The 54,755-nt window shown below is 71.5% G+C and carries 59 protein-coding genes and 3 tRNA genes (2 of these 62 cut by a window edge); 55 read left to right on the forward strand and 7 right to left on the reverse strand.

Annotated features, from left to right (window positions below; translation table 11 throughout):
- Nucleotides 1–660: the 3' portion of a dihydrodipicolinate synthase family protein gene (locus D7294_RS00415; RefSeq protein ID WP_120674203.1), read on the forward strand. It extends 261 nt beyond the left edge of the window; only the last 660 of its 921 coding nucleotides appear in the window; its start codon lies beyond the left edge, outside the window; it ends in the stop codon at nucleotides 658–660.
- Between the two features lie 41 nt (nucleotides 661–701).
- Here the strand turns inward: D7294_RS00415 and D7294_RS00420 are convergent, their stop codons facing one another.
- The 4 genes from D7294_RS00420 to D7294_RS00435 form a co-directional block, all read right to left on the reverse strand.
- Nucleotides 702–1,952: a sialidase family protein gene (locus tag D7294_RS00420; RefSeq protein WP_174248234.1), complete on the reverse strand. Its 1,251-nt coding sequence runs from the start codon at nucleotides 1,950–1,952 to the stop codon at nucleotides 702–704.
- A 431-nt stretch (nucleotides 1,953–2,383) separates the two neighbouring features.
- Nucleotides 2,384–3,040, reverse strand: coding sequence for an NAD(P)H-binding protein (locus tag D7294_RS00425; protein WP_120674205.1), 657 nt, complete (start codon nucleotides 3,038–3,040; stop codon nucleotides 2,384–2,386).
- 27 nt (nucleotides 3,041–3,067) lie between these two features.
- Nucleotides 3,068–4,939, reverse strand: coding sequence for a sialidase family protein (locus tag D7294_RS00430; RefSeq protein WP_120674207.1), 1,872 nt, complete (start codon nucleotides 4,937–4,939; stop codon nucleotides 3,068–3,070).
- A 312-nt stretch (nucleotides 4,940–5,251) separates the two neighbouring features.
- Nucleotides 5,252–6,538: an amidohydrolase family protein gene (locus D7294_RS00435; protein WP_241562002.1), complete on the reverse strand. Its 1,287-nt coding sequence runs from the start codon at nucleotides 6,536–6,538 to the stop codon at nucleotides 5,252–5,254.
- A 127-nt stretch (nucleotides 6,539–6,665) separates the two neighbouring features.
- Between D7294_RS00435 and D7294_RS00440 the strand changes: the two genes are divergently transcribed.
- The 8 genes from D7294_RS00440 (at nucleotide 6,666) to D7294_RS00475 (ending at nucleotide 11,796) form a co-directional block, all read left to right on the forward strand.
- A tRNA-Thr gene (locus D7294_RS00440) sits at nucleotides 6,666–6,738 on the forward strand.
- 45 nt (nucleotides 6,739–6,783) lie between these two features.
- A tRNA-Met gene (locus tag D7294_RS00445) sits at nucleotides 6,784–6,859 on the forward strand.
- A gap of 124 nt (nucleotides 6,860–6,983) precedes the next feature.
- Nucleotides 6,984–7,148: a 50S ribosomal protein L33 gene (rpmG, locus tag D7294_RS00450; protein WP_120674210.1), complete on the forward strand. Its 165-nt coding sequence runs from the start codon at nucleotides 6,984–6,986 to the stop codon at nucleotides 7,146–7,148.
- Between the two features lie 254 nt (nucleotides 7,149–7,402).
- Complete coding sequence (locus D7294_RS00455) at nucleotides 7,403–7,882, forward strand: MaoC family dehydratase N-terminal domain-containing protein (RefSeq protein WP_120674213.1); 480 nt, start codon at nucleotides 7,403–7,405, stop codon at nucleotides 7,880–7,882.
- A 2-nt stretch (nucleotides 7,883–7,884) separates the two neighbouring features.
- Nucleotides 7,885–8,316, forward strand: a complete 432-nt coding sequence (locus tag D7294_RS00460; RefSeq protein ID WP_120674215.1) for a MaoC family dehydratase — start codon at nucleotides 7,885–7,887, stop codon at nucleotides 8,314–8,316.
- A 95-nt stretch (nucleotides 8,317–8,411) separates the two neighbouring features.
- Nucleotides 8,412–8,990, forward strand: coding sequence for a TetR/AcrR family transcriptional regulator (locus D7294_RS00465; protein WP_120674217.1), 579 nt, complete (start codon nucleotides 8,412–8,414; stop codon nucleotides 8,988–8,990).
- 97 nt (nucleotides 8,991–9,087) lie between these two features.
- Nucleotides 9,088–10,539 carry an MFS transporter gene (locus D7294_RS00470; protein WP_120674219.1) on the forward strand — a complete coding sequence of 484 codons (1,452 nt, stop codon included), beginning with the start codon at nucleotides 9,088–9,090 and terminating at the stop codon, nucleotides 10,537–10,539.
- Between the two features lie 201 nt (nucleotides 10,540–10,740).
- Entirely contained in the window at nucleotides 10,741–11,796 is a 1,056-nt protein-coding gene (locus D7294_RS00475) for a UDP-N-acetylmuramate dehydrogenase (protein ID WP_120674221.1), read from the forward strand.
- A 121-nt stretch (nucleotides 11,797–11,917) separates the two neighbouring features.
- Here the strand turns inward: D7294_RS00475 and D7294_RS00480 are convergent, their stop codons facing one another.
- Complete coding sequence (locus D7294_RS00480; RefSeq protein WP_120674224.1) at nucleotides 11,918–12,850, reverse strand: helix-turn-helix transcriptional regulator; 933 nt, start codon at nucleotides 12,848–12,850, stop codon at nucleotides 11,918–11,920.
- Between the two features lie 102 nt (nucleotides 12,851–12,952).
- Here D7294_RS00480 and D7294_RS00485 point away from each other — a divergent pair, with 102 nt between their 5' ends.
- Nucleotides 12,953–13,660 carry an SDR family NAD(P)-dependent oxidoreductase gene (locus D7294_RS00485; RefSeq protein ID WP_120674226.1) on the forward strand — a complete coding sequence of 236 codons (708 nt, stop codon included), beginning with the start codon at nucleotides 12,953–12,955 and terminating at the stop codon, nucleotides 13,658–13,660.
- A 76-nt stretch (nucleotides 13,661–13,736) separates the two neighbouring features.
- Here the strand turns inward: D7294_RS00485 and D7294_RS00490 are convergent, their stop codons facing one another.
- A complete protein-coding gene (locus D7294_RS00490; protein ID WP_120674228.1) occupies nucleotides 13,737–14,759 on the reverse strand; it encodes an adenosine deaminase in 1,023 nt (340 codons plus the stop codon).
- Nucleotides 14,760–15,020: 261 nt separating this feature from the next.
- The gene (locus D7294_RS00495; RefSeq protein ID WP_158674543.1) at nucleotides 15,021–16,271 is read right to left on the reverse strand and encodes a pyridoxal phosphate-dependent aminotransferase; all 1,251 of its coding nucleotides are present in this window, start codon (nucleotides 16,269–16,271) and stop codon (nucleotides 15,021–15,023) included.
- A gap of 293 nt (nucleotides 16,272–16,564) precedes the next feature.
- Between D7294_RS00495 and D7294_RS00500 the strand changes: the two genes are divergently transcribed.
- The 45 genes from D7294_RS00500 to map all read left to right on the forward strand — a co-directional run.
- Nucleotides 16,565–16,637, forward strand: a tRNA-Trp gene (locus D7294_RS00500).
- Nucleotides 16,638–16,718: 81 nt separating this feature from the next.
- Complete coding sequence (gene secE / locus D7294_RS00505; protein ID WP_120675200.1) at nucleotides 16,719–16,985, forward strand: preprotein translocase subunit SecE; 267 nt, start codon at nucleotides 16,719–16,721, stop codon at nucleotides 16,983–16,985.
- Between the two features lie 53 nt (nucleotides 16,986–17,038).
- The gene (nusG, locus tag D7294_RS00510) at nucleotides 17,039–17,857 is read left to right on the forward strand and encodes a transcription termination/antitermination protein NusG (protein ID WP_120674233.1); all 819 of its coding nucleotides are present in this window, start codon (nucleotides 17,039–17,041) and stop codon (nucleotides 17,855–17,857) included.
- A gap of 187 nt (nucleotides 17,858–18,044) precedes the next feature.
- The gene (gene rplK, locus D7294_RS00515; protein WP_113689416.1) at nucleotides 18,045–18,476 is read left to right on the forward strand and encodes a 50S ribosomal protein L11; all 432 of its coding nucleotides are present in this window, start codon (nucleotides 18,045–18,047) and stop codon (nucleotides 18,474–18,476) included.
- 109 nt (nucleotides 18,477–18,585) lie between these two features.
- Nucleotides 18,586–19,302 (forward strand): 50S ribosomal protein L1, encoded by a 717-nt coding sequence (rplA, locus tag D7294_RS00520; RefSeq protein WP_120674235.1) that lies wholly within the window; start codon nucleotides 18,586–18,588, stop codon nucleotides 19,300–19,302.
- 191 nt (nucleotides 19,303–19,493) lie between these two features.
- Nucleotides 19,494–20,444, forward strand: coding sequence for an SCO4651 family lipoprotein (locus D7294_RS00525; protein ID WP_120674237.1), 951 nt, complete (start codon nucleotides 19,494–19,496; stop codon nucleotides 20,442–20,444).
- Between the two features lie 297 nt (nucleotides 20,445–20,741).
- Entirely contained in the window at nucleotides 20,742–21,290 is a 549-nt protein-coding gene (rplJ, locus tag D7294_RS00530) for a 50S ribosomal protein L10 (RefSeq protein ID WP_120674239.1), read from the forward strand.
- A 96-nt stretch (nucleotides 21,291–21,386) separates the two neighbouring features.
- Nucleotides 21,387–21,776 carry a 50S ribosomal protein L7/L12 gene (gene rplL, locus D7294_RS00535; RefSeq protein ID WP_120674241.1) on the forward strand — a complete coding sequence of 130 codons (390 nt, stop codon included), beginning with the start codon at nucleotides 21,387–21,389 and terminating at the stop codon, nucleotides 21,774–21,776.
- A gap of 480 nt (nucleotides 21,777–22,256) precedes the next feature.
- On the forward strand, nucleotides 22,257–25,742 hold the full coding sequence (gene rpoB / locus D7294_RS00540; RefSeq protein WP_120674244.1) for a DNA-directed RNA polymerase subunit beta: 3,486 nt from the start codon (nucleotides 22,257–22,259) through the stop codon (nucleotides 25,740–25,742).
- Between the two features lie 89 nt (nucleotides 25,743–25,831).
- Nucleotides 25,832–29,731 (forward strand): DNA-directed RNA polymerase subunit beta', encoded by a 3,900-nt coding sequence (locus tag D7294_RS00545; RefSeq protein ID WP_120674246.1) that lies wholly within the window; start codon nucleotides 25,832–25,834, stop codon nucleotides 29,729–29,731.
- Nucleotides 29,732–30,258: 527 nt separating this feature from the next.
- Entirely contained in the window at nucleotides 30,259–30,630 is a 372-nt protein-coding gene (rpsL, locus tag D7294_RS00550) for a 30S ribosomal protein S12 (protein ID WP_049572471.1), read from the forward strand.
- 2 nt (nucleotides 30,631–30,632) lie between these two features.
- Entirely contained in the window at nucleotides 30,633–31,103 is a 471-nt protein-coding gene (rpsG, locus tag D7294_RS00555; protein WP_120674248.1) for a 30S ribosomal protein S7, read from the forward strand.
- 39 nt (nucleotides 31,104–31,142) lie between these two features.
- A complete protein-coding gene (gene fusA / locus D7294_RS00560) occupies nucleotides 31,143–33,263 on the forward strand; it encodes an elongation factor G (RefSeq protein WP_120674250.1) in 2,121 nt (706 codons plus the stop codon).
- A 171-nt stretch (nucleotides 33,264–33,434) separates the two neighbouring features.
- On the forward strand, nucleotides 33,435–34,628 hold the full coding sequence (tuf, locus tag D7294_RS00565) for an elongation factor Tu (protein WP_120674252.1): 1,194 nt from the start codon (nucleotides 33,435–33,437) through the stop codon (nucleotides 34,626–34,628).
- Nucleotides 34,629–34,875: 247 nt separating this feature from the next.
- Entirely contained in the window at nucleotides 34,876–35,265 is a 390-nt protein-coding gene (locus D7294_RS00570) for a DUF485 domain-containing protein (protein WP_120674254.1), read from the forward strand.
- Nucleotides 35,262–36,965 (forward strand): solute symporter family protein, encoded by a 1,704-nt coding sequence (locus D7294_RS00575; RefSeq protein ID WP_120674256.1) that lies wholly within the window; start codon nucleotides 35,262–35,264, stop codon nucleotides 36,963–36,965. The genes D7294_RS00570 and D7294_RS00575 overlap by 4 nt, the downstream gene beginning before the upstream one ends.
- 282 nt (nucleotides 36,966–37,247) lie before the next feature.
- Nucleotides 37,248–38,282 carry a DUF5954 family protein gene (locus D7294_RS00580; RefSeq protein ID WP_120674258.1) on the forward strand — a complete coding sequence of 345 codons (1,035 nt, stop codon included), beginning with the start codon at nucleotides 37,248–37,250 and terminating at the stop codon, nucleotides 38,280–38,282.
- Nucleotides 38,283–38,415: 133 nt separating this feature from the next.
- The gene (locus tag D7294_RS00585; protein WP_241562003.1) at nucleotides 38,416–39,480 is read left to right on the forward strand and encodes a sensor histidine kinase; all 1,065 of its coding nucleotides are present in this window, start codon (nucleotides 38,416–38,418) and stop codon (nucleotides 39,478–39,480) included.
- Nucleotides 39,477–40,328, forward strand: coding sequence for a LytR/AlgR family response regulator transcription factor (locus tag D7294_RS00590; protein WP_241562004.1), 852 nt, complete (start codon nucleotides 39,477–39,479; stop codon nucleotides 40,326–40,328). Before D7294_RS00585 ends, D7294_RS00590 begins: the two co-directional genes overlap by 4 nt.
- A gap of 97 nt (nucleotides 40,329–40,425) precedes the next feature.
- Entirely contained in the window at nucleotides 40,426–40,812 is a 387-nt protein-coding gene (locus D7294_RS00595) for a hypothetical protein (protein WP_194117716.1), read from the forward strand.
- 3 nt (nucleotides 40,813–40,815) lie between these two features.
- On the forward strand, nucleotides 40,816–42,276 hold the full coding sequence (locus tag D7294_RS00600) for a sodium/solute symporter (protein ID WP_120674260.1): 1,461 nt from the start codon (nucleotides 40,816–40,818) through the stop codon (nucleotides 42,274–42,276).
- Nucleotides 42,277–42,789: 513 nt separating this feature from the next.
- Nucleotides 42,790–43,098 carry a 30S ribosomal protein S10 gene (gene rpsJ, locus D7294_RS00605; protein WP_016473429.1) on the forward strand — a complete coding sequence of 103 codons (309 nt, stop codon included), beginning with the start codon at nucleotides 42,790–42,792 and terminating at the stop codon, nucleotides 43,096–43,098.
- A 16-nt stretch (nucleotides 43,099–43,114) separates the two neighbouring features.
- Complete coding sequence (gene rplC, locus D7294_RS00610) at nucleotides 43,115–43,759, forward strand: 50S ribosomal protein L3 (RefSeq protein ID WP_120674263.1); 645 nt, start codon at nucleotides 43,115–43,117, stop codon at nucleotides 43,757–43,759.
- Between the two features lie 9 nt (nucleotides 43,760–43,768).
- Nucleotides 43,769–44,458, forward strand: a complete 690-nt coding sequence (rplD, locus tag D7294_RS00615; protein ID WP_120674265.1) for a 50S ribosomal protein L4 — start codon at nucleotides 43,769–43,771, stop codon at nucleotides 44,456–44,458.
- Nucleotides 44,458–44,796 carry a 50S ribosomal protein L23 gene (rplW, locus tag D7294_RS00620; RefSeq protein ID WP_120674267.1) on the forward strand — a complete coding sequence of 113 codons (339 nt, stop codon included), beginning with the start codon at nucleotides 44,458–44,460 and terminating at the stop codon, nucleotides 44,794–44,796. Before rplD ends, rplW begins: the two co-directional genes overlap by 1 nt.
- 41 nt (nucleotides 44,797–44,837) lie before the next feature.
- Nucleotides 44,838–45,674 carry a 50S ribosomal protein L2 gene (gene rplB / locus D7294_RS00625; protein WP_120674269.1) on the forward strand — a complete coding sequence of 279 codons (837 nt, stop codon included), beginning with the start codon at nucleotides 44,838–44,840 and terminating at the stop codon, nucleotides 45,672–45,674.
- Between the two features lie 12 nt (nucleotides 45,675–45,686).
- Nucleotides 45,687–45,968, forward strand: a complete 282-nt coding sequence (gene rpsS / locus D7294_RS00630; protein ID WP_120674271.1) for a 30S ribosomal protein S19 — start codon at nucleotides 45,687–45,689, stop codon at nucleotides 45,966–45,968.
- Between the two features lie 50 nt (nucleotides 45,969–46,018).
- A complete protein-coding gene (rplV, locus tag D7294_RS00635; RefSeq protein ID WP_120675204.1) occupies nucleotides 46,019–46,366 on the forward strand; it encodes a 50S ribosomal protein L22 in 348 nt (115 codons plus the stop codon).
- On the forward strand, nucleotides 46,366–47,202 hold the full coding sequence (rpsC, locus tag D7294_RS00640) for a 30S ribosomal protein S3 (protein WP_120674273.1): 837 nt from the start codon (nucleotides 46,366–46,368) through the stop codon (nucleotides 47,200–47,202). The genes rplV and rpsC overlap by 1 nt, the downstream gene beginning before the upstream one ends.
- Nucleotides 47,203–47,205: 3 nt before the next feature.
- Entirely contained in the window at nucleotides 47,206–47,625 is a 420-nt protein-coding gene (gene rplP / locus D7294_RS00645) for a 50S ribosomal protein L16 (RefSeq protein WP_120674275.1), read from the forward strand.
- A complete protein-coding gene (gene rpmC, locus D7294_RS00650) occupies nucleotides 47,625–47,867 on the forward strand; it encodes a 50S ribosomal protein L29 (protein WP_120674277.1) in 243 nt (80 codons plus the stop codon). Before rplP ends, rpmC begins: the two co-directional genes overlap by 1 nt.
- A complete protein-coding gene (gene rpsQ / locus D7294_RS00655; protein WP_052849161.1) occupies nucleotides 47,867–48,148 on the forward strand; it encodes a 30S ribosomal protein S17 in 282 nt (93 codons plus the stop codon). The genes rpmC and rpsQ overlap by 1 nt, the downstream gene beginning before the upstream one ends.
- A 4-nt stretch (nucleotides 48,149–48,152) precedes the next feature.
- Complete coding sequence (gene rplN, locus D7294_RS00660) at nucleotides 48,153–48,521, forward strand: 50S ribosomal protein L14 (protein WP_049567372.1); 369 nt, start codon at nucleotides 48,153–48,155, stop codon at nucleotides 48,519–48,521.
- A 3-nt stretch (nucleotides 48,522–48,524) separates the two neighbouring features.
- Entirely contained in the window at nucleotides 48,525–48,851 is a 327-nt protein-coding gene (gene rplX / locus D7294_RS00665; protein ID WP_120674279.1) for a 50S ribosomal protein L24, read from the forward strand.
- Nucleotides 48,848–49,408, forward strand: a complete 561-nt coding sequence (gene rplE / locus D7294_RS00670; RefSeq protein ID WP_120674281.1) for a 50S ribosomal protein L5 — start codon at nucleotides 48,848–48,850, stop codon at nucleotides 49,406–49,408. Before rplX ends, rplE begins: the two co-directional genes overlap by 4 nt.
- Nucleotides 49,409–49,411: 3 nt before the next feature.
- Entirely contained in the window at nucleotides 49,412–49,597 is a 186-nt protein-coding gene (locus tag D7294_RS00675; RefSeq protein WP_120674283.1) for a type Z 30S ribosomal protein S14, read from the forward strand.
- Nucleotides 49,598–49,659: 62 nt separating this feature from the next.
- Entirely contained in the window at nucleotides 49,660–50,058 is a 399-nt protein-coding gene (rpsH, locus tag D7294_RS00680; RefSeq protein WP_120674285.1) for a 30S ribosomal protein S8, read from the forward strand.
- A gap of 23 nt (nucleotides 50,059–50,081) precedes the next feature.
- Nucleotides 50,082–50,621: a 50S ribosomal protein L6 gene (rplF, locus tag D7294_RS00685; RefSeq protein WP_120674287.1), complete on the forward strand. Its 540-nt coding sequence runs from the start codon at nucleotides 50,082–50,084 to the stop codon at nucleotides 50,619–50,621.
- Nucleotides 50,622–50,623: 2 nt separating this feature from the next.
- Nucleotides 50,624–51,007 carry a 50S ribosomal protein L18 gene (gene rplR, locus D7294_RS00690; protein WP_120674289.1) on the forward strand — a complete coding sequence of 128 codons (384 nt, stop codon included), beginning with the start codon at nucleotides 50,624–50,626 and terminating at the stop codon, nucleotides 51,005–51,007.
- Nucleotides 51,008–51,046: 39 nt separating this feature from the next.
- The gene (gene rpsE, locus D7294_RS00695; RefSeq protein WP_120674291.1) at nucleotides 51,047–51,649 is read left to right on the forward strand and encodes a 30S ribosomal protein S5; all 603 of its coding nucleotides are present in this window, start codon (nucleotides 51,047–51,049) and stop codon (nucleotides 51,647–51,649) included.
- A complete protein-coding gene (rpmD, locus tag D7294_RS00700) occupies nucleotides 51,649–51,831 on the forward strand; it encodes a 50S ribosomal protein L30 (RefSeq protein ID WP_120674293.1) in 183 nt (60 codons plus the stop codon). Before rpsE ends, rpmD begins: the two co-directional genes overlap by 1 nt.
- Before the next feature lies 1 nt (nucleotide 51,832).
- Entirely contained in the window at nucleotides 51,833–52,318 is a 486-nt protein-coding gene (gene rplO, locus D7294_RS00705; RefSeq protein WP_120674295.1) for a 50S ribosomal protein L15, read from the forward strand.
- 197 nt (nucleotides 52,319–52,515) lie between these two features.
- Nucleotides 52,516–53,841, forward strand: coding sequence for a preprotein translocase subunit SecY (secY, locus tag D7294_RS00710; RefSeq protein ID WP_120674297.1), 1,326 nt, complete (start codon nucleotides 52,516–52,518; stop codon nucleotides 53,839–53,841).
- Nucleotides 53,841–54,506 carry an adenylate kinase gene (locus D7294_RS00715; RefSeq protein ID WP_120674299.1) on the forward strand — a complete coding sequence of 222 codons (666 nt, stop codon included), beginning with the start codon at nucleotides 53,841–53,843 and terminating at the stop codon, nucleotides 54,504–54,506. Before secY ends, D7294_RS00715 begins: the two co-directional genes overlap by 1 nt.
- Before the next feature lie 3 nt (nucleotides 54,507–54,509).
- Nucleotides 54,510–54,755: the start of a type I methionyl aminopeptidase gene (gene map, locus D7294_RS00720; RefSeq protein WP_120674301.1), read on the forward strand. It continues 591 nt past the right edge of the window; only the first 246 of its 837 coding nucleotides appear in the window; its start codon is at nucleotides 54,510–54,512; its stop codon lies off the right edge, out of view.

The raw sequence follows: 54,755 nt of genomic DNA on the forward strand, positions 1-54,755 counted from the left end.
CCGCGGGTCCTGGACCACGCGCGGGCCGTGCTCGCGGCGGGCGCCGACGCCGTCGTGGCCACCGCGCCCTTCTACACCCGCACCCACCCGGCCGAGATCGACCGGCACTTCCGGCTGCTGGCCGAGCGGGCGGGGGCGCCGGTGTTCGCCTACGACCTGCCCGCCTCGGTGCACAGCAAGCTGGACGCCGCACTGGTCCTCGGCCTGGCCGCGGACGGCGTGCTCGCGGGCGTGAAGGACTCCAGCGGCGACGAGGCCACGCTGCGGGAGATCGTGGCCGGGGCCCCCGCCGGCTTCGCCGTCCTGACCGGCTCCGAGGTCCTGGTGGACACCGCCCTCTTCCTCGGCGCCGACGGGGTCGTCCCCGGCCTCGGCAACGTCGACCCGCACGGCTACGTGCGCCTGTACCGGTACGGCAGGGCGGGCGACTGGGACCAGGCCAAGGAGGAACAGCGGCGCCTGGCGGCCCTGTTCGCCATGGTGCACGTCGGCTCCCCCGCCCGGATGGGCCGCGGCTCGGCCGCGCTCGGCGCCTTCAAGACCGCGCTCGCCCTGCGCGGGATCATCGCGCACGCCACCCTGGCCGAGCCGCAGCTCCCGCTCGCGCCCGAGGAGGTCGAGCGGATCGGCAAGCTTTTGGCCGCCGCCGACCTGCTGTGACCCGGCCGGGCGCGGCACCCCGCCGCGCCCGGCCGGACCGGCTACAGCTCGCCGCGGCCGAGCAGCCGGTACTCGATCCGCTCGTAGGGACCCGCGGCGCCCGTCTCGTAGAGCACGCCGATCCGGTGCCCCGCCGCCTCCACCAGGTCCGAGTACGCCGCGGGCGCCGTGGAGAAGGTCGTCACCGGCCGGAAGGTCCGCCCGGCGTCGTCGCTGCGCCACAGCGTCATGGCCTCCCTGGCCGAGGGGTTCGACGGGCCGGAGAACAGCAGCGGCCCGCCCCGCCAGGAGGTCTGGAGCACGGCGGCCTGCACGACCGGCACCCGGCCGAGCGTTTCCTGCACCGCGTACGTGCCGTCCACGAGGGACTCGCCCCCGTCCGCCGAGTAGGCGTCCACCCGGTTGCCCGGGCTGCTGCCGTTCTGGTCGCGGCTGCTGAAGTAGACCCGGCCGTCGGGCAGTTGGGCGGCGCTCGACTCGTTGGAGTTGATGTAGCCGTCGTAGGTGGCGTCCACGTAGCCCACCCGCCAGCTCAGGCCCCCGTCGTCGCTGTACAGGGCGTGCGAGCCGTAGTACCTGGGCTCCTGCCCGGTGTCGGCCGAGCCCTCGGGGGGCGCGATGGAGTGGTTGGCCGGCACCACGAGCCGCCCGGCGTGCGGGCCGCGGGTCAGGGCCGTGGCGTGCCCGGGGCCGGTCGCGTACCAGCGCCAGTTCCCCGGCTTGACGTCGCCGGTGATCTCGCGGGGCGCCGAGAAGGTGCGGCCGTCGTCCTCGCTGTACTGCACGAAGACCCGCCGGCTCTGCTCGGGGGTGACCTCGCCGCGCACGATCTGCGCCTCGGACACCGCGCCGCTGTTGTAACAGGTCAGCAGGACCAGGCGGCCGGTGGCCGGGTCGACCACCGGCGTCGGGTTGCCCCGGGTGTCGCCCTGGCCCGCGGCCACCACGGACAGCGGGCCCCAGGTGCAGCCGCCGTCGGTGGAGCGCCGCACGACGACGTCGATGTCCCCGCTGTCCCCCGCCCCGCCGACTCGGCCCTCGGCGAAGGCGAGCACGGTGCCCGCGGGCGTGGTCACGGCGGCCGGGATGCGGTAGGTGTCGTAGCCGCCCTCGCCCGAGACGTAGGGCACCGAGGAGGTGCACCGGTGGCGTTCGGCCTCCGGGGCGGCGTGGGGGGAGGAACCCGCGCCGGAGGCGGGGGCGGCGAGGGCGGGCAGGGCGGCGGCCAGCACGCCGAGGGCGGCGGTGGTGGTCACGGCCACCAGCCTGAAGGTCGGTCTCACGGAGAGCATCTCGCTCCTTCCTTGCGGCTCGTGGCGAGCCGCGGCCTGCCCGGGCCCGGGAACTCCCCGGCGGGGCCGGGGCCTTCCCGGAGTCCCGGGACGTGCGGGGATTCCGAAGGTCGTCGGGAGGGGGCACGGGGGAGGTGACGGGGAGGTGACGGGGGCGGGGGCCGGTGGGCGGCGCGGGGCGAAGGAGCGCGGGGCGGGCCAACGGACGGCTTCCCCGGGCGGGTCGAGCGGGCCTGGAGGACGGCTCGGGCCGGCCGCGGGCCCCGCGCCCGCGGTCCCGGCGGGGCGAACGGCCCACCCGCGGGCCGGACATGGGACGTAGGAGGTGGGATGTCATCGGCGACCCTAGGGCCGAACGCGGCCGGGTACAAGGCCGCGGACGCCCCCGTTCCCGCCGGGTGGCGACGAGGGGCCCGCGGCCAGGGACGGCCTCAGGCGAACGCGGCCACCGCCTCGGCGACGGCGGTCTCCCCGCTCACCAGGTCGAGCACGCGGCCGGCCGTCGTCGGCTGGTCGATGAGCTCCGCGAGCACCGCGGCCACGTCCTCCCTCGGCACCGAGCCGCGCGGGCCGCCCTCGGCGAGGAGCACCCGGCCGGTGCCCGGCTCGTCGGTGAGGCGCCCCGGCCTGAGGATCGTCCAGTCCAGCTCGGCCCTGCCCCTGATCTCGGCGTCCGCGGCGCCCTTCGCCCGGAGGTAGGCCGCGAACACCGGGTCGGTGCCCGGCGGGGGCTCCTGGTCCACCCCCATGGCCGAGACCACGAGGAAGCGCCGCACCCCCACCCGCACCGCCGCGTCGGCGAAGAGGACGGCCGCGGCGCGGTCCACGGTCTCCTTCCGCGCCGCGCCGCTGCCCGGGCCCGCGCCCGCGGCGAAGACCGCCGCGTCCGCGCCCGCCAGGTGCCGGGCCACCTCCTCCGGGCCGGCCGCCTCCAGGTCGCAGACCACGGGCTCCGCCCCGGCCTCCAGCAGGTCGGCCGCCTGGTTCTGATCCCGGATCAAACCGGCCACCTGGTCACCGCGCCCGGCGAGCAGCCGCTCCAGCCGCCGGGCGATCTTGCCGTGTCCACCAGCGATCACGATGCGCATGGTGCCGACGGTACGCCAGACGCGGCCTCAGCCCCGGGGCTGCCGCACCCGGTCGAGCGGGAGCGCGAGCACCTCGCCGCCCGGCGCCGCGTTCCGCTCCCGCAGCCCCCGCAGCTGAGCGGGGGTCAGCGCCCGGTCGTACACCCGCACCTCGTCCAGCGCGCCGGTCAGCCGCATCAGGTTGTCCGGCCGCTGCCCGAGGTGGACGCCGAAGGTCGAGCCGCGGCTCACCGAGCCCGGCACGTCGGCCACGCCCGCCGCCGCCGCGCCGTCCACCGAGAGCGTGAGCCGCCCGTCCGCGCGGACCAGCGAAAGGTGGTGCCACTGCCCGTCGTTGTAGGCCTGCGAGGTGTCGGCATAGGCGCTCGCCGGGGCGGACGCGCCCTGCTGTGCCGTCATGAGCGCCCGAATGCGCCCGTTCGCCGGCTCGCCGCGCACCCACACCTGGGGCGCGCTGGTGCCGACGCCCCCCATCCACAGGAACGGGTGGGTGCCCGACGTCGCCGCGTACCTGAACCACAGGCTGACCGTGAAGTCGCCGGAGCCGAGCGGCAGCGTCTCCCGGTAGGGCAGCCGCACCGCGTCGTCGGCCCCGTCGAAGGCCATCCCGCGGCCGTACCTGCCCGCGGTGAGCGCGGGCGCGCCGAGCACGGTGGCGGGCGCGGCGCCCGTGGCGGCGTCCCCGGTCACCGGATCGGGGCCGCGCCGCGGGGCGAGCCAGTCGCGGGTGAAGCGGGCGAAGCGGATCTCGTCCCTGGCGTCGGCCGTGCCGCCCTCGTACAGCAGGCCCACGGTGCCCGGCTCGACGAGGACCAGGTCGGAGTAGCCCGCCCAGTCCGCGGAGACCAGGGTCCCGCGGTCCACGGCGTCCCAGGTGGCGCCCTCGTCCCAGGAGGAGCGGATCATCATCGTCCGCCTGCGGTCCGGGTCGGCGGGGGAGGCGAACAGCAGCCGCGGCGAGCCGTCGTCTGCGGGCAGGGAGAGCAGGGAGCCCTGCACCTCGGGCGCGTAGAGGTCGGGTATCGCCGCGAAGGGCGCCGCGAAGCTCTCGCCGCCGTCCTCGCTGACCGCGGCGGCGCGGTGGCCGAGGTCGGTGCCGTCCTGCTCGCGGGCGCTGACGTAGAGCGAGCCGTCGGAACGCTCCACGACGGCGCTCTCCGACGGCTTCTGCCGGAAGGTGCCGTCCGCGGCCACCGGCCAGGTGTCCGTGGCCCCCAGCTGCCAGCCGGCGCCCCCGTCGTCGCTGTAGGCGAGGGCCGCGTGGTTGGCGGTGATCCTGCCCCCGGCGAAACTCTCGGCGTTGAGGGTGAACAGCAGCCGCCCCGCGTGCGCGCCGCGCGTCAGCTGGATGCCGTGCAGCGGGCCGGTGGCGTACCAGGAGTTCCACTCCTCGGGCCGCAGCTCCTCGGCCAGGCTCTCGGGCCGCGACCAGGTCTCGCCGTCGTCGTCGCTGTACTGCAGGTAGGGCTCCCGCGCGCAGGGCACGTCGCAGTTGCCCGCGTCGTCACGGCCCGGATTGCGGGTGCTCGCCAGCAGGATGCGGCCGGTGCGCGCGTCCACGACGGGGGCCGGGTTGCCGTGGGTGTCGCCGCCGCCCTCGTCCACGACCTCCAGGGGGCCCCAGGTGCGGCCGCCGTCGTGGGAGCGCTTGAGGACGAGGTCGATGTCCCCGGCGTCGCCGCAGTTGTCGCGGCGGCCCTCGGCGAAGGCGAGCAGGGTGCCGCGCGTCGTCTCGACGATCGCGGGGATGCGGAAGCAGGCGTACCCCTCCTCCTGCGCGGCCTTGAAGAGGACCTGCTGCTCGAAGCCGGTGGCCTCGGCGCCCCAGGCCGGCAGCGGCCCGGAGAGGAGCGCGGCGGCGCAGCCGAGCACCGCGAGGGAACGACGTACCGACGGCATGCCGGAACCTGCCTTTCGTAGAGGGCTGGTGACGAGGGGGAACGCCGCGGGACGAGGAGGCGCGGGGCGTGCGACGGGGCGCGGGAGAGGGGGCGTGCAACTCGGCGGCGGCGTAGTGACATTACGACATCAGGACATCCCACGTCCGATGACTCACGAGGAGCAGTGTCCCCCCGCTGAACGGACCCTGACAAGATCCCGGACGCCGAACGCCGCCTGACGCCCCGTCACGACGCCGGGGATGCCCCGGCGCGACGCCCCGTCACACCCGCCGGGACGAGGCGGGAACGCGCCGCCCCTCGCCCCCACCGCTCAGCCGGTCGCCTGCCGCGGCAGCTCGGGGCCGCCCTCCGCGGCCGGCGCCCCGCAGTACTCCCGCACCGCGCTCGTCCTGGCCACGATCCGGCCGCGGTGGATCACCAGGCGGCTGTAGGCGAGCGAGAGGGCGCCGGTCACCGTGTCCCCGCGCACCGCCAGCAGTTCGGCGGGAAACCCGGCCTCCACCCGCACCTCGGGCAGGCCGATGGCCGCCCTGGCGAGGCGGCTGACCGCCAGATAGGCGTCGAGGGGGCCGCAGGCGCCGCGCGCGGCGAGCTGGTGCGCCGCGTCCAGCGGATCGCCCCTGCCCACCGGGTTGGCCACGTCCCGCAACGCGCCCCCGCCCGCCGCCACCCGCACCCCGGCGGCGGCCAGCAGCCGCACGGGCGTGCCGCCGGGCGAGGCCGCGAGCCCGCAGGGCCCCTGCGGCAGGCAGACCACCCGCACCCCGGCCGCCGCCAGCCTGGCGGCGGCCCGGTCGGCCGTCTCCCGCGGCAGCCGGGCGAGGCCGGTGCACGGGCCGATCGTCACCCCGAACCGGCAGGCCCCGGCCGCCGCGGCCAGCCGGGCCAGGCGCGCCGGGTCCTCGCCCTCGGTGTGCAGGTCGATGGCGCAGCCGTGCTCCTCGGCCAGGCCGAAGACGATGTCGAGGTAGCCCGCCGGGTCCGGGTCCAGGTCGGGCGCGCCGCCGAGCGCCCCGGCGCCCATCTTGGCCGCCTCGTTCAGCAGGGCGCGGTTCTCGGCCCCGGCCCGCCCGGTCAGCACCCGGGGCACCGCCACGGTGCTCAGCTCGGCCAGGCCGCGCAGCGCCCTGCGGGTCTCCAGCGCCGCCTCCAGCGCGTCGAGCCCGCCCGCGTCGCCGATCCTGATGTGCGTGCGCTGCGCCGTCGCGCCGTGCCCGAGCTGGAGGAGCGCCGCCTCGGTGATCCGCCGCCGCAGCGCCGCCGGGGTCGCGGATGGCGGTCCCGGCGCGGTGGCCGTCAGCGCGGTGTCGTGGTGCGCGTGCGGCTCGGCCGGGGCGGGGAGCAGCAGGTAGCCGGAGAGGTCCACGTGGGAGGCGCGGCCCTGCCCGCCCGGCTCCTCCCCGGCCCGCCCGCGGTCCGCGCGGGCCTCCCGCGCGTGCGGGCCGCCCGCCCGGGAGCGGGTGCGGGAGCGGCCCTGGAGTCCCGAGAGGCTGCCGGAGGTCCCGACGGCCTCGATGAGTTCGCCCCTCAGCCGGACGTCGACGGTGCGCCCGTCGGCGAGCCGTGGTCCCCTGAGTACAAGACGGTCGTCAGCCATCGGAAGCGAGCGTACGGGGCCATTGGGGCGGGGGAGGGGAAGGAGGGAATAGTCATACCGTGGTGGGTTGGCCCTTCCGTTATGGATTTCGCCTTCCGCCGCGGACCGTGTAATCTCTTCAGCGCTCGCCCCAATAGCTCAGTCGGCAGAGCGTCTCCATGGTAAGGAGAAGGTCAACGGTTCGATTCCGTTTTGGGGCTCTGAGGTGTGAGGTCTCCCACCGCGGTGGAGGCCGCGCAGCTCATGGCGGCGTAGCTCAGTCGGTAGAGCAAACGGCTCATAATCGTTGTGTCACCGGTTCGAGTCCGGTCGCCGCTACCACAAGTAGCCGATTGCGGGGTCGCACCTCGGGTCGGCTACTCTCTCTGTGTTCGAGCCCTGTGTTCGATACACGTTCGGCAAGTGTTCGATAGTGTGACCCGTCCATCCGTCAAGGAGCACTCACGTGGCTGCCACAGACGTCCGCCCGAAGATCACGCTGGCCTGCGTGGAGTGCAAGGAGCGGAACTACATCACCAGGAAGAACCGGCGCAACGACCCGGACCGCATGGAGATGAAGAAGCACTGCCCGCGCTGCAACAAGCACACGGCGCACCGCGAGACCCGCTGAGCCAGGGCCCGTCCCGGGACCCGGCGCGGTGAGACCGTACGGATCCCGCGCTCGCGCCCTCGGCCCGCTGCCGGCCGGCACGCGGCCGGACCCCCTGCGGGGTCGCGCGCCCGGCGCCCGCTTCCCCTCCGCGACGCCTGCTCGTCACGCCCGTCGAGGCCGCCCCCGCCGTGGGAGCGGCCTCGTTGCGTTCCCGCCCGTCCCGTGCGGCGGGCGGACGGACCTTCGCCCCCGAGAACCCGAGGATTCTGCCGATGGCGCTCGACCAGTCCCTCGTCGGACGTAGTTATCCGCCCGTGGAGCCGCCCTACGAGGTCGGCCGCGAGAAGATCCGCGAATTCGCCGCCGCGATCGGGGACGGCAACCCGGTCTACACCGACCGCGAGGCGGCCGGCGAGCTCGGCTACCCGGACGTGATCGCGCCCCCGACCTTCGTCTTCTCCATCGCCTTCCAGGCCGCCCAGCAGGTGATCCAGGACCCGGAACTCGGCCTCGACTACAGCCGGGTGGTGCACGGCGACCAGCGCTTCGAGTACGCCCGGCCGGTGCGGGCGGGCGACCGGCTCTCCGTCACCTCGACGATCGAGTCCATCGCCTCCCGGGCGGGCAACGAGTTCCTCGACGTCAGGGGCGAGGTCGTGGACGAGAGCGGCGAGCGCGTGGTCACCACGTTCCTCAAGCTCGTCGCGCGCCGCGTCGAGCAGCCGCAGGACAGCACCGAGGAGGGGAAGTGACGATGGCGCGCATCGCCTACGCGGACGTCGAGGTGGGCACCGAGCTGCCCGGGGCGAGCTTCCCCGTCACCCGGGAGACGCTGGTGCGGTACGCCGGCGCCTCGGGCGACTTCAACCCGATCCACTGGAACGAGCGGTTCGCCAGGGAGGTGGGCCTGCCCGACGTCATCGCGCACGGCATGTTCACCATGGCGGAGGCGATCCGGGTGGTGACCGACTGGGTGGGCGACCCCGGGGCGGTGCTGGAGTACGGGGTGCGGTTCACCAAGCCGGTCGTGGTGCCCGACGACGAGAAGGGCGCGCTCATCGAGGTGAGCGCCAAGGTGGCCGCCAAGCTGGACGACGAGGCGCGGACCGTCCGCGTCGACCTCTCCGCGCACAGCGCCGGGCAGAAGGTGCTCGGCCTGGCCCGCGCGGTGGTCAGGCTGGCCTGAGACGGCCCCGGCCCCGGCCCGGCGCCGCCACGCGGCCGGGGCCGGGCCGCCGGGCCGCTTGACGAAGTTAGTGATTGGCCACTAACTTACTCGGCATGGCGAAGGACACGGCACGCAAGTCGGCGGCGGAGCGGCGCGAAAGCGTCATCCGCGCGGCCATCACCGAGTTCGGCCGCTCCGGGTACGCGGGCACCTCGACGGCGGCGATCGCCCGCCGGGTGGGCGTCTCCCAGCCGTACCTGTTCCGGCTCTTCGCCGACAAGCGCGCGATCTTCCTGGCCGCCGCCGCCCGCTGCACGGACGAGATCCGGCAGGAGTTCGAGAAGGCGGCCGGGGCGGCCGGGCCGGAGGAGGCCGGCCAGGCCATGGGCAACGCCTACCTGGGCCTCATCGGGGACCGGGACCGGCTGATGTTCCAGATGCAGATGTACATCGCGGCGCACGGGGCCGAGGCCGCCGGCGACCACGAGTTCGGCGAGGAATTGCGCGGGCGCTGGGCCGACCTCCTCGACGCCGTGCACCTCGCGCTCGGCGCGGACCCGGAGGTCACCGGTCAGTTCATGGCGCACGGGATGCTGATCAACGTGCTGATGGCGCTGGGCTTCCCCGGCGCCCACCACGTCTGGCGCACCTGCGGCTTCGGCGAGGACGTCTGCGTCGCGGCCGACGGCTGAGCGGGGGCGCGGCGCGCGCGCCCTTTTTTGCGGCCAAGAAAGTTATTGAGCAATCACTATCTAACAGTCACCCCCTCAGTCCCACTCGGAGGAAACGATGGAAGCACCACCGGCCCCCGGCCGCGCGGTCATCGTCTGGACGCTGGTGCTCACCGGGGCCGCCACGTTCATGACCGCCCTGGACAACCTCGTCGTCACCACCGCCCTCCCGGCGATCCGCGAGGACCTCGACAGCGGCGTCGGCCAGCTGGAGTGGATCGTCAACGGCTACACGCTGCCCTTCGCCTGCCTGCTGCTGCCCGCCGCCGCCCTCGGCGACCGCTACGGGCGCCGCCGCCTCTTCGCCCTGGGCGTCGCGCTGTTCACCGCCGCCTCCGCCGCCTCCGCCCTGGCCGGCTCCACCGAGATGCTGATCGCGGGCCGGGCGTTGCAGGGCGCGGGCGCCGCCCTGGTCTTCCCCCTCAGCCTCACCCTGATCTCCGCCACCGTCCCCGCCGAGCGGCGCGGCGCCGCCTTCGGCGTCTGGGGAGCGATCAACGGCCTCGCCGTCGCCGGCGGCCCCCTCATCGGCGGCATCATCGTCGAACACATCTCCTGGCAGTGGATCTTCTGGGTGAACGTGCCGCTCGGCCTGCTCCTGCTGCCCCTGATCCCGCTGCGCCTCGCCGAGAGCCGCGTCCCCGGCGCCCGCCTCGACCCGCTGGGCGCGGTCCTCGCCGGCAGCGGCATGCTCGGCGTCCTGCTCGGCATCGTCCGGGGCAACGACCACGGCTGGACCTCCGCGGGCGTGGTGGGGAGCTTCGTCGCCGGCGGAGCGCTGCTCGGGGCGTTCCTCGCCTGGCAGTTGCGGGCCAGGGCACCGATGGTGCCGCTGCGGCTGTTCCGCTCCCGGCAGTTCAGCGCCTCGATCGGCGCCGGCCTGCTGATGTCCGCCGGGATGTTCGGCTCCATCTTCCTGCTGACCCAGTTCCTCCAGCTGATCCAGGGCTACTCGCCGCAGGAGGCGGGGCTGCGGATGCTGCCGTGGACGGCCATGCCCATGGTGGTGACGCCGCTGATGGGCGCCCTCTCCGACCGGATCGGCGGGCGCTCGATCGCCGCCGTCGGCATGCTGCTGATGGCCTGCGGCCTCGGCTGGTTCGCGCTGCTCGCCGAGCCGGACGTCGGCTACCCGGAGCAGGTCCCGGCCTTCGTGCTGTGCGGCGTCGGCATGGCCATGTTCTTCGCGGCGACCGGCCCGCTGGTGATGGGCTCGGTCGGCGAGCGGGAGCAGGGCATCGCCTCCGGCGTCAGCAACGCGATGCGCGAGCTGGGCGCCTCCCTCGGCGTGGCCGTCCTCGCGGCCGTCTTCGCGGCCAACGGCGGCTACGAGAGCCCGGACGCCTTCACCGACGGTCTCGTCCCGGCCGTGTGGGGCGGCGCCTTCACCCTGCTGGTCGCCACCGTGGTCATGCTGATCGCCCCCCGCGCCCACCGCGCGCCCCGCGCCACCGGCCGTCCCGTCGCCGGGTCCGCCCCCGAGCCGGAGCGCGCCCCCGCCGCCCGGTGAGACCCGGGACCGCACCACGGCCCACCGCCGCGGCCCCGCCGCCCCCGCCCCGCCGCCACCGGCCGGGCGGGGGCGGCGGTTTCGCGCCCGGGACTTCGGCGGGCGAGGCACCTCCTCACGTGAGGAGGTGGTCGGCTTCGCGTCCCGGGCGACGGCCTCGCCCGGCGGGACGGGCGTGAGGGCCGGTCGTATTCTGGCGGGGTGCAGGAGATCCGTGATGCCGTGCTGGGACCGTTGACCACGCTGCGGGTCGGCGGGCCCGCGCGGCGGCTGCTCGTCGCGGAGAGCGACGAGGAGGTGATCGCCGCCGTCCGCGAGGCCGACGCGGCGGGCACCCCGCTGCTGCTGATCGGCGGCGGCAGCAACCTGCTGATCGCCGACTCCGGCTTCGAGGGCACCGCCCTGCGCGTCGCGACCACCGGCGTCCGCCTCGACGGCACCCGCCTGGAGCTCGCCGCGGGGGAGAACTGGTCGGCCGCCGTCGCCGCGACCGTCGAGGCCGGGCTCGCCGGGATCGAGTGCCTCGCCGGCATCCCGGGCTCGGCCGGCGCCACCCCGATCCAGAACGTCGGCGCCTACGGCCAGGAGGTCTCCTCCCACGTCACCGAGGTCGTCGCCTACGACCGCGCGGAGCGCGCCACCGTCACCCTCCCGGCCGCCGCCTGTGGATTCGGCTACCGGCACAGCAGGTTCAAGGCGGACCCCACCCGCTACGTGGTGCTGCGCGTCCGCTTCGACCTGGAGGACGCCGGCGGCCTCTCCGCCCCGTTGCGCTACGCCGAGACGGCCCGCCTGCTCGGCGTCCAGCCGGGCGCGAGGGTGCCGCTCGCCGACGCGCGGGATGCGGTGCTGAAGCTGCGCACCGGCAAGGGCATGGTCCTCGACCCCGAGGACCACGACACCTGGTCGGCCGGCTCGTTCTTCACCAACCCCGTGCTCGACGCCGCCGCCCACGCCGCCTTCCTCGCCCGCGCCGCCGAGCGCCTCGGCCCCGGCACCACCCCGCCCGCCTACCCCGCGGGCGAGGGCCGCACCAAGACCTCCGCGGCCTGGCTGATCGAGCACGCCGGCTTCCCCAAGGGCTACGGCACGGGCCAGGCCCGCATCTCGGGCAAACACACCCTCGCCCTCACCAACCGCGGAAGCGCCGACGCCGCCGACCTCCTCGCGCTCGCCAGGGAGATCCGCGAGGGCGTGCGGGCGGCCTTCGGCGTCACCCTGGTGAACGAGCCGGTCCTGGTGGGCCTCAGCCTGTAGGGCCCCGAGCCCCCGGCGGCGCGGCCCGGAGGCGCGGCGCGGCCCGGGTGGCGCGGCAAGGCGGCCCGCGGCGGGCCCCCTGCCGCGGGGCCGGGGCGGCGCGACGTCGCGGGGCGGCCGGCTAGCCCGCGAGCGACTGGGTGCCCAGCACGATCAGCAGCGCCAGGCGCTCGGCGTCCTCGGTGCCCGGCTCGGCCGTGTAGACCATGATCCGCAGGTCGCTGCCCGCGACGGTGAGCACGTCGCAGTCCAGCCTCACCGGGCCGACCTGCGGATGGTCGATCGTCTTGCGCGCGGCCTCGTGGCGGCCGACCGCCCCCGAGTCCCACAGCCGGGCGAACCGCTCGCTGCGCGCCCGCAGCCCGGACACCAGGCCCGCAAGCCGCGGGTCCCCCGGATAGCGGCCCGTCGCCTCGCGCAGGTCCGAGACGAGCGCGGCCTCCAGCGCGCGCCGCTCCTCCGCGGTGAGCCGCGCCCGGCCGGCCGGGCCGAGGAAGGTGCGCCACACCCCGTTGCGTTCGTGACCGCGCTGGGCCGAGGGGTCGCCCATGAGGGCGGCGTACGGCGGGTTGGCCACCAGCAGGTTCCAGGCCGCGTCGTGGACCGCGACGGGCGTTCCGCTCATCCGGTCGAGCAGCCGCTGCACGCTCGGCGTCAGGTACCCGGGCACCGTGTCCGGGCCGGGCGTGGCGAGTCCCGCCAGCCGGAACAGGTGGGCCCGCTCCCCGGAGTCCAGCCGGAGGGCCCGGGCCAGGGCCTCCACGACCTGCGCCGAGGGGTGGGAGGCGCGGCCCTGTTCGAGGCGGGTGAGGTAGTCGGCGGAGATCCCGGCGAGCAGGGCCAGCTCCTCCCGGCGCAGGCCGGGGGCCCGCCGCTGCCCCCCGGCGGGCAGCCCCGCGTCCTCGGGCCGCACCCGATCGCGCCGGCGCCGCACCGCGGCCCCGAAGTCCCGGAAGTCCCCGGCCGCACCGGGGTGCCGCCCGAGGCCCGCGGACGCCTCCCGGCGCCCGGAGTCCGCCGTGTCCGCGCGGTCCCCGCGCTCCGCCCTCGCCATGCCTCCCAGTGTCCCCCCGCCGCCGCCCGCCTGCCTGGTACCCGTGGTCCCAGGAAGACCGGACGCCTGGCTGTCCGCCCCGCGGCGCCGGAGTCTTGAAGCATGACAACGACACTGATCACCGGAGCGAACAAGGGACTCGGCTTCGAGACGGCCCGCCGCCTCCTCGCCGCGGGCCACACCGTCTACCTCGGCAGCCGGGACCCGGAGCGCGGCCGCGTGGCCGCCGGCCGGCTCGGCGCGCGGGCCCTCACGATCGACGTCACCGACGACGCCTCCGTCGCCGCCGCGGCCCGCACCGTCGAGGCGGAAGGCGGCCTCGACGTGCTGGTCAACAACGCGGGCATCGAGGGGCGCAGGCCCGACGGCAGCGTCGTCTCCGCCGCCGACACCACCGCGGAGGAGATGCGGACCCTCTTCGAGACGAACGTCTTCGGCCTGGTCCGCGTCACCCACGCGTTCCTGCCGCTGCTGCTGCGCTCCGCCGCCCCCGTGGTGGTCAACGTCAGCAGCGGCCTGGCCTCGCTGACCGGGATGACACGCGAGGACTCGCCAGGCCACGCCTACCCCGGGGTGGCCTACCCGGCCTCCAAGGCCGCGGTCAACATGGTCACCGTCCAGTACGCCAAGGCGTTCCCCACCCTCCGGATCAACGCGGTCGAGCCCGGCTACACCGCGACCGACCTCAACATGAACACCGGCACGCAGACCGTCGAGGAGGGCGCCGAGATCATCGTCCGCATGGCGCAGACCGGCCCCGGCGGCCCGACCGGCGGCTACTTCGACGTCGCAGGACGCCTCCCCTGGTGAGCCAGGACCGCACGGCCCGCGGCGGCGCCCCGCACCCCCGGGCCGCAGGCCCGGGCCGCCGCGGCGCGCGGGCCGCTCACAGCGCGAGCCACTCGTCGATGCCGACGAGCAGCTTCTCGCGCACGTCCTCGGGGGCCGCCGCCGCCCGCACCGACTGCCGCGCCAATTCGGCGAGTTCGGCGTCCGTGAAGCCGTGGTGCTCCCGGGCGATCTCGTACTGGGCGGCCAGCCGCGCCCCGAAGAGCAGCGGATCGTCCGCGCCGAGCGCCATCGGCACCCCGGCCCGCCACAGCGTCCGCAACGGCACGTCCGCCAGCCGCTCGTACACGCCGAGGGCCACGTTGGAGGCCGGGCAGACCTCGCAGGTCACCCGCGCCTCCGCGAGCCGTTCGAGCAGCCGCGGGTCCTCCGCAGCCCGCACGCCGTGCCCGATCCGGCCGGCCCGCAGATCGTCGAGGCAGTCCCGCACGCTGGCCGGCCCCGACAACTCGCCGCCGTGCGGGGCGGACAGCAGCCCACCCTCCCGCGCGATGGCGAAGGCCCGGTCGAAGTCCCGTGCCATGCCCCGGCGTTCGTCGTTGGAAAGGCCGAAACCCACGACCCCGCGGTCCCGGTAGCGGACCGCGAGACGGGCCAGCGTGCGCGCGTCCAGCGGGTGCTTCATCCGGTTCGCCGCGACCAGCACCCGCATCCCGAGGCCGGTCTCCCTGGCGGTGGTCTCCACCGCGTCGAGGATGATTTCGAGCGCCGGGATCAGCCCGCCGAGACGCGGCGCGTACGAGGTGGGGTCGACCTGGATCTCCAGCCAGCGCGAGCCGTCCTTGAGGTCCTCCTCGGCCGCCTCCCGGACCAGCCGCTGGATGTCCTCCGGCTCCCGCAGGCAGTTCCGCGCCGCGTCGTAGAGCCGCTGGAAGCGGAACCAGCCGCGTTCGTCCGTGGCGCGCAGCCGCGGCGGACGGCCCGTGTTCCCGAGCGCCTCCGGCAGGTGCACCCCGTACTTGTCGGCCAGCTCAAGCAGCGTCGTGGGCCGCATCGACCCGGTGAAGTGCAGGTGCAGGTGCGCCTTCGGCAGGAGCCGGATGTCACGAACGCTGGTCATACGCTCTCCGTCGCCGCCCGGGCTCCGCCGCGGTCGCGGGGGCGGGCCGGGCCCTTTCGAGGTCGCCGCGCGACCCGGCGGGAACGCCGCGCGCGGGGGCGGGAGGGCACCGCCGTGGTGGATGCGTCCCGCCTATCCCCCCGATCTTGCCGTATCCCGGCGGCATCCGGGCACCACCATGCACCGAACGAGGCGCCGCCTGAACGCACAAGCGAGCCGCCGAAGACCCGGCGGCCCGCTCGCACGAAGGGAGCGCGAACGTCAGTCCGCCGCCTCCGCAAGCAGCTTCTGCAGCCGCGAGACGCCCTCCACCAGGTCGTCGTCGCCCAGCGCGTAGGACAGCCGCAGGTAGCCCGGGGTGCCGAACGCCTCGCCCGGCACCACCGCGACCTCGGCCTCCTCCAGCAGCAGCGCGGACAGCTCCAGGCTGGTGCGCGGGCGCCGCCCCCTGATGTCCTTGCCGAGCAGCCCCTTCACCGAGGGGTAGGCGTAGAACGCGCCCTCGGGCTCGGGGCAGGTCACGCCCTGGATCTCGTTGAGCATCCGCACGATCGTCCGCCGCCTGCGGTCGAAGGCCGTCCGCATCTCGGCCACCGCGGTCAGGTCCCCGGAGACGGCGGCGAGCGCCGCGGCCTGGGCCACGTTGTTGACGTTCGAGGTGGCGTGGGACTGGAGGTTGGCCGCCGCCTTGATCACGTCCTTGGGGCCGAGCAGCCAGCCGACCCGCCAGCCGGTCATGGCGTACGTCTTGGCCACCCCGTTCACCACCAGGCACCGGTCGGCGATCTCCGGCACCACGGTCGGCAGCGAGGAGAACCGCGCCTCGCCGTAGACCAGGTGCTCGTAGATCTCGTCGGTGAGCACCCACAGCCCGTGCTCCGCCGCCCAGCGCCCGATCGCCGCCACCTGCTCGCGCGGGTAGACCGCGCCCGTCGGGTTGGAGGGCGAGACGAAGAGCAGCACCTTGGTGCGCTCGGTGCGCGCCGCCTCCAACTGCTCGACCGTGGTCAGGTACCCGGTCGTCTCGTCGGCGACCACCGCCACCGGGACGCCGCCGGCCAGGCGGATCGACTCCGGGTAGGTCGTCCAGTACGGCGCCGGCACGATCACCTCGTCGCCCGGGTCGAGCAGCGCGGCGAAGGCCTCGTAGATCGCCTGCTTGCCGCCGTTGGTCACCAGCACCTGCGCGGGCTCCACGGCGAGGCCCGAGTCCCGCAGCGTCTTCGCGGCCAGCGCCTCCTTCAGCTCGGGCAGCCCCCCGGCCGGGGTGTACCGGTGGAAGCGCGGGTTGCGGCAGGCCTCCACGGCGGCGTCGACGATGTAGCCGGGAGTGGGGAAGTCGGGCTCGCCGGCCCCGAAGCCGATCACCGGGCGCCCGGCGGCCTTGAGGGCCTTCGCCTTGGCGTCGACCGCCAGCGTGGCGGACTCGGCGATCGCGCCGACCCGGGCCGAGACCCGGCTCGCCGGCGCGGCGGCTGCGGAAGCGGATGCGGGAGAGGATGCGGCACTCATACGGAAATGGTCGCAGACCGCGCCCCTGCCCGGCATCCGGGTTGTGAGCGGTGGCGCCGGGGCGCCCGAAAAGGCACCCACATCCCGCGCGGCCCGGCGCGTGCTGTCCCACGAGAGGGCGCGCGGGACAGATAGGGGGGAGCGCGTGGGAAGGTGCGTGGGATGTGCGCCGGTGGGCGCGCGGGCAAGAGTCACGAGCCGTTCGACGGCAGCCGTTTCACCACGTACACTCCTGACCGGTGGCGGCACATGCGATACGTTGTCGGCTGTCGGCTGTCGGCACCATGCGTCAAAGGGTCGTAGCTCAATTGGTAGAGCACTGGTCTCCAAAACCAGCGGTTGGGGGTTCAAGTCCCTCCGGCCCTGCTACACGATAGGTGAACAGCCGTCCGGGTGGCCGGGCGGCTTATGACCATGACCGGGATCAGGTGAGGACGAGTGGCTGGGATCACAGACTCCGTGGAGACGCCAGAGCCCCAGCCGCGGGGCGAGGGTCCGGGCCGCCGCGGCAGGCGTGCCAAGCGCGGACCGCTGGGTCGCCTCGCCCTGTTCTACCGGCAGGTGATCGCCGAGCTCCGCAAGGTCGTGTGGCCCTCACGGCGCCAGCTGTCGACCTATACCACTGCGGTGATCTTCTTCGTCCTCGTCGTCATCTGCATCCTGACCGTGCTTGACTGGGGGTTCAGCCGAGCCGTCGACTACGTCTTCGGCTGATGTTCCGGCTGAAGGTCAACCCCGTTTCGTGACATCAGGAAGTAGCAGCCACCGTGTCTGACCCGAACCGCACCGACGCCGCGCCCGAAGAGGTCGAAGACGAGGGCGCCGAGCGCGACCTCGCCGAGGCGGCGGACGCCGTCGACCCGGACGAAGCTGCCGACGCGGCACCGGCCGAGGAGGCCGGGGACGCCGCGGCGGGCGAGGAGGCCGGAGCCGAGGGCGAGGAGGCCGAGGAGCCCGCGGAGGCCGAGCCCGTCGACCCGGTGGCCGCGCTCCGCGAGGAGCTGCGCTCCCTGCCGGGCGAGTGGTACGTCGTGCACACCTACGCGGGCTACGAGAACCGCGTGAAGACCAACCTGGAGCAGCGCGCCGTCTCGCTGAACGTCGAGGACTACATCTTCCAGGTCGAGGTGCCCCAGGAGGAGGTCGTCCAGATCAAGAACGGCGACCGCCGCACCATCAAGCAGAACAAGCTCCCCAGCTACGTGCTGGTGCGCATGGACCTGACGAACGAGTCCTGGGGCGTGGTGCGCAACACCCCGGGCGTCACCGGCTTCGTCGGCAACGCCTACGACCCCTACCCGCTGACCCTCGACGAGATCGTCAAGATGCTGGCCCCCGAGGCCGAGCAGAAGGCCGCCGCCGAGGCGGCCGAGGGCGGCGTGGCCGGCGGCGGGCGCAAGGTCGAGGTCCAGGTGCTCGACTTCGAGGTCGGCGACTCGGTCACCGTCACCGACGGGCCCTTCGCCACCCTCCAGGCGACGATCAACGAGATCAACCCCGACTCCAAGAAGGTCAAGGGCCTGGTCGAGATCTTCGGCCGGGAGACCCCGGTGGAGCTCAGCTTCGACCAGATCCAGAAGAACTAGCCAGGCGTGGACGTTCGCGGGCCCGTTCCCGGCCTCCCCGGCCGGGGCGGGCCCGTTCCGCGTCCCGCGCGGCCCGGATTTGGGCCCCGGGGCGCCAGCCGCTACCGTTGACCGGTCTGCCTCCGCGCGGCGAAGGCGCGCCCCGGCCCCGGCAGACACCCACAACGCACAGGACCCGGAGTACCGCATGCCTCCCAGGAAGAAAGTCACAGGGCTGATCAAGCTCCAGATCCAGGCCGGCGCGGCCAACCCCGCGCCGCCCGTCGGCCCGGCCCTCGGCCAGCACGGCGTCAACATCATGGAGTTCTGCAAGGCCTACAACGCCGCGACCGAGTCGCAGCGCGGCTGGGTCATCCCGGTGGAGATCACGGTCTACGAGGACCGCTCCTTCACCTTCATCACGAAGACCCCGCCGGCCGCCAAGATGATCCTCAAGGCCGCGGGCGTGGAGAAGGGCTCGGGCGAGCCGCACAAGACCAAGGTCGCCAAGATCACCCGCGCCCAGGTGCGGGAGATCGCCACCACCAAGATGCCCGACCTGAACGCCAACGACCTGGACGCCGCCGAGAAGATCATCGCCGGCACCGCCCGTTCCATGGGCGTCACGGTCGAGGGCTGAGCGCCGCCTTCCCGGCGTCCCGCTCGTCCCCCCGCATTCCCTCCCACCGTGGCAGGGCCAGGCGCTGGCCCGCACCACGACTCCGGAACGACAGCCTGCAGGAGCAGTAGTGAAGCGCAGCAAGAATTACCGCGACGCGATCGCCAAGGTCGACAAGACCCGCGTCTACGCCCCGCTTGAGGCGGTGCGGCTGGCCAAGGAGACCTCCCCGGCCAAGTTCGACGCGACCGTCGAGGTCGCCATGCGCCTGGGCGTCGACCCGCGCAAGGCCGACCAGATGGTCCGCGGCACCGTCAACCTGCCGCACGGCACCGGCAAGACCGCCCGGGTCCTGGTCTTCGCCACCGGTGAGCGCGCGGCGGCCGCGGAGGCCGCGGGCGCCGACATCGTCGGCTCCGACGAGCTGATCGCCGAGGTCGCGGGCGGCCGCCTGGACTTCGACGCGGTCGTGGCCACCCCGGACCTGATGGGCAAGGTCGGCCGGCTCGGCCGCGTGCTCGGTCCCCGTGGCCTGATGCCGAACCCGAAGACGGGCACCGTCACGCCCGACGTCGCGAAGGCCGTCACCGAGATCAAGGGCGGCAAGATCGAGTTCCGCGTGGACAAGCACGCGAACCTGCACTTCGTGATCGGCAAGGTCTCCTTCGGCGAGCGTGAGCTCGTGGAGAACTACGCCGCCGCGCTCGACGAGATCCTGCGCCTCAAGCCGGCGGCGGCCAAGGGCCGTTACCTCAAGAAGAGCACCATCACCACCACGATGGGCCCCGGCGTCCCCGTGGACACCAACCGCACCCGCGACCTGCTCGCGGAGGAGGCCGTCGCCTGACGCCTCCCGCGCGGCGCCTGCCCGTTCTCCCTGCCCGTCTCCGCCGTACCTGTTTCGTCACAGCGGCGGAGGCGGGCAGGTGCGTTGTGGGGGACCGGAGTTAGCCTGAGGACAGGCCGGCGGACGCCGCGCGGGGGACCGGCGAGGGGCCGGGGTCCCGGCGTCCTGGCCAGAGACGGCGGGAGGCCACCATGCGCCACAGGCACGGCGCCGCGCTCGGCGCGGCGGCCCTGGTACTGCTGATGGGCACGGCCGCCTGTGGCGGCTCGGGAGACGGCGAACGCGCCGCTCCCGGGGACGGGCGGGGCGAGGCGGGGGAGCGGCAGGGCGAGGCGCTGGCCGCGGTGCAGGCCGCGGCCAGGTCCACCGAGGAGATCACCTCGGCGACCTTCGAGGCCGAGCTGAGCCGGCCGGGCTCGCCGGGCGGCGAGATCCGCGTCTCGGGGGCCCTCTCCTGGGGCGAGCAGGTCGCGATGGACGCCACCACCACGGGCGACTGGCTGGGCTTCGGCGCCGGGGGCGAGGCGGCCGAGGCGGAGCTGATCCGGGTCGACGACGCCCTGTACGTGAACGTGGCGGACGTGCTGGGCGGCGCCGGCGGCGCCGAGTGGCTGGGGCTCGACCTGGCGGACCTCGGCCGGCTGGCGGGCGACGAGACGCTCGCCGACGAGCTGTCCCTCGGCCTGGACGGATCGGCCCAGGACCCGGCGCGGCAGATGAGGCTGCTGCTCGCCTCGCCGGACGTCTCCCTGGCGGGCGAGGAGGAGCTCGACGGCGCCCGGGTGCGGCACTACGAGGGCTCCGTCTCGGTGGCGGAGGCCCTGGCGGGCGAGGGCGCGGCCGCGCTCACCGAGGAGGAGCGGCAGGCGATCTCCGAGGCCCTGGGCGCCCAGGGCATCGAGGGGTACGACGTGGACGTCTGGCTGGACGAGCAGGACTTCCCGGTCCGCGTCCTGCAGTCGTACGACACCGACGAGGGGCCGGTCACCTACCGGGTGGACTACGCCGATCTCGGCACGGAGGTGCGGGTGTCGGCGCCCGCGGAGGACGAGGTGACCGACCTCGGCGACTACCTCGGCGCGCTGGTGGGCGATGCCCTCGGCGGCGCGGGCGCCGGGGGAGACGGGGCGCGGGGGGCCTGAGCCGGGTGTGGGGGGCGCCCCCGCACCCGATTTGCCTGAGCGTGTGCCGGTCGCCTACCCTCGTGCGGTAGCCATAGACCGCTGGTTGCCGCCGCGTGCTCCGCGAGGAGTCCCGGGCGGCCGAAGGAATCCGCTGAACCGCGGACGGCCTGCGTAGGTGACCCTGGAAGACCGGAGACGTCCGTCTCCTCAGTCCGCCCTGTGCGCCTGCGCCAGGGCGTTTCGTTTTGCTCGTTTTGCCCGGTTCCTTCCGTTGCGGTTGTTCACCCGGAAAAACCCGGAAGGAGGGCCGAGGTTATGGCGAGTCCCGACAAGGCGGCGGCCGTCAAGGAGATCAGGGAGAACTTCGAACACTCCCACGCTGCCGTCGTCACCGCGTACACCGGTCTCACCGTGGCGCAGCTCAAGAAGCTGCGCCGTTCGCTCGGCGAGAACGCCCAGTACCGTGTGGCGAAGAACACGCTGACCAAGATCGCGGCCAACGAGGCCGGGGTCACCGGGCTCGACGAGTTCTTCAAGGGCTCGACGGCCGTCGCCTTCGTGACCGGTGACCCGGTCGAGGCGGCGAAGGGGCTGCGCGACTTCGCCAAGGAAAACCCCGCGCTCGTGATCAAGGGCGGCGTCCTCGACGGCAAGTCCCTGACCGCGGACGAGATCAACAAGCTCGCGGACCTCGAGTCCCGCGAGGTGCTGCTCGCCAAGCTGGCGGGTGGCCTGAAGGCGTCCATGGCCAAGGCCGCGGCGACCTTCCAGGCCCCGCTCACGCAGCTGGTCCGCACCGCGGACGCGCTGCGCGCCAAGCAGGAGGAGCAGGGCGGTGCCGGGGAGCCTGCTCCCGCCGAGTAGGCATCCGCCCGCCGAACACCGGCCGATCGACACAAGCCAACCGGCTGGCCAACCGGCACCAGCCGACTTCAAGTCAGACAGGGAAGGACCGTCATCATGGCGAAGCTGAGCCAGGACGAGCTGCTCGACCAGTTCTCCGAGATGACCCTGCTCGAGCTCTCCGACTTCGTGAAGAAGTTCGAGGAGAAGTTCGACGTCAAGGCCGCCGCCCCGGCCGCCGTCGCCGTCGCCGCCCCGGGTGGTGGCGGTGCCGCCGCCGAGGCCGAGCCGGAGAAGGACGAGTTCGACGTCGTCCTCACCAGCGCGGGCGACAAGAAGATCCAGGTCATCAAGGTCGTGCGCGAGCTGACCTCGCTGGGTCTCAAGGAGGCCAAGGAGCTCGTGGACAACGCTCCGAAGCCCGTCCTCGAGAAGGTCAACAAGGAGGCCGCCGACAAGGCCAAGGAGTCCCTCGAGGGCGCCGGCGCCGGTGTCGAGGTCAAGTGACCGCCTGACCGCCTCCGCGGTCGTCGCCAGGGGCGATCACCCAGTCGGGTGGTCGCCCCTGGGCGTTCTTCCGGCGGCCTCCTTGCCCCCCGCGGCAGGGCGGGTATGGTGATCTTCGGTCACCGAGGGGCCTTGACGAACCGCATCCGGCGCGCGATTCTCAGGTCGCGTCGCCAAGTCGGTCCATGATCCGAGGCATGGAACCGTGGCGGAGCGGGAAGTGATGCGGCAGACAGGTCCACGACCGGCGTTCGAGGCGGCCGGGCGTAGATCGTGAAGGGGTCTTCAGGCAGCCCGAGGGCGGTCTGGGGGTCGCGGCAAGAGAACACCGAGGGTGGCTCCTCGATGGTGGATAGGGGCATTGGACATCAGTGGGTCTTGTGGCTACACTGACTCTTTGCGCTGCCTAGCTGCCTCCTGCCCGTCACCAGGGGGATGGGCACGCGCGCAGAGAGTCCGAGCCCTCGGAAGGACCCCCTCTTGGCCGCCTCGCGCAACGCCTCGACCAACAGTACGAACAATGGCAGCAGCACCGCACCGCTGCGTGTCTCTTTTGCGAAGATCAAGGAGCCTCTAGAGGTTCCCAACCTCCTTGCGCTGCAGACCGAGAGCTTCGACTGGCTGCTCGGCAATGACGCCTGGAAAGCCCGCGTCGAGGCCGCGCTGGAGAGTGGACAGGACGTTCCCAGGAAGTCGGGCCTGGAAGAGATCTTCGAGGAGATCTCCCCGATCGAGGACTTCTCCGGGTCCATGTCGCTGACCTTCCGCGACCACCGCTTCGAGCCGCCGAAGAACTCGATCGACGAGTGCAAGGAGCGCGACTTCACGTACGCCGCCCCGCTCTTCGTCACGGCCGAGTTCACCAACAACGAGACCGGCGAGATCAAGTCCCAGACCGTCTTCATGGGCGACTTCCCGCTCATGACCGACAAGGGCACCTTCTGCATCAACGGCACCGAGCGCGTGGTCGTCTCGCAGCTGGTCCGCTCGCCCGGCGTCTACTTCGACAGCACCATCGACAAGACCTCGGACAAGGACCTCTTCTCGGCCAAGATCATCCCCTCCAGGGGCGCCTGGCTGGAGATGGAGATCGACAAGCGCGACATGGTCGGCGTCCGCATCGACCGCAAGCGCAAGCAGTCGGTCACCGTGCTGCTGAAGGCCCTGGGCTGGACCTCGGACCAGATCCTCGAGGAGTTCGGGGACTACGAGTCGATGCGCGCCACCCTGGAGAAGGACCACACCCAGGGGCAGGACGACGCGCTGCTCGACATCTACCGCAAGCTGCGCCCGGGCGAGCCGCCGACCCGCGAGGCCGCGCAGACCCTCCTGGAGAACCTGTACTTCAACCCCAAGCGGTACGACCTGGCCAAGGTCGGCCGTTACAAGATCAACAAGAAGCTCGGCGGCGACGAGCCGCTGGACGCCGGCGTGCTCACGGTCGAGGACATCGTCGCGACGATCAAGTACCTCGTCCGCCTGCACGCGGGGGAGACCGAGACGGTGACGCCGGGCGGGCGCACCATCGTGGTCGAGACCGACGACATCGACCACTTCGGCAACCGCCGCCTGCGCAACGTCGGGGAGCTCATCCAGAACCAGGTCCGCACCGGCCTGGCCCGCATGGAGCGCGTCGTGCGCGAGCGCATGACCACCCAGGACGTCGAGGCGATCACGCCCCAGACGCTGATCAACATCCGGCCGGTCGTCGCCTCCATCAAGGAGTTCTTCGGCACCAGCCAGTTGTCGCAGTTCATGGACCAGACCAACCCGCTCTCCGGGCTGACCCACAAGCGCCGCCTGAACGCGCTGGGCCCCGGCGGCCTCAGCCGCGAGCGGGCCGGCCTCGAGGTCCGTGACGTGCACCCCTCGCACTACGGCCGGATGTGCCCGATCGAGACTCCCGAGGGGCCGAACATCGGCCTCATCGGCTCGCTCGCCGCCTTCGGGCGGATCAACCCGTTCGGCTTCGTCGAGACCCCCTACCGCAAGGTGACCGGCGGCGTCGTCACCGACGAGGTGCACTACCTCACCGCCGACGAGGAGGACCGGTACGTCATCGCCCAGGCGAACGCCAGGCTGACCGACGACTACCGCTTCGCCGAGTCCCGGGTGCTCGTCCGCCGCCGCGGCGGCGAGATCGACTACGTCGCCGGCGAGGAGGTGGACTACATGGACGTCTCGCCGCGCCAGATGACGTCGGTCGCGACCGCCATGATCCCCTTCCTCGAGCACGACGACGCCAACCGCGCGCTCATGGGCTCGAACATGATGCGCCAGGCCGTGCCGCTCATCCAGTCCGAGGCGCCGCTGGTCGGCACCGGCATGGAGTACCGCTCCGCGGTCGACGCGGGCGACGTGATCAAGGCCGAGCAGAACGGCGTCATCAGCGACGTCTCCGCCGACTACGTCACCATCCAGAACGACGACGGCACCCACGTCACCCACCGGCTGGCCAAGTTCCACCGCTCCAACCAGGGCACCTCCTACAACCAGAAGGTGCTGGTCGAGGAGGGCGACCGGGTGGTGGCCGGGCAGGTCATCGCCGACGGCCCCTCGACCCAGCGCGGCGAGATGGCCCTGGGCAAGAACCTGCTGGTCGCGTTCATGCCCTGGGAGGGCTACAACTACGAGGACGCGATCATCCTCTCGCAGCGCCTGGTGCAGGACGACGTCCTGTCCTCGATCCACATCGAGGAGCACGAGGTCGACGCCCGCGACACCAAGCTGGGCCCCGAGGAGATCACCCGCGACATCCCCAACGTGTCCGAGGAGGTCCTCGCCGACCTCGACGACCGCGGCATCATCCGGATCGGCGCCGAGGTCGAGGCCGGCGACATCCTCGTCGGCAAGGTGACCCCCAAGGGCGAGACCGAGCTGACCCCCGAGGAGCGCCTGCTGCGCGCGATCTTCGGCGAGAAGGCCCGCGAGGTCCGCGACACCTCGCTGAAGGTGCCGCACGGCGAGACCGGCAAGGTCATCGGCGTGCGCGTCTTCGACCGCGAGGAGGGCGACGAGCTCCCGCCCGGCGTGAACCAGCTGGTCCGCGTCTACGTCGCGCAGAAGCGCAAGATCACCGACGGCGACAAGCTGGCCGGCCGGCACGGCAACAAGGGCGTGATCTCCAAGATCCTGCCCGTCGAGGACATGCCGTTCATGGCCGACGGCACCCCGGTCGACATCATCCTGAACCCGCTGGGCGTGCCCTCCCGCATGAACCCGGGGCAGGTCCTGGAGATCCACCTGGGCTGGCTCGCCTCCCAGGGCTGGAAGATCGAGGGCGACGAGGCGGAGTGGAAGGAGCGGCTGCGCGCCATCGGCGCCGACGAGGTCGCCCCCGGCACCAACGTCGCCACCCCGGTCTTCGACGGCGCCCGCGAGGACGAGATCGCCGGTCTCTTCGAGTCGACCATCCCGAACCGGGACGGCGACCGGCTGGTGCTGCCCTCCGGGAAGGCGCGGCTGTACGACGGCAGGTCGGGCGAGCCGTTCCCGGACCCGATCTCCGTCGGGTACATGTACATCCTGAAGCTCCACCACCTCGTGGACGACAAGCTGCACGCGCGCTCCACCGGCCCGTACTCGATGATCACCCAGCAGCCGCTGGGCGGTAAGGCGCAGTTCGGCGGCCAGCGCTTCGGCGAGATGGAGGTGTGGGCGCTGGAGGCGTACGGCGCCGCCTACGCCCTGCAGGAGCTGCTGACCATCAAGTCCGACGACGTCACCGGACGCGTCAAGGTCTACGAGGCGATCGTCAAGGGCGAGAACATCCCCGAGCCCGGCATCCCCGAGTCCTTCAAGGTGCTCATCAAGGAAATGCAGTCCCTTTGCCTGAACGTGGAGGTGCTGTCCTCCGACGGCATGTCCATCGAGATGCGTGACACCGACGAGGACGTCTTCCGCGCCGCGGAGGAGCTCGGCATCGACCTGTCCCGGCGCGAGCCGAGCAGCGTCGAAGAGGTCTGACGGGTCTCCCGGGCGGCAGCCCGGGAGGTTCCCCCATCCGGACCCCGATCAGACCATTGATGACACGACACTGAGAGGGATTGACGAGAGTGCTCGACGTCAACTTCTTCGACGAACTGCGGATTGGCCTGGCCACCGCTGACGACATCCGTCAGTGGTCGCACGGCGAGGTCAAGAAGCCGGAGACCATCAACTACCGCACCCTCAAGCCCGAGAAGGACGGCCTCTTCTGCGAGAAGATCTTCGGCCCCACCCGGGACTGGGAGTGCTACTGCGGCAAGTACAAGCGCGTCCGCTTCAAGGGCATCATCTGCGAGCGCTGCGGCGTCGAGGTCACTCGTGCCAAGGTGCGCCGTGAGCGGATGGGCCACATCGAGCTGGCCGCCCCCGTCACCCACATCTGGTACTTCAAGGGCGTTCCCTCGCGCCTGGGCTACCTGCTCGACCTGGCCCCGAAAGACCTGGAGAAGGTCATCTACTTCGCCGCGTACATGATCACGTACGTGGACGAGGAGCGCCGCACCCGCGACCTGCCCTCGCTTGAGGCGCACATCTCCGTGGAGCGCCAGCAGATCGAGCAGCGCCGCGACGCCGACCTGGAGGCCAGGGCCAAGAAGCAGGAGGCCGACCTGGCCGAGCTGGAGGCCGAGGGCGCCAAGGCCGACGCCCGCCGCAAGGTGCGCGAGGGCGCCGAGCGCGAGATGAAGCAGCTCCGCGACCGGGCGCAGCGCGAGCTCGACCGCCTCGACGAGGTGTGGAACCGCTTCAAGAACCTCAAGGTCCAGGACCTGGAGGGCGACGAGCTGCTCTACCGCGAGCTGCGCGACCGCTTCGGCACCTACTTCGACGGCTCGATGGGCGCCGCCGCGCTGCAGAAGCGCCTGGAGACCTTCGACCTGGAGGAGGAGGCCGAGCGGCTGCGGGAGATCATCCGCACCGGCAAGGGCCAGAAGAAGACCCGCGCCCTGAAGCGGCTGAAGGTCGTCTCCGCCTTCCTGCAGACCTCCAACAGCCCCAAGGGCATGGTCCTGGACTGCGTCCCGGTGATCCCGCCGGACCTGCGCCCGATGGTGCAGCTCGACGGTGGCCGCTTCGCGACCTCCGACCTGAACGACCTGTACCGCCGGGTCATCAACCGGAACAACCGCCTGAAGCGGCTTCTCGACCTCGGCGCCCCCGAGATCATCGTGAACAACGAGAAGCGCATGCTCCAGGAGGCCGTGGACGCGCTGTTCGACAACGGCCGCCGCGGGCGTCCGGTGACCGGCCCGGGCAACCGGCCGCTGAAGTCGCTCTCCGACATGCTCAAGGGCAAGCAGGGCCGCTTCCGGCAGAACCTGCTGGGCAAGCGCGTCGACTACTCGGCCCGGTCCGTGATCGTGGTCGGCCCGCAGCTGAAGCTGCACCAGTGCGGCCTGCCCAAGGCGATGGCCCTGGAGCTGTTCAAGCCCTTCGTCATGAAGCGCCTGGTGGACCTGAACCACGCGCAGAACATCAAGTCGGCCAAGCGCATGGTCGAGCGCGGGCGCACCGTGGTGTACGACGTCCTCGAAGAGGTCATCGCCGAGCACCCGGTGCTGCTCAACCGCGCCCCGACCCTGCACCGGCTCGGCATCCAGGCCTTCGAGCCGCAGCTGGTCGAGGGCAAGGCGATCCAGATCCACCCGCTGGTGTGCACCGCGTTCAACGCGGACTTCGACGGCGACCAGATGGCCGTGCACCTGCCGCTGTCCGCGGAGGCGCAGGCCGAGGCCCGCATCCTGATGCTGTCCTCGAACAACATCCTGAAGCCCGCCGACGGCCGCCCGGTGACCATGCCCACCCAGGACATGGTGCTCGGCCTGTTCTTCCTCACCACCGACGAGGAGGAGCGCGAGGTCAAGGGCGAGGGCCGGTCGTTCGCCTCGACCGCCGAGGCGATCATGGCCTTCGACGCCGGCGAGCTCTCGCTCCAGGCGAAGATCGACATCCGCTTCCCCGTGGGCTCGGTCCCGCCCCGCGGCTGGACCCCGCCGGCCCCGGCCGAGGGTGAGCCCGAGTACCAGCCGGGCGACAGCTTCCGGATGCGCACCACGCTGGGGCGCGCCCTGTTCAACGAGCTGCTGCCCGAGGACTACCCCTTCGTGGACCAGTCCGTGGGCAAGAAGCAGCTGTCCGGCATCGTCAACGACCTGGCCGAGCGCTACCCCAAGGTCGTGGTCGCCGCCGCCCTGGACAACCTCAAGTCCGCCGGCTACTACTGGGCCACCCGCTCCGGCGTGACCGTCGCGGTCTCCGACATCGTGGTTCCCGAGGCGAAGAAGCAGATCCTCGCGGACTACGAGGCGCAGGACGAGAAGGTCCAGAAGCAGTACGAGCGCGGCCTGATCACGAAGGACGAGCGGACGCAGGAGCTCATCGCGATCTGGACGAAGGCGACCAACGAGGTCGCCGAGGCCATGAGCGCGAACTTCCCCAAGACGAACCCCATCTTCATGATGGTCGACTCGGGGGCCCGCGGAAACATGATGCAGATGCGTCAGATCGCGGGCATGCGCGGGCTGGTGTCCAACGCGAAGAACGAGACGATCCCGCGGCCGATCAAGGCGTCCTTCCGCGAGGGCCTGTCGGTGCTGGAGTACTTCATCTCCACGCACGGCGCCCGCAAGGGCCTGGCCGACACCGCCCTGCGGACCGCGGACTCCGGGTACCTCACCCGGCGTCTGGTGGACGTCTCGCAGGACGTGATCATCCGCGAGGAGGACTGCGGCACCGACCGCGGCCTCAAGCTGACGATCGCGGCCAAGGGCGCGGACGGCGTGCTGCGCAAGGCGGACGACGTCGAGAGCAGCGTCTACGCCAGGTGCCTGGCCGAGGACATCGTCGTCGACGGCAAGGTGCTGGCCCCGGCGGGCACCGACCTGGGCGACGTGCTGATCGACGAGCTGGTCAACCACGGCGTGGAGACCGTCAAGACCCGCTCCGTCCTCACCTGCGAGTCGGCCGTGGGCACCTGCGCCATGTGCTACGGGCGTTCGCTGGCGACCGGCAAGCTGGTCGACATCGGCGAGGCGGTCGGCATCATCGCCGCCCAGTCCATCGGCGAGCCCGGCACCCAGCTGACCATGCGGACCTTCCACACCGGCGGTGTCGCGGGTGAGGACATCACGCAGGGTCTGCCGCGTGTGGTCGAGCTCTTCGAGGCCCGCACGCCCAAGGGCGTCGCGCCGATCTCCGAGTCGGCCGGCCGGGTGCGCATCGAGGAGACCGAGAAGACCAAGAAGGTCATCGTCACCCCGGACGACGGCTCGGACGAGACCTCCTACGCGGTCTCCAAGCGGGCCAGGCTCCTGGTGAGCGAGGGCGAGCACGTCAACGTCGGCCAGCCGCTGACCGTCGGCGCGGCCAACCCGCACGACGTGCTGCGCATCCTCGGCCAGCGGGCGGTGCAGATCTACCTGGTCGGCGAGGTCCAGAAGGTCTACAACTCGCAGGGTGTCGCCATCCACGACAAGCACATCGAGATCATCGTCCGGCAGATGCTGCGCCGGGTGACGATCATCGAGTCGGGCGACGCGGAGCTGCTGCCCGGCGAGCTGGTCGAGCGCTCGAAGTTCGAGAGCGAGAACCGGCGCGTGGTGGCCGAGGGCGGCCACCCGGCCTCCGGCCGTCCGCAGCTGATGGGCATCACCAAGGCCTCGCTCGCCACCGAGTCCTGGCTGTCGGCGGCGTCCTTCCAGGAGACGACCCGGGTGCTCACCGACGCGGCGATCAACGCCAAGTCGGACTCCCTGATCGGCCTCAAGGAGAACGTGATCATCGGCAAGCTGATCCCGGCCGGCACGGGCCTGTCCCGCTACCGGAACATCCGGGTCGAGCCGACCGAGGAGGCGAAGGCCGCGATGTACTCGGCCGTCGGATACGACGACATCGACTACTCGCCCTTCGGCACCGGCTCCGGCCAGGCGGTCCCCCTGGAGGACTACGACTACGGCCCCTACCAGGGCTGACCCCCTCCGCCCGTCGGGAGGCGTCTCCCGGCCGTCCCGAGGCCCGTTCCGCGCGGCTGTGCCGCCGCGGGGCGGGCCTTCGGGCCGCCCGGGGCCCTCGTCCGGCGGGGGCCTCGCCTGGCCGTCCCCGCCGGGGGCGTACGGGGCGGGGCGGCGGGGGAACGCGGCGGTGAACGTTCGGGGCGCGGCAGGCATGAAGGCGCGGCGACGGGGAAAAATGCAGGAGCCGCGGCGCACGCGTACCCGCGGGGACGGTTTCGGTATCGTCGTGTGGGCTGTTGCTCCATATCCGCGCGCGGGCAGGCGATCGTTTTGACCCTGGCCCGTAGGGTAGGTACGCTCTGACCTTGTGCCTGGGGTGTTCCCTGCGCTCTTTCAGCCGTAGAAGGAACTCCGGGATCTGCATCCTCTCCTCACTCTCACGAGGAGGCCGGGAGCCGTGCAGTCTTCGACACGCCCGACCGCGTGGGTCGGCGGGTGTTCCAGGTTAGCTTTATCGAGATCGGCACAGAGAAACCGGAGATACGGTGCCAACGATCCAGCAGCTGGTCCGCAAGGGCCGGCAGGACAAGGTCGAGAAGAACAAGACGCCCGCGCTCGAGGGCTCGCCCCAGCGCCGCGGCGTCTGCACGCGTGTGTTCACGACCACCCCGAAGAAGCCGAACTCGGCGCTTCGGAAGGTCGCGCGTGTGCGGCTGAGCAATGGGATCGAGGTCACCGCCTACATCCCGGGTGAGAACCACAACCTTCAGGAGCACTCCATCGTGCTGGTGCGCGGTGGCCGTGTGAAGGACCTGCCGGGTGTGCGCTACAAGATCATCCGCGGCTCTCTTGACACCCAGGGTGTGAAGAACCGCAAGCAGGCCCGCAGCCGCTACGGCGCCAAGAAGGAGAAGTAACCATGCCTCGTAAGGGCCCCGCGCCGAAGCGCCCGGTGCACGTCGACCCGGTCTACGGCTCTCCCCTGGTGACCTCCCTCATCAACAAGGTGCTGCTCAACGGCAAGCGCTCCACCGCCGAACGCATCGTCTACGGCGCCATGGAGGGCCTGCGCGAGAAGAGCGGCACCGACCCTGTCATCACGCTCAAGCGCGCGCTGGAGAACGTGAAGCCGACCATCGAGGTCAAGTCCCGCCGCGTCGGCGGCGCGACCTACCAGGTGCCGGTCGAGGTGAAGCCCGGCCGTTCCTCCACCCTCGCGCTGCGCTGGCTGGTCGGGTACTCCCGGGCCCGGCGCGAGAAGACGATGACCGAGCGGCTGATGAACGAGCTGCTCGACGCCTCCAACGGGCTCGGCGCCTCCGTGAAGAAGCGCGAGGACACCCACAAGATGGCCGAGTCCAACAAGGCCTTCGCGCACTACCGCTGGTAGTCGCACACCCCATCGAGACCGAGAGAAGACTGAAGCCAGATGGCTACCACTTCACTTGACCTGGCCAAGGTCCGCAACATCGGGATCATGGCCCACATCGACGCGGGCAAGACGACGACCACCGAGCGGATCCTGTACTACACCGGCATGAGCTACAAGATCGGTGAGGTTCACGACGGCGCCGCCACCACCGACTGGATGGCGCAGGAGCAGGAACGCGGCATCACCATCACCTCGGCGGCGGTCACCTGTCACTGGACCGTCGACGAGGTCGACAACACGATCAACATCATCGACACCCCGGGCCACGTCGACTTCACGGTCGAGGTGGAGCGCTCGCTGCGCGTCCTCGACGGTGCCGTCACGGTGTTCGACGGGGTCGCCGGTGTCGAGCCGCAGTCCGAGACCGTGTGGCGCCAGGCGGACCGCTACGGCGTGCCGCGCATCTGCTTCGTGAACAAGCTGGACCGCACGGGGGCCGACTTCTTCCGTTGCGTGGACATGATCGTGGACCGGCTGAACGCCGTTCCGCTGGTCATGCAGCTGCCGATCGGCGCCGAGGCCGGCTTCAAGGGCGTCGTGGACCTCGTCCGCATGAAGGCCCTGGTGTGGTCGGAGGAGACCAAGCTCGGCGAGATGTACGACGTCGTCGACATCCCCGAGGACCTTCGGGCCCAGGCCGAGGAGTGGCACGGCAAGCTGGTCGAGGCGGTCGCCGAGAACGACGAGGAGATGATGGAGCTGTACCTGGAGGGCGAGGAGCCCACCCAGGAGCAGCTGTACACGGCGATCCGCCGCGTCACCCTCGCCTCCACCGGCACGGGCGACACCACCATCACCCCGGTGTTCTGCGGCACCGCGTTCAAGAACAAGGGCGTGCAGCCCCTGCTCGACGCGGTGGTGCGGTACCTGCCCTCCCCGCTGGACGTCGAGGCCATCGAGGGGCACTCGCCGCGGAACCCCGAGGAGGTCGTGGCGCGCAAGCCCTCCGAGGAGGAGCCGCTCGCCGCGCTCGCCTTCAAGATCGCGAGCGACCCGCACCTGGGCAAGCTCACCTTCATCCGGGTCTACTCCGGCGTGCTCCACGCGGGCGCGCAGGTGCAGAACTCGGTGAAGGACAAGAAGGAGCGCATCGGCAAGATCTACCGGATGCACGCCAACAAGCGTGAGGAGATCGACCGCGTCGGCGCCGGCGACATCGTGGCCGTCATGGGGCTGAAGCAGACCACGACGGGCGAGACGCTCTCCGACCCGGCCAACCAGGTGATCCTGGAGTCGATGGACTTCCCGGCCCCGGTGATCGAGGTCGCCATCGAGCCCAAGTCGAAGGGCGACCAGGAGAAGCTGGGCATCGCGATCCAGCGCCTGGCCGAGGAGGACCCGTCCTTCCAGGTCAAGGCGGACCAGGAGACCGGTCAGACGATCATCTCCGGCATGGGCGAGCTTCACCTCGACATCCTGGTCGACCGGATGAAGCGCGAGTTCAAGGTCGAGGCCAACGTCGGCAAGCCGCAGGTCGCCTACCGGGAGACCGTGCGCCGGGCCGTCGAGCGGGTCGACTACACCCACAAGAAGCAGACCGGTGGCTCCGGGCAGTTCGCCAAGGTGCAGATCGCCCTTGAGCCGCTGGAAGGCGACGGGTACGAGTTCGAGAACAAGGTCACCGGTGGCCGCATCCCCCGGGAGTACATCCCCTCGGTGGACGCGGGCTGCCAGGAGGCGATGGAGTTCGGCGTGCTCGCCGGCTACCCGCTGACCGGCGTGAAGGTGACCCTGCTCGACGGCGCGTTCCACGACGTCGACTCCTCCGAGATGGCGTTCAAGATCGCCGGTTCCATGGCGTTCAAGGAGGCCGCGCGGAAGGCCAGCCCGGTCCTGCTGGAGCCCCTGATGGCCGTCGAGGTCACCACGCCCGAGGACTACATGGGCGACGTCATCGGCGACCTGAACTCCCGCCGCGGCCAGATCCAGGCCATGGAGGACCGGAGCGGTGCCAAGGTCGTCAAGGCGCTGGTCCCGCTCTCGGAGATGTTCGGGTACGTGGGCGACCTGCGCTCGAAGACCTCGGGTCGCGCGAGCTACAGCATGCAGTTCGATTCCTACGGCGAGGTTCCGCGGAACGTCGCGGAGGAGATCATCGCGAAGGCCAAGGGCGAATAGCCCCAGGCCCCAGCATCCGGGCTCCGGGGGCATTCGAGCCCCCGGACGCCCAGCCCTTCAGCGAAGCGGTCAAGGGCGTCCCCCTCGGGGTCCTGGCCGGTTCGGTCGACCATCTGAAAACCTCCCGCAAGGCGCGGGAGGCGTACAGCACCAGTCCACAGGAGGACCCCAGTGGCGAAGGCGAAGTTCGAGCGGACTAAGCCGCACGTCAACATTGGCACCATCGGTCACATCGACCACGGCAAGACGACGCTTACCGCGGCGATCACCAAGGTGCTGCACGACGCGTACCCGGACGTGAACGAGAGCTTCGCGTTCGAGAACATTGACAAGGCTCCCGAGGAGCGTCAGCGCGGTATCACCATCTCCATCGCGCACGTCGAGTACCAGACGGAGAACCGTCACTACGCTCACGTTGACTGCCCGGGCCACGCGGACTACATCAAGAACATGATCACCGGTGCCGCCCAGATGGACGGCGCGATCCTGGTGGTCGCCGCGACCGACGGCCCGATGCCGCAGACCAAGGAGCACGTGCTCCTGGCCCGCCAGGTCGGCGTGCCGTACATCGTCGTCGCCCTGAACAAGGCCGACATGGTGGACGACGAGGAGATCATGGAGCTCGTCGAGCTCGAGGTCCGTGAGCTCCTCACCGAGTACGAGTTCCCCGGCGACGACGTGCCGGTCGTGAAGGTCTCGGCGCTGAAGGCGCTCGAGGGCGACCCGGAGTGGTCCAAGACCGTGCTCGAGCTGATGGCGGCCGTCGACGACGCGATCCCGCAGCCGGAGCGCGACGTGGACAAGCCGTTCCTGATGCCGATCGAGGACGTCTTCACGATCACCGGCCGCGGCACCGTGGTGACCGGCCGCATCGAGCGCGGTGTCCTCAAGGTCAACGAGACCGTCGACATCATCGGCATCCGGCCGGAGAAGTCCTCGACCACCGTCACCGGCATCGAGATGTTCCGCAAGCTGCTCGACGAGGGCCGCGCGGGCGAGAACGTCGGTCTGCTGCTGCGCGGCATCAAGCGCGAGGACGTGGAGCGCGGCCAGGTCGTCATCAAGCCGGGCTCGGTCACCCCGCACACGGAGTTCGAGGCCCAGGCGTACATCCTGTCCAAGGACGAGGGCGGCCGCCACACCCCGTTCTTCAACAACTACCGTCCGCAGTTCTACTTCCGTACCACGGACGTGACCGGCGTGGTGCACCTCCCCGAGGGCACCGAGATGGTCATGCCGGGCGACAACACCGAGATGCGCGTGGAGCTCATCCAGCCCGTCGCCATGGAAGAGGGCCTGAAGTTCGCCATCCGCGAGGGTGGCCGGACCGTGGGCGCCGGCCAGGTCACCAAGATCATCAAGTGACCCCGGCCTGCTGACGGCCTCACCCCAGGGCCCCGTTCCCCGCCGCGTGCGGGGGGCGGGGCCCTCGGCGTGTGCGGCCGCCGTCCGTTCGGCGGCTGTTCGCCGGTCCGCTCGGCGCTGATCCCGACCGTTCGTCGAAGGCACCCTTCGGTGGCCTGCCGGCGGGGGAGGGCGGTTCCTATCGTTCGTCACGGTTCTCCCCGCGCTGCCCGGCAGCGCGCAGCCCCCTGGTGGACAGGAGCCGCCCATGACGACGTCCCCTACATCCGAGGGGAGCGAGCCGCCGCTCGCGGTGACCGAGGCCCGCGCGGTGGCGATGCACGACGATCCGCGCTTCCGTGAACTCCGGGCCCGCCTGGTGCGGTTCGTCCTCCCGGCGAGCGTGGTCTTCCTCGCCTGGTACCTGCTGTACGTGCTGCTGTCGGCCTACGCGGACGGGCTGATGTCCACGAAGGTGGTCGGCAACGCCAACGTCGCCCTGTTCTTCGGGCTGCTGCAGTTCGTGACCACCTTCGGGATCGCGATCCTCTACTCGCGCTACGCCAACCGCAGCCTCGACCCGCTCGCCGACGAACTGCGCGCGGAGCTGGAGGGCTCCGGGGAAGAGCCGGCCGCACGGAGGGGAGAGGACGCATGACGACGCTTGCCGCCGAGACCACCTCGCAGGAGCGGCTGATCACGATGATCCTGTTCACGGCGCTGATCGCCGTGACCATCGGGATCACCGTGTGGGCGGGCCGCCGCACCAGGTCGGCCACGGACTTCCACTCCGGCGGGCGCGGCTTCACCGGCCTCCAGAACGGCTTCGCCATCGGCGGCGACTACATGTCGGCCGCCTCCTTCCTCGGCATCGCGGGCACCATCGCGCTCTTCGGCTACGACGGCTTCCTCTACTCGATCGGCTTCCTGGTGGCCTGGCTGGTGGCCCTGCTGCTGGTCGCGGAACTGCTGCGGAACTCGGGCCGGTTCACCATGGCCGACGTGGTCTCCTACCGGATGCGGCAGCGGCCGGTGCGGACCGCGGCCTCGGTGTCGACGCTGACCGTCTCGATCTTCTACCTGCTGGCGCAGATGGTCGGCGCCGGGGCGCTGGTGGCGCTGCTGCTCGGCATCGAGGACGGCGACACCTACCTGGGGATGAGCGCCGACACCGCCAAGATCGTCGGCATCGTCGTGGTCGGCATCCTGATGGTCGTCTACGTGTCCTTCGGCGGGATGACCGGCACCACCTGGGTGCAGATCGTCAAGGCGGTCCTGCTGATGGGCGGGGCGCTGCTGGTCACCCTGCTGGTGCTGTCGATCTACGACTTCGACTTCGGCGCCCTGATGAACGACGCCTCCTCCGCCAGCGGGGTGGGGGACGCCTTCCTCGAACCCGGGCAGAGATACGGGGTCGAGGTGGCGGGCGACGCCTGGCAGACGATGATCAACAAGCTCGACCTGATCAGCCTCGGCCTCGCCCTGGTCCTGGGCACCGCGGGCCTGCCGCACATCCTGATCCGCTTCTACACGGTCCCCGACTCGAAGACCGCGCGGAAGTCGGTGAACTGGGCGATCGGCCTCATCGGCACCTTCTACCTGCTGACCCTCGTCCTCGGCTTCGGCGCCGCCGCGCTGGTGGGGCGGGAGGCCATCGTGGGGCAGAACGCGGCGGGCAACACGGCCGCGCCCCAGCTCGCCGAGGCGGTGGGCGACCACTTCGGCGGCGACTTCTGGGGGGCGGTGCTGCTCGCCTTCATCGCCGCGGTGGCGTTCGCCACCATCCTGTCCACGGTGGCGGGCCTGACCATCGCCTCGTCCTCCTCGCTGGCCCACGACTTCTACAACAACGTGCTGCGCCGCGGGAAGGCGAGCGAGCGGGACGAGGTGCGGGTGGCGCGGTTCGCGGCCATCGGCGTGGGCGTCATCTCGATCGTCCTCGCGGTGTTCGCGCAGAACCTCAACGTCGCCTTCCTGGTCGCCCTGGCCTTCGCGATCGCGGCCTCGGCGAACCTGCCCACGGTGCTGCTCAGCCTCTTCTGGCGGCGCTTCAACACCACGGGCGCGGTGGCCGGGATCTACGGTGGGCTGATCAGCTCGGTCGGCCTGGTGTTCTTCTCGCCGGTCGTCTCGGGCAAGGGAGTGGACGCCAAGGGGAACAACCTCTCGCTCTTCCCCGAAAGCGTCGACTTCCACTGGTTCCCGCTGGAGAACCCGGGCCTGGTCTCGATCCCCGTCGGCCTCCTGTGCGCGATCCTCGGCACCCTGCTCTCGCGCGAGGAGGACCCCGACCGGTTCGCCAGGCTCCAGGTCCGCGCCCTCACCGGGGCGGGGGCCGAGCGGGCCACCACCCACTGATCGGCAGCCACCTCCCACAGGACCGGGCTCCCTCCCCCGGTTCCCGGCCCGGGCCCTCGGGATTCCCCGCTCGAGGGCCCGGGCGCGTGGGCGGGCGGGCGCGTGGGCGCGGCCGGCGTGCCCTGGGCGGGCGTTGAACGAGGCGGGCGTTGAACGGCGTGGGCTCGAACAGGATGGGCCCGAACCGGGTGGGGACGGCGGGTTGCGCGCAGGCCCTGCCCGAAGGTGTGAACGCGGTGAAAGCGGGGGCAAGTTAGCCCCGGCCCCGTTCACACTGGGCGCATGAAGGATTACCCGAAGAACCCGCCCAGGCACCTGACCTTCCGGGTGGCCAGGCGGGACGACCCCGTGTCCGAGGTCACCGAGCAGGACGCGCTCAGGTCCGCCGAGCGCTATCCCCACGTCGTCCTGCGGGGGCCCGTCTTCGGTTTCGCCGAGCAGCGTCCCGCGGACCACCCCGGCTGGCGGCTGCTCAGCGAGGTGGCCGACGGCTTCCCCCAGCAGGCGCGCGACGGGCTGAACTCCCACCTGTGGCACCGGGCGAAGAACGAGACGGCCCCGGGCGAGGAGCTGCGCGCCCGGCTGCTCGATGCGGTGGCCAGGCTGGAGCGTGAGCCGCTCGACGAGCTGCGGGTGGCCGGCACCCGCTACCGCGTGGTGCGCGCCGACGAGTTCGCCCGGGTGGGGCCCGAGGGCATCGAGGGGCCGCGGCCCACCGACCCGGACGCGCCCAGGCGGGACATCGGGGACCGCACCGCCGGCCCGGCCGCCGACCGCACCCGGGGCTTCTTCGTGGACCACGCCACCCCGACCGGGATCATGGAGAGCATCCAGCGGATGGAGCTGCTGTCGCTGCGCTACCGGGCGGCCAGGATTCCCAGCGAGGTCAGGTTCGACTCCGAGCGCGCGCTCGCCACCCACCCCGGGGTCGTCCTGCTGCCCGCGATGTTCACCTTCGCCGAACGCAAGAGCGCATCCTGGGAGCCGAAGGCCGCCCTTCAGCCCACCCCGCGGGACGCCCGCGCGACGCTCTACGACTACCTGGCGGAGTTCCTGCCGAAGCTGGAGCAGGAGGTGTCGGCGCGGGACGCCCGCGGCTACGCCCTGGCGGCCGAGGAGTTCCGCACCGGGCCGCCGCGCGACGAGGTGACCGTGCTCGGCAGGCGCTTCCAGGTGATTCGCGTGGAGCGCCTGATGCGCATCGGCCCGGACGGGCCCGAGCCGCCCCGCCCCTCGGACCGGGACCCCTACGGCCCCTCCCGCATCCATCCCCCGCTGGCCGAGGTGGAGGAGCGGGAGAGCGGTGGGCGGCCCTGAGCCGCCGCCGGGGGCGGCCGGGACCGGCCGGGAGGGCGCAGGACCGGCCGGGGGGAGGGGCCGGGGGGCGGCCGGGGCGGCCGGTTCGGTCCGGGGGCTACAGGCGCGCGCGCCGCTCGGCTAGGTTCGGGCCATGCTGGACCGGATGCGGGCGCGGCGCGGCGGCGAGAGCGCCGACGTCCGGCTGACCGCGCGCGTCCTCGCCGCGATCCAGGACCTCGACGCCGACCTGCGGGACGGGCTGGCCGGCCGGGGCGCCCAGTCCGCGGCCCGGCGGCTGCGGCGGCTGCTGGCGGCCGAGGCGGTGGTCCTGGCCGATCTGGACGGGCGGCAGGTCGCCGCGGCGGGGCCGCCGCCCGAGCCGGCCGAACTCCGCGCCGTGCTCGACCAGACCTACGAGTACGGCAGCCCGGCCCACCGCCCGCCCTGGTCCGCCGAGCCGCTCGTCGTGGCGGGGGAGCTGAGCGGGGCGCTGGTGGTCCGCGGGGCCGAGGGGGAACTCGCCCCGCTGGCCGCGCTGGTGGCCCGTTCCCTCGACCACGCGGCGCTGCGCCGGGCCCGCAGCCGCATCGCCCAGGCCGACCTGCGGACCCTGCGGGCGCAGATCTCGCCGCACTTCCTGCACAACGCGCTGGCCGTCATCGGCGCCCGCATCCGCACCGACCCGGACCGGGCCCGTACCCTCCTCAACGACTTCGCCGACTACCTGCGCTACAGCTTCTCCGCGCAGGGCGACTACGCCACGGTCGCCGACGAGTTGCAGGCCGTCCAGACCTATCTGGAGCTCCAGCGGGCCCGCTTCGACGACCGGATGGAGCTCACCGTGCGGATGGCGCCCGAGGTGCTGCCGGTGGCCATCCCGTTCCTCGTCGTGCAGCCGCTGGTGGAGAACGCCGTCAGGCACGGGCTCGAGCCGAAGCCGGGCCCCGGCGCGATCAGCGTCTCCGGCTTCGCCGAGGGGCCGTTGTGCGTCATCGAGATCGAGGACGACGGGGTGGGCATGGACCCCGGCTTCGCCCGTTCCGTGCTCGCCGGGAAGGGCCCGCCGGCGAAGCGGGTCGGGCTGGCCAACGTGGACCAGCGGCTGCGCGCCGTCTACGGGCCCGAGTACGGCCTGGTGATCGAGACGGCGCCGGGCAGCGGAACCAAGGTCCAGGTCAGGGTCCCCAGGTTCATGCGAGGGGTGAGGGCGAATTGAGCGACGCGCCGTACCGGGAGCCGCACCGGGAGCGGTATCGGGATGCCCACCGCGAGGGGCCGCGGGAGCCGGGCCGCGAGCCGCACCCGCAGGCCGCGCGGCTGCGGGTGCTCGTGGTCGAGGACGAGGCGGTGACCCGCCAGGAGCTGGCCGCGATGCTGGCGGCCATGCCCGAGGTGGGCGCGGTCCGCGAGGCGGAGGGCGGCGAGGCGGCCGTCAGGCTGCTGGGCACGGAGACCTTCGACGCCGTCTTCCTGGACATCTCGATGCCGGGGCTCGACGGGATGGCGGTGGCCAGGGTGCTGCCGATGCTCTCCGCCCCGCCCGCCATCGTCTTCGTCACCGCCTCGGAACACCACGCGGTGGAGGCCTTCGGGATCGGCGCCGTGGACTACCTGCTCAAGCCGCTGCGGGCCGAGCGTCTCGCCGAGGCGGTCGGCCGCGTGGCCGCCCCGCGCCGCCCGCCCCGCGAGCGGCACCCGGCCGGCGGGGAGGCGGAGGAGCTGTCGGTGGTCCAGATCGACACCGGCAGGCACACCGTCTTCGTCCGCCGCGACGACGTGCAGTTCGCCGCGGCCCACGGCGACTACGTGCGGCTGCACACCGCGCAGGACACCCACCTCATCCGGCTGCCGCTCGGCTACCTGGAGGAGGTCTGGGGCCCGGCCGGCTTCGTCCGCGCCCACCGCGGCTACCTGGTCGCCGTCCACTGGGTGCGCGACCTGCGCCTCACCAGCTCCTCCGGGCTGCTGGCCCACACCCCGGCCGGGGACGTGCCGGTGAGCAGGCGGCACGCCCGCGCGCTGCGCGAACGGCTGCTCGCCGCCGTGCGGGACGAGGCCCGATGAGGACGGCCGGGGCGGCGGCGCCGACCGGAACGACGGGGCCCACGGCAGCGGCGCGAGCGGCGGCAGCGGCGCGAGCGGGGAAGCGGGGCGGGCGGCGGTGACCGCGCAGCGGCGGGTGCGGGTCACCAGCCCGCAGACGAGGATCGCGCTGGCCCGCGGCCACCGCTCCCTCCGGGGGCTGCGGGAGCCGCAGGACCGGCCGGGACCCGGTCAGGAGGCGGAGGAGCTGGCCGCGACCGAGGCGGCCCGGGCGCTGTTCGTCCGCCAGCGCCGCCTCGCCGCCCGCACCCTCGCCCTGCTCGGCCTGCTGCTGACCGGGCTCAGCGGGCTGCTCGGCGCGCTGCCCGCCCTCGGCAGGCTCACCCTCGGCGGCGTCCCCGCCTCCTGGCTGCTGCTGATGGCGGCCAGTTACCCGCTGCTGCTCCTCATCGCGCTGCTGCACGTCAGGCGGGCCGAGGAGCTCGAACGGGACGCGGGGAGCTAGCCGATGGCCGGCCTCCTCGCGATCGGGCTGCTGCTGGCGGCCAGCATGGTCATCGGCGTCCGCGGCGTGCGCGCCACCCGCTCCACGACCCCCGACTTCCTGGTCGCCTCCCGGCGGATAGCGCCGGGACTCAACGCCATGGCGATCGCGGGGGAGTACGTCTCGGCGGCCTCGGTCCTCGGGCTGGCCGGGCTGATGCTGAAGTACGGCATCGGCAGCCTGTGGTACGCGGTCGGCTTCACCGCGGGGTACGTCGCGGTGGCCGCGCTGGTGGCCGGGCCGATGCGCCGCTCCGGCGCGTACACCGTCCCCGACTTCGCCGACTACCGCCTGGGCTCGGCGCTGATCCGCCGGCTGTGCGCGGTGATCGTGCTGGTCATCATGTGGCTGTACCTGGTGCCGCAGTTCAAGGGCGCCGGGGTGGTGCTGCACCTGGTCAGCGGGGCCCCCTACTGGGTGGGGGTGGTGCTGGCCGGCCTGGTGGTCAGCGTGTCCATCGCGGCGGGCGGGATGCGCTCGGCCACCTACGTCCAGGGCTTCCACTACCTGGTGAAGCTGCTCTTCATCGCCGTGCCCGCGGTGTTCCTCGTGGTGCACGCGGGAGCGGACGCCCGCGCGTCCGCGCTGCGGATGGACCTCACCGACTGGGGCCGCCCGCTGCTCGACGTGGAGGACTCGGGGCAGCCGCTGCTCGCCACCTGGTCGCTGCTGCTCGCCACCACCCTGGGCGCGGTCGGGCTGCCGCACGTCATCATGCGCTTCCACACCAGCGCCACCGCGCGGACCGCGCGCCGGGTCGCGGTCGGCGTCATCGTGCTGCTCGGCCTCTTCTACCTCTTCCCCGCGGTCTACGGGCTGCTCGGCCGGGTCTTCACGCCCTGGCTCGTCGAGGGCGGCGACACCGACACGGTGACCGTGGCGCTGCCGGGCGCCATCGTGTCCGGCACCTGGGGCTCGGTGCTCACCGCGATCGTGGCGGCCGGGGCCTTCGCCGCGTTCCTCTCCACCTCGTCCGGGCTGCTGATGGCGCTGGCCGGCGGGCTCTCGCACGACCTGTTCCGGGCCGGGGTGCCCAGGCTGCGGATGGCGGTGGCGGGCGGGGCGCTGGTGGCGGTGCTGCTCTCGCTGCCCGCGCAGCAGGTCGACATCAACGTCGCGGTGGGCTGGGCCTTCGCGGTCGCGGCCTCCACCTTCTGCCCGCTGCTCGTCCTCGGCATCTGGTGGCGCGGGCTGACCGCCGCGGGGGCCGCCGCGGGACTCGTGGTGGGCGTGTGCGCGGCCACCGGCGCGGCCCTGGCCTCGGTGCTGACGGAGCCGGAGGCGGGCTGGCTGGTGGTGCTGCTCGCCCAGCCGGCCGCGTGGACGGTGCCGCTCGCCTTCCTCGTGATGATCTGCGTCTCGCTGCCGGGCCGGCCGCCGCAGTGGGCGGAGAGCGCGGTGCTGCGGCTGCACGTGCCGGGCTGACGTGGGCACGACGAGCGGCGGGCCGGGGCGGAAGGGACGCAAGGGGCGGGCGGGGGCGGCGCAACGCCGGAAAACGCCGAGGGATACGTGCGCATATGCCCCGGGAGGCGGGGGGCGAGGGGGCCGGACGGCCGATTGGCGAGCGGAGTGGGCGCTATGGCACACTAGCCAGGTTGCAAGGCTGAGCGCCGATGCCGCGCGCCTCCCGCCGGGAGGACCGGAAGCGAGTCTCACTGTATTCGTCGCCCCATATATGCCCTGCTGAGCAGGGTAGGAGCGGAAATACCGAGATCTTCCGGGAAGCGTGTGCGGGGCATCAGCCGGGCACCCGGTGGAAGTTCTCCCCCCACTCCTCGCAGTGGAAACCTCCCCGGCCCCCGCGGCTGGGAGGTGCCCCCTGGGGTGACGTCTGGGAACGAGTGCGACACACCCGACCGCGTGGGTCGGAGCGTGCGGGGAAGGCGCGCCGGGTTCCTTCAGCGCGCTACGAAGAGACAGGACTACGAAGTAGCCATGGCGGGACAGAAGATCCGCATCCGGCTCAAGGCCTACGACCACGAGGTCATCGACAACTCGGCGAAGAAGATCGTCGAGACGGTGACCCGCACGGGTGCGTCGGTCGCGGGCCCGGTGCCGCTGCCCACAGAGAAGAACGTGTACTGCGTCATCAAGTCGCCGCACAAGTACAAGGACTCGCGCGAGCACTTCGAGATGCGCACCCACAAGCGGCTGATCGACATTCTCGACCCCACCCCCAAGACCGTTGACTCGCTGATGCGCCTCGACCTGCCGGCCGGCGTGGACATCGAGATCAAGCTCTGAGAGGCGCGGAAGAGAGATGACCAAGCAGATCAAGGGTGTCCTGGGCGAGAAGCTCGGCATGACCCAGGTCTGGGACGACAACAACCGCGTCGTTCCGGTGACCGTGGTCAAGGCCGGCCCCTGTGTCGTGACCCAGGTGCGCACCGCGGACCGGGACGGCTACGAGGCCGTCCAGATCGCCTTCGGCGAGATCGACCCGCGCAAGGTGAACAAGCCCCTCAAGGGCCACTTCAGCAAGGCCGACGTCACCCCGCGCCGCCACCTGGTGGAGCTGCGGACCGCGGACGCCGCCGAGTACACCCTCGGCCAGGAGATCACCGCCGAGGTGTTCGAGTCCGGGGTCAAGGTCGACGTGACCGGCACCACCAAGGGCAAGGGCACCGCCGGTGTCATGAAGCGGCACGGTTTCGGCGGCCTCGGCGCCTCGCACGGCACCCAGCGCAAGCACCGCTCGCCCGGTTCCATCGGCGGCTGCGCCACCCCGGGCCGCGTGTTCAAGGGCCTGCGCATGGCCGGCCGCATGGGCAACGAGCGAGTGACCACCCAGAACCTGACCGTCCACGCCGTTGACGCGGAGAAGGGCCTGCTGCTCATCAAGGGCGCGGTCCCCGGCCCGAACGGTGGCCTCGTCCTGGTCCGCACCGCGGCCAAGGGGGCCTGAGGTTAAATCATGAGTACCCCAAAGAGCATCGCCATCCTTACGCCCGCCGGCGAGGAGTCCGGCAGCGTCGAGCTGCCGCCGGAGATCTTCGACGCCAAGATCAGCGTTCCGCTGATGCACCAGGTCGTCGTCGCCCAGCTGGCCGCCGCGCGCCAGGGCACGCACAAGGCCAAGAACCGCGGCGAGGTCCGCGGTGGCGGCAAGAAGCCCTACCGCCAGAAGGGCACGGGCCGCGCCCGCCAGGGCTCCACCCGCGCCCCGCAGTTCACCGGCGGTGGCGTGGTGCACGGCCCGGTGCCGCGTGACTACACCCAGCGGACCCCGAAGAAGATGAAGGCCGCCGCGCTGCGCGGCGCCCTCACCGACCGGGCGCACCACGACCGCATCCACGTCGTCACCGGCGTCGTGGACGGGGAGGTCTCGACCAAGGCCGCCAGGGGCCTCTTCGGCAAGATCACCGACCGGAAGAAGCTGCTGCTGGTCGCCGAGCGCTCCGACGAGGCCGCGTGGCTGTCCGCGCGCAACCTGCCCCGGGTGCACATCCTCGACCCCGGCCAGCTGAACACGTACGACGTGCTCGAGTCCGACGACGTCGTCTTCACCAAGGCCGCCTTCGAGCGCTTCGTGGCGGGTCCGATCGGCGCCGTGGCCGGGAAGACGGCCGCGGCCGACAAGACGCCCGAAGGGAGCGACGCCTGATGAGCGACGCCACCGCCGCGGCCGAGTTCTCCAGCAAGGAGTACTCGGACCCGCACGACATCCTGCTCAAGCCCGTCGTGTCGGAGAAGAGCTACGCGCTCCTCGACGAGAACAAGTACACGTTCATCGTCGACCCGCGCGCCAACAAGACCCAGATCAAGCAGGCCGTCCAGGCGGTCTTCTCGGTCAAGGTCATCGGGGTCAACACCATCAACCGGCAGGGCAAGCGCAAGCGGACCCGCACCGGATACGGCAGGCGGGCCAGCACCAAGCGCGCCATCGTGACCCTTGCCGAGGGCGACACCATCGACATCTTCGGCGGCCCGGTCGTCTCCTGATCGGAGATCCGGTCCGTCCGATACCGGACGAGGACTAAGAAATGGGAATCCGCAAGTACAAGCCGACGACTCCGGGCCGTCGTGGCGCCAGCGTCGCCGACTTCGTCGAGATCACGCGGTCCACGCCGGAGAAGTCGCTGGTCCGCCCGCTGCACAGCAAGGGCGGCCGGGACAACGCCGGTCGCGTCGCCGTGCGCCACCAGGGCGGTGGCCACAAGCGCGCCTACCGCGTCATCGACTTCCGCCGGCACGACAAGGACGGCGTGCCCGCCAAGGTCGCGCACATCGAGTACGACCCGAACCGCACCGCGCGGATCGCACTGCTGCACTACGCCGACGGCGAGAAGCGCTACATCATCGCCCCGGCCAACCTGCGGCAGGGCGACCGGGTGGAGAACGGCGCGGGTGCCGACATCAAGCCGGGCAACAACCTGCCGCTGCGCAACATTCCGGTCGGTACCGTCATCCACGCCATCGAGCTCCAGCCGGGCGGCGGCGCGAAGTTCGCGCGTTCGGCCGGCGCCTCGGTGCAGCTCCTCGCGAAGGAGGGCCGCATGGCCCACCTGCGCATGCCCTCGGGCGAGATCCGCCTGGTCGACGTCCGCTGCCGCGCCACCGTCGGCGAGGTCGGCAACGCCGAGCAGTCGAACATCAACTGGGGCAAGGCCGGGCGCATGCGCTGGAAGGGCGTGCGCCCGAGCGTCCGCGGCGTCGTGATGAACCCCGTCGACCACCCGCACGGCGGTGGCGAGGGCCGGACCTCGGGTGGCCGCCACCCGGTCTCGCCCTGGGGCAAGAAGGAAGGCCGTACGCGTTCGCCCAAGAAGGCGAGCAACAAGTACATCGTCCGCCGCCGCAAGACGAACAAGAAGCGCTAGGAGCAGGTTTCGATGCCGCGCAGTCTCAAGAAGGGTCCCTTCGTCGACGACCACCTGATCAAGAAGGTGGACGCGCAGAACGACACGGGCTCCAAGAACGTCATCAAGACCTGGTCCCGCCGTTCGATGATCGTCCCGGCGATGCTGGGTCACACGATCGCGGTGCACGACGGCCGTAAGCACGTCCCGGTGTTCATCACCGAGTCGATGGTCGGCCACAAGCTCGGCGAGTTCGCGCCGACGCGCACCTTCCGCGGTCACGTGAAGGACGACCGCAAGTCGCGCCGCCGCTGAGCGATGCGCAGATCATGACCGACTCCCTGAAACACACCGAAGGGACAACCATGGAAGCCAGGGCTATTGCGCGGTACATCCGCGTCACGCCCATGAAGGCCCGCCGTGTGGTGGACCTCATCCGTGGCAAGGACGCCTCGGAGGCTCAGGCGGTCCTGCGTTTCGCCCCGCAGGCCGCGAGCGTGCCCGTGGGCAAGGTGCTCGACAGCGCCATCGCCAACGCCGCGCACAACTACAACCACACGGACGTCGACACCCTCTACGTCAAGGAGGCGTACGTCGACGAGGGTCCGACCCTGAAGCGGTTCCGGCCGCGTGCCCAGGGCCGCGCCTACCGGATTCGCAAGCGGACCAGCCACATCACGGTGGTCGTCAGCAGCAAGGAAGGAACCCGGTAATGGGCCAGAAGGTAAACCCGCACGGGTTCCGTCTCGGCGTCACGACCGACTTCAAGTCGCGCTGGTACGCCGACAAGCTGTACAAGGACTACGTCAAGGAAGACGTGGCGATCCGCCGCATGCTCACCCAGGGCATGGAGCGCGCGGGCATCTCCAAGGTCGAGATCGAGCGCACCCGCGACCGGGTCCGCGTCGACGTCCACACCGCCAGGCCGGGCATCGTCATCGGCCGCCGCGGCGCGGAGGCCGACCGCCTGCGGGGCAACCTGGAGAAGCTCACCGGCAAGCAGATCCAGTTCAACATCCTCGAGGTCAAGAACCCCGAGCTGGACGCCCAGCTGGTGGCCCAGGCCGTCGCCGAGCAGCTGTCCTCCCGCGTCTCCTTCCGCCGTGCCATGCGCAAGTCGATGCAGAGCACGATGAAGGCCGGCGCCAAGGGCATCAAGATCCAGTGCGGTGGCCGCCTCGGCGGCGCCGAGATGTCCCGCTCCGAGTTCTACCGCGAGGGCCGGGTCCCCCTGCACACCCTGCGCGCCAACGTGGACTACGGCTTCTTCGAGGCCCGCACCACCTTCGGCCGCATCGGCGTGAAGGTCTGGATCTACAAGGGCGACGTGAAGAACATCGCCGAGGTCCGTGCCGAGAACGCCGCCGCCAGGGCCGGCAACCGCCCCGCCCGCGGACAGGGCGGCGACCGCCCGGCCCGGGGCCGTGGCGAGCGCGGTGGCCGCGGCCGCCGTCCGCAGCAGCAGGCCGCCCCCGCCGCCGAGGCGCCGAGGGCCGAGGCTCCCGCCGCGGCCGCGGCCGAGCCCGCCGCAGAGAGCAAGGAGGGCTGAGTCGTGCTGATCCCTCGCAAGGTCAAGTACCGCAAGCAGCACCACCCCAAGCGCAAGGGGATGGCCAAGGGCGGCACCGAGGTCGCCTTCGGCGAGTACGGCATCCAGGCCGTCACCGGCGCGTACGTCACCAACCGGCAGATCGAGGCCGCGCGTATCTCGATGACCCGGCACATCAAGCGTGGCGGCAAGGTGTGGATCAACATCTACCCGGACCGCCCGCTGACCAAGAAGCCCGCCGAGACCCGCATGGGCTCCGGCAAGGGCTCGCCGGAGTGGTGGGTGGCGAACGTCAAGCCGGGGCGCGTGATGTTCGAGCTCTCCTACCCCAACGAGAAGATCGCTCGTGAGGCGCTCATCCGCGCCGCGCACAAGCTTCCGATGAAGTGCCGGATCGTCCGGCGCGAGGCAGGTGAGGCGTGATGGCAGCCGGTACCAAGGTCTCCGAGCTGCGGGAGCTGAACGACGAGGAGCTCGTCGTGAAGCTGCGCGAGGCGAAGGAGGAGCTGTTCAGGCTCCGCTTCCAGGCGGCGACGGGACAGCTGGAGAACAACAGCCGGCTGAAGGCCGTCCGCAAGGACATCGCCCGGATCTACACGCTGATGCGCGAGCGCGAGCTCGGCATCGATTCGGTGGAGCCCGCCGGGGCGGTGGAGAACGCCTGATGAGTGAGAAGACTGTGACTGAGACCACCGAGCGCGGACGCCGCAAGACCCGGGAGGGCCTGGTCGTCAGCGACAAGATGGACAAGACCGTCGTCGTCGCCGTCGAGGACCGCGTCAAGCACGCCCTGTACGGCAAGATCATCCGCCGCACCAGCAAGCTCAAGGCGCACGACGAGCAGAACGCCGCCGGCGTCGGCGACCGCGTGCTCCTGATGGAGACCAGGCCGCTGTCCGCGACCAAGCGCTGGCGCGTCGTCGAGATTCTGGAGAAGGCGAAGTAACGACATGATCCAGCAGGAGTCGCGACTGCGGGTCGCCGACAACACGGGTGCGAAGGAGATCCTCTGCATCCGCGTTCTCGGTGGGTCCGGGCGCCGCTACGCGGGCATCGGCGACGTCATCGTCGCCACCGTCAAGGACGCGATCCCCGGCGGCAACGTGAAGAAGGGCGACGTCGTCAAGGCGGTCGTCGTGCGCGCCGTCAAGGAGCGCCGGCGTCCCGACGGCTCGTACATCCGTTTCGACGAGAACGCCGCCGTCATTCTCCGGAACGACGGCGACCCCCGGGGCACCCGCATCTTCGGCCCGGTGGGCCGCGAGCTGCGGGAGAAGAGGTTCATGAAGATCATCTCCCTCGCGCCGGAGGTGCTCTGAGCTATGAAGATCAAGAAGGGCGACCTGGTCCAGGTCATCACCGGCAAGGACAAGGGGAAGCAGGGCAAGGTCATCGTGGCCTACCCGCGCGAGAACCGGGTCCTGGTCGAGGGCGTGAACCGGGTCAAGAAGCACACCAAGGCCGGGACGACCGCCCGCGGTTCCAAGACCGGTGGCATCATCACCACCGAGGCGCCGGTGCACGTGAGCAACGTCGCGCTCGTCGTCGAGAAGGACGGCAAGAAGGTCACCACCCGCGTCGGCTACCGCTTCGACGAGGACGGCAACAAGATCCGCGTTGCCCGGCGCACCGGTGAGGACATCAAATGACCACTGCGACCATCACGCCGCGGCTGAAGACGCGCTACCGCGAGGAGATCGTCGGCAAGCTGCGTGACCAGTACAAGTACGCCAACGTCATGCAGGTTCCCGGCCTGACCAAGATCGTGGTCAACATGGGCGTGGGCGACGCCGCCCGCGACTCCAAGCTGATGGAGGGCGCCGTCCGCGACCTCGCCACGATCACCGGCCAGAAGCCGACCGTGACCAAGGCCCGCAAGTCCATCGCGCAGTTCAAGCTGCGCGAGGGGCAGCCCATCGGCGCCCACGTGACGCTCCGCGGGGACCGGATGTGGGAGTTCCTCGACCGCCTGCTGTCACTGGCGCTGCCGCGCATCCGTGACTTCCGCGGCCTGTCGCCCAAGCAGTTCGACGGGCGGGGGAACTACACGTTCGGCCTCACCGAGCAGGTCATGTTCCATGAGATCGACCCGGACCAGATCGACCGGGTGCGCGGCATGGACATCACCGTCGTCACCACGGCGAACACCGACGATGAGGGCCGCACCCTGCTGCGTCTCCTCGGATTCCCGTTCAAGGAGGCGTGAACCATGGCGAAGAAGGCCCTGATCGCCAAGGCCGCCCGCAAGCCCAAGTTCAGCGCGCGCGCGTACACCCGCTGCCAGCGCTGCGGCCGGCCGCACTCCGTGTACCGCAAGTTCGGCCTGTGCCGCGTGTGCCTCCGTGAGATGGCGCACCGCGGCGAGCTGCCGGGCGTCACCAAGAGCTCCTGGTAACACCGACTACGCCGTAGGTCCGCACCGCGGAAACCCCGGCGAGAGAGGCCCAAGGCCGTTTCATGACCATGACCGACCCGATCGCAGACATGCTGACCCGTCTGCGGAACGCGAACTCGGCGTACCACGACACCGTCGTGATGCCGCACAGCAAGATCAAGTCGCACATCGCGGAGATCCTCCAGCAGGAGGGCTACATCACCGGGTGGCGGACCGAGGACGCCCAGGTGGGCAAGTCGCTCACCCTGGAGCTGAAGTACGGCCCCAACCGCGAGCGCTCGATCGCCGGCATCAAGCGGATCTCCAAGCCGGGCCTGCGGGTCTACGCGAAGTCCACCAACCTGCCGAAGGTGCTCGGCGGCCTGGGCGTGGCGATCATCTCCACGTCGCACGGCCTGCTCACCGACAAGCAGGCGCAGAAGAAGGGCGTGGGCGGGGAAGTCCTCGCCTACGTCTGGTAACGAGAGGGAACGGAGGAAGCGCCATGTCGCGTATCGGCAAGCAGCCCATCCAGGTTCCCGCTGGGGTGGACGTGACCATCGAGGGCCGCACGGTCGCGGTGAAGGGGCCCAAGGGTTCCCTCTCGCACACCGTCGCCGCGCCCATCGAGGTGTCGCGGGGCGAGGACGGCACCATCACGGTGACCCGCCCCAACGACGAGAACCGCAACCGTGCCCTGCACGGCCTGTCCCGCACGCTGATCAGCAACCTGATCACCGGCGTGACCCAGGGCTACGTGAAGAAGCTGGAGATCAGCGGCGTCGGCTACCGCGTGCAGGCCAAGGGCTCCAACCTGGAGTTCGCGCTCGGCTACAGCCACCCGATCACCGTCGAGCCCCCGGAGGGCATCACCTTCAAGGTCGAGACCCCGACCCGCTTCAGCGTGGAGGGCATCGACAAGCAGAAGGTCGGCGAGGTCGCGGCGAAGATCCGGAAGCTGCGCAAGCCCGACCCGTACAAGGCCAAGGGCGTGAAGTACGAGGGCGAAGTCATCCGCCGCAAGGTCGGAAAGGCTGGTAAGTAGCCATGGCATACGGCGTCAAGATCGCCAAGGGTGACGCGCGCAAGCGCGCGGCCACCAAGCGGCGGCACATTCGCATTCGCAAGAAGGTCTCGGGCACGCCGGAGCGCCCGCGCCTGGTGGTGACGCGTTCGAACCGCCACATGGTGGCGCAGGTCGTCGACGACGTCGCCGGGCACACGCTGGCCTCCGCCTCCTCGCTCGACGCCTCCATCCGCGGGGGCGAGGGCGACAAGAGCGCGAAGGCCAAGCAGGTGGGCGCGCTGGTCGCGGAGCGGGCCAAGGCGGCCGGCGTCGAGGCCGTCGTGTTCGACCGCGGCGGCAACAAGTACGCCGGGCGCGTGGCCGCGCTCGCGGACGCAGCCCGTGAGGCGGGGCTCAAGTTCTGAGCCGGTCCCGTCGTAGAGAGCAACGAGAAAGGTAATCCAATGGCTGGACCCCAGCGCCGCGGTGGCGGCGCCGGTGGCGGCGAGCGGCGGGACCGTAAGGGCCGGGACGGCGGCGCTGCCGCCGAGAAGACCGCGTACGTCGAACGCGTCGTCGCGATCAATCGCGTCGCCAAGGTTGTGAAGGGTGGTCGCCGCTTCAGCTTCACCGCGCTGGTCGTGGTGGGCGACGGCGACGGCACCGTGGGAGTCGGGTACGGCAAGGCCAAGGAGGTGCCCGCGGCCATCGCCAAGGGCGTCGAGGAGGCCAAGAAGCACTTCTTCAAGGTCCCCCGCATCCAGGGCACCATCCCGCACCCGATCCAGGGCGAGGAGGCGGCGGGCGTGGTCCTGCTGAAGCCGGCCTCCCCCGGTACCGGCGTGATCGCCGGCGGCCCGGTGCGTGCGGTGCTCGAGTGCGCGGGCATCCACGACGTGCTCAGCAAGTCGCTCGGCTCCTCCAACCCGATCAACATCGTGCACGCCACGGTGTCCGCGCTGAAGGGCCTGCAGCGCCCCGAGGAGATCGCGGCCCGCCGTGGCCTCCCGCTGGAGGACGTGGCGCCCGCGGCCCTGCTGCGGGCCAGGGCCGGGGTGGGTGCGTGATGGCGCGGCTGAAGATCACCCAGGTCAGGTCCCAGATCGGGAGCAAGCAGAACCACCGGGACACGCTGCGCTCGCTCGGGCTGCGGCGGATCAACGACGTGGTCGTCAAGGAGGACCGCCCGGAGTTCCGCGGCATGGCCAACACCGTGCGGCACCTGGTGACCGTCGAGGAGGTGGACTGACATGGCGGAGCTCGCGAAGGGCGGCGACGCCGGGCAGGCGGGCGGGCCGCTGAAGCTGCACGACCTGCGCCCGGCTCCCGGCGCCAAGAAGTCCAGGATCCGCGTGGGTCGTGGTGAGGCGTCCAAGGGCAAGACCGCGGGCCGCGGCACCAAGGGCACCAAGGCCAGGTACCAGGTCAAGGCGGACTTCGAGGGCGGTCAGCTGCCCCTGATCCGGCGGCTGCCCAAGCTCAAGGGCTTCAAGAACCCCGCCCACAAGAACTACCAGGTCGTCAACCTGGAGCGGCTCGCCGTCCTCTATCCGGAGGGTGGCGAGGTGACCGTGGCCGACCTGGTGGACAAGGGCGCGGTGAGGAAGAACGAGCTGGTGAAGGTCCTCGGCGACGGCGAGATCTCCGTGGCCCTGACGGTGACGGTCGATGCCGTCTCCGCCTCGGCCCGGGAGAAGATCACGGCGGCCGGTGGCACCGTGACCGAGCGTTCCTGAGTACCGCAGAGTCGACCTGTTTTGTGAGTGACCGGGGATGCCTGAGCAAGGGGCATCCCCGGTCAGTCATTCCGGCCCGGCGAATCCGCCGGTAAGGTGGCCTGCGTTGCGTATCCAGAGTCGCCTGAGACCCTCATATCCGTTGGACTTCAAGACCGAACCCTCCCGCGCGCGACGCGGAGGGCGCAGGAGGAGCCGTGCTCACCGCGTTCGCCCGGGCGTTCCAGACGCCCGACCTGCGTAAGAAGCTGCTCTTCACCCTTGGCATCGTCGTGGTGTTCCGGCTTGGACAGCATGTGCCGGTGCCGGGCGTGAGCTTCCAGAACGTCGATCAGTGTGTGGAGGAGGCCGACGCCTCCGGGGCGGGCTCCGGCCTGTTCGGTCTGGTCAACATGTTCAGCGGCGGCGCGCTGCTGCAGCTGACCGTCTTCGCGCTGGGGATCATGCCGTACATCACGGCGAGCATCATCCTTCAGCTGCTGGTCGTGGTCATCCCCCGGCTGGAGGCCCTGAAGAAGGAGGGCCAGGCCGGCCAGGCCAAGATCACCCAGTACACCCGCTACCTGACGATGGCGCTCGCCGTGCTCCAGGCCACCGGCCTGGTGGCGACCGCCCGCAGTGGCACCCTGTTCCCGCAGTGCTCGGTGCGCAACGACATCATCCCGGACGACGGCATCTTCACCACGCTGGTCATGGTGGTCGCCCTGACCTCGGCCACCGCGGTCGTCATGTGGATGGGCGAGCTGATCACCGACCGGGGCATCGGCAACGGCATGTCCATGCTGATGTTCGCCTCGATCGCCGCCAGGTTCCCCTCGGCGATGTGGGAGATCAAGCAGCAGGGCGACCTGGCCGGCGGCTGGATCGAGTTCGGCGTCGTGGTCCTGTGCGGCATGGCGATGGTCGGCCTCGTGGTCTTCGTCGAGCTGGCCCAGCGCCGCATCCCGGTGCAGTACGCGAAGCGGATGATCGGCCGCAGGTCCTACGGCGGCACCTCGACGTACATCCCGCTGAAGGTCAACCAGGCGGGTGTGATTCCGGTCATCTTCGCCTCGTCCCTGCTGTACATCCCGCAGCTGCTGGTGCAGTTCGCCGGCTCGGACGCGGGCGGCTGGGCGGACTGGATTCAGCGGTACCTCACCAAGGGTGACCACCCGATCTACATCGTCACGTACTTCCTGCTCATCGTCTTCTTCGCCTTCTTCTACGTCGCGATCACGTTCAACCCCGAAGACGTGGCGGAAAACATGAAGAAGTATGGTGGATTCATCCCGGGCATCCGGGCCGGCCGGCCGACGGTCGAATACCTGAGCTACGTGCTGAACCGCATCACCTGGCCCGGGTCGCTCTATCTGGGCCTGATCGCCCTGGTACCCACGGTGGCTCTGGTGATCTTCAACGCGCAGCAGAACTTCCCGTTCGGCGGAACTTCGATCCTGATCATCGTGGGTGTCGGCCTGGAGACGGTTCGGCAGATCGAGAGCCAGCTCCACCAGCGTAATTACGAAGGGTTCCTCCGCTGATGCGCATCGTCCTCGTCGGGCCGCCGGGTGCGGGCAAGGGCACGCAGGCCGTGCTCCTGGCGCAGCACCTGTCCATCCCGCACATCTCGACCGGAGACCTCTTTCGGGCCAACATCAGCAAGGGCACCGAGCTGGGGCGTCAGGTCGAGGAGATCATTCGCTCCGGCGGCCTGGTCCCGGACGAGGTGACCGTCGCCATGGCCGCGGACCGGATGGCCCAGGCGGACGCCGAGGACGGATTCCTGCTCGACGGCTTCCCGCGCAACATCGCTCAGGCGAAGGCGCTGGACGAGCTGCTGCACGAGTCGGGGCACAAGATCGACGCGGTCCTGGACCTGGAGGTCCCCGAGGACGAGGTCGTCAAGCGGATCGCCGGCCGCCGCACCTGCCGCAACGACAGCAGCCACGTCTTCCACGTGGAGTACAAGCAGCCGAGCGAGGCCGGCCGCTGCGACGTCTGCGGCGGCGAGCTGTACCAGCGGGACGACGACCGCGAGGAGACCGTGCGCAAGCGGCTCGCGGTCTACCACGAGGAGACGGAGCCGATCATCGGCTACTACCGCGAGCAGGGCCTCGTGGTGACGATCCCGGCGCTCGCGCCGGTCCCCGAGGTGACCCGGCGGGCGCTGGCCGCCCTGCCAGAGCGGCGCGTGGCGGGGGAGTAGCCGATGGTGGAGATCAAGACCCCCGGGCAGATCGCGAAGATGCGCGCGGCCGGGCTCGTGGTGGCCGAGATACACCGCAGGACGGCCGAGGCCGCGGTGCCCGGCGCCACGACCAAGGACCTGGACGACATCGCCGCGCAGGTCCTGGCCGAGCACGGGGCCAAGCCGAACTTCCTGGGCTACGGCGGCTTCCCGGCCACCATCTGCACCTCCGTGAACGACGTGGTCGTGCACGGCATCCCGGACCGC

Source organism: Streptomyces hoynatensis, from assembly GCF_003626535.1.
Lineage (GTDB): Bacteria > Actinomycetota > Actinomycetes > Streptomycetales > Streptomycetaceae > Streptomyces > Streptomyces hoynatensis.

Excerpts from the sequence above, each read along its gene's own strand:
- fusA (WP_120674250.1), top strand. The coding sequence starts at position 31,143 with ATGGCTACCACTTCACTTGACCTGGCCAAGGTCCGCAACATCGGGATC.
- D7294_RS00485 (WP_120674226.1), top strand. The coding sequence starts at position 12,953 with ATGACAACGACACTGATCACCGGAGCGAACAAGGGACTCGGCTTCGAG.
- rpsQ (WP_052849161.1), top strand. The coding sequence starts at position 47,867 with ATGAGTGAGAAGACTGTGACTGAGACCACCGAGCGCGGACGCCGCAAG.
- rplL (WP_120674241.1), top strand. The coding sequence starts at position 21,387 with ATGGCGAAGCTGAGCCAGGACGAGCTGCTCGACCAGTTCTCCGAGATG.
- rpsE (WP_120674291.1), top strand. The coding sequence starts at position 51,047 with ATGGCTGGACCCCAGCGCCGCGGTGGCGGCGCCGGTGGCGGCGAGCGG.
- rplO (WP_120674295.1), top strand. The coding sequence starts at position 51,833 with ATGGCGGAGCTCGCGAAGGGCGGCGACGCCGGGCAGGCGGGCGGGCCG.
- rplJ (WP_120674239.1), top strand. The coding sequence starts at position 20,742 with ATGGCGAGTCCCGACAAGGCGGCGGCCGTCAAGGAGATCAGGGAGAAC.
- rplB (WP_120674269.1), top strand. The coding sequence starts at position 44,838 with ATGGGAATCCGCAAGTACAAGCCGACGACTCCGGGCCGTCGTGGCGCC.
- D7294_RS00480 (WP_120674224.1), bottom strand. The coding sequence starts at position 12,850 with ATGGCGAGGGCGGAGCGCGGGGACCGCGCGGACACGGCGGACTCCGGG.
- rplE (WP_120674281.1), top strand. The coding sequence starts at position 48,848 with ATGACCACTGCGACCATCACGCCGCGGCTGAAGACGCGCTACCGCGAG.
- rpmC (WP_120674277.1), top strand. The coding sequence starts at position 47,625 with ATGGCAGCCGGTACCAAGGTCTCCGAGCTGCGGGAGCTGAACGACGAG.
- D7294_RS00495 (WP_158674543.1), bottom strand. The coding sequence starts at position 16,271 with ATGAGTGCCGCATCCTCTCCCGCATCCGCTTCCGCAGCCGCCGCGCCG.
- D7294_RS00430 (WP_120674207.1), bottom strand. The coding sequence starts at position 4,939 with ATGCCGTCGGTACGTCGTTCCCTCGCGGTGCTCGGCTGCGCCGCCGCG.
- rpsJ (WP_016473429.1), top strand. The coding sequence starts at position 42,790 with ATGGCGGGACAGAAGATCCGCATCCGGCTCAAGGCCTACGACCACGAG.
- rplN (WP_049567372.1), top strand. The coding sequence starts at position 48,153 with ATGATCCAGCAGGAGTCGCGACTGCGGGTCGCCGACAACACGGGTGCG.
- D7294_RS00460 (WP_120674215.1), top strand. The coding sequence starts at position 7,885 with ATGGCGCGCATCGCCTACGCGGACGTCGAGGTGGGCACCGAGCTGCCC.
- rplW (WP_120674267.1), top strand. The coding sequence starts at position 44,458 with ATGAGCGACGCCACCGCCGCGGCCGAGTTCTCCAGCAAGGAGTACTCG.
- rplC (WP_120674263.1), top strand. The coding sequence starts at position 43,115 with ATGACCAAGCAGATCAAGGGTGTCCTGGGCGAGAAGCTCGGCATGACC.
- D7294_RS00490 (WP_120674228.1), bottom strand. The coding sequence starts at position 14,759 with ATGACCAGCGTTCGTGACATCCGGCTCCTGCCGAAGGCGCACCTGCAC.
- D7294_RS00465 (WP_120674217.1), top strand. The coding sequence starts at position 8,412 with ATGGCGAAGGACACGGCACGCAAGTCGGCGGCGGAGCGGCGCGAAAGC.
- D7294_RS00435 (WP_241562002.1), bottom strand. The coding sequence starts at position 6,538 with ATGGCTGACGACCGTCTTGTACTCAGGGGACCACGGCTCGCCGACGGG.
- D7294_RS00715 (WP_120674299.1), top strand. The coding sequence starts at position 53,841 with ATGCGCATCGTCCTCGTCGGGCCGCCGGGTGCGGGCAAGGGCACGCAG.
- D7294_RS00600 (WP_120674260.1), top strand. The coding sequence starts at position 40,816 with ATGGCCGGCCTCCTCGCGATCGGGCTGCTGCTGGCGGCCAGCATGGTC.
- rpsC (WP_120674273.1), top strand. The coding sequence starts at position 46,366 with ATGGGCCAGAAGGTAAACCCGCACGGGTTCCGTCTCGGCGTCACGACC.
- rpsG (WP_120674248.1), top strand. The coding sequence starts at position 30,633 with ATGCCTCGTAAGGGCCCCGCGCCGAAGCGCCCGGTGCACGTCGACCCG.
- rplX (WP_120674279.1), top strand. The coding sequence starts at position 48,525 with ATGAAGATCAAGAAGGGCGACCTGGTCCAGGTCATCACCGGCAAGGAC.
- rplV (WP_120675204.1), top strand. The coding sequence starts at position 46,019 with ATGGAAGCCAGGGCTATTGCGCGGTACATCCGCGTCACGCCCATGAAG.
- D7294_RS00425 (WP_120674205.1), bottom strand. The coding sequence starts at position 3,040 with ATGCGCATCGTGATCGCTGGTGGACACGGCAAGATCGCCCGGCGGCTG.
- rplD (WP_120674265.1), top strand. The coding sequence starts at position 43,769 with ATGAGTACCCCAAAGAGCATCGCCATCCTTACGCCCGCCGGCGAGGAG.
- rpsS (WP_120674271.1), top strand. The coding sequence starts at position 45,687 with ATGCCGCGCAGTCTCAAGAAGGGTCCCTTCGTCGACGACCACCTGATC.
- D7294_RS00580 (WP_120674258.1), top strand. The coding sequence starts at position 37,248 with ATGAAGGATTACCCGAAGAACCCGCCCAGGCACCTGACCTTCCGGGTG.
- D7294_RS00420 (WP_174248234.1), bottom strand. The coding sequence starts at position 1,952 with ATGCTCTCCGTGAGACCGACCTTCAGGCTGGTGGCCGTGACCACCACC.
- rplK (WP_113689416.1), top strand. The coding sequence starts at position 18,045 with ATGCCTCCCAGGAAGAAAGTCACAGGGCTGATCAAGCTCCAGATCCAG.
- D7294_RS00455 (WP_120674213.1), top strand. The coding sequence starts at position 7,403 with ATGGCGCTCGACCAGTCCCTCGTCGGACGTAGTTATCCGCCCGTGGAG.
- D7294_RS00675 (WP_120674283.1), top strand. The coding sequence starts at position 49,412 with ATGGCGAAGAAGGCCCTGATCGCCAAGGCCGCCCGCAAGCCCAAGTTC.
- D7294_RS00525 (WP_120674237.1), top strand. The coding sequence starts at position 19,494 with ATGCGCCACAGGCACGGCGCCGCGCTCGGCGCGGCGGCCCTGGTACTG.
- rpsH (WP_120674285.1), top strand. The coding sequence starts at position 49,660 with ATGACCATGACCGACCCGATCGCAGACATGCTGACCCGTCTGCGGAAC.
- D7294_RS00570 (WP_120674254.1), top strand. The coding sequence starts at position 34,876 with ATGACGACGTCCCCTACATCCGAGGGGAGCGAGCCGCCGCTCGCGGTG.
- D7294_RS00575 (WP_120674256.1), top strand. The coding sequence starts at position 35,262 with ATGACGACGCTTGCCGCCGAGACCACCTCGCAGGAGCGGCTGATCACG.
- D7294_RS00585 (WP_241562003.1), top strand. The coding sequence starts at position 38,416 with ATGCTGGACCGGATGCGGGCGCGGCGCGGCGGCGAGAGCGCCGACGTC.
- rpmD (WP_120674293.1), top strand. The coding sequence starts at position 51,649 with ATGGCGCGGCTGAAGATCACCCAGGTCAGGTCCCAGATCGGGAGCAAG.
- rplR (WP_120674289.1), top strand. The coding sequence starts at position 50,624 with ATGGCATACGGCGTCAAGATCGCCAAGGGTGACGCGCGCAAGCGCGCG.
- D7294_RS00470 (WP_120674219.1), top strand. The coding sequence starts at position 9,088 with ATGGAAGCACCACCGGCCCCCGGCCGCGCGGTCATCGTCTGGACGCTG.
- rplF (WP_120674287.1), top strand. The coding sequence starts at position 50,082 with ATGTCGCGTATCGGCAAGCAGCCCATCCAGGTTCCCGCTGGGGTGGAC.